This is a genomic window from Flavobacterium aquicola, assembly GCF_003385115.1.
Lineage (GTDB): Bacteria > Bacteroidota > Bacteroidia > Flavobacteriales > Flavobacteriaceae > Flavobacterium > Flavobacterium aquicola.
This window is the reverse complement of record NZ_QUNI01000004.1, coordinates 115344-173014: the sequence shown is the minus strand read 5'-3', so window position 1 is coordinate 173014 and position 57671 is coordinate 115344. Positions and strand designations below refer to the sequence as shown.

The 57671-nt window shown below is 34.0% G+C and carries 53 protein-coding genes and 1 pseudogene (2 of these 54 cut by a window edge); 13 read left to right on the top strand and 41 right to left on the bottom strand.

Annotated elements, in window-relative coordinates; genetic code table 11:
- The 8 genes and pseudogenes from C8P67_RS08325 to C8P67_RS08290 form a co-directional block, all read right to left on the bottom strand.
- A protein-coding gene (locus tag C8P67_RS08325) for a gluzincin family metallopeptidase (RefSeq protein ID WP_317125447.1) crosses the window boundary here: on the bottom strand, nt 1–808 show its 5' end (the start). It extends 2018 nt beyond the left edge of the window; only the first 808 of its 2826 coding nucleotides appear in the window; it begins with the start codon at nt 806–808; the stop codon falls past the left edge of the window.
- Between the two features lie 137 nt (nt 809–945).
- The gene (locus tag C8P67_RS08320) at nt 946–1674 is read right to left on the bottom strand and encodes an LOG family protein (RefSeq protein ID WP_115812290.1); all 729 of its coding nucleotides are present in this window, start codon (nt 1672–1674) and stop codon (nt 946–948) included.
- 132 nt (nt 1675–1806) lie between these two features.
- Entirely contained in the window at nt 1807–4638 is a 2832-nt protein-coding gene (gene uvrA, locus C8P67_RS08315) for an excinuclease ABC subunit UvrA (protein WP_115812288.1), read from the bottom strand.
- A 101-nt stretch (nt 4639–4739) separates the two neighbouring features.
- Nucleotides 4740–4901, bottom strand: a pseudogene (locus tag C8P67_RS22415) (Fic family protein); the annotation flags it as partial.
- An 11-nt stretch (nt 4902–4912) separates the two neighbouring features.
- Complete coding sequence (locus C8P67_RS08305) at nt 4913–6706, bottom strand: chloride channel protein (RefSeq protein WP_115812286.1); 1794 nt, start codon at nt 6704–6706, stop codon at nt 4913–4915.
- A 58-nt stretch (nt 6707–6764) separates the two neighbouring features.
- Nucleotides 6765–7922: a S1 family peptidase gene (locus C8P67_RS08300; protein ID WP_115812284.1), complete on the bottom strand. Its 1158-nt coding sequence runs from the start codon at nt 7920–7922 to the stop codon at nt 6765–6767.
- A 144-nt stretch (nt 7923–8066) separates the two neighbouring features.
- On the bottom strand, nt 8067–9752 hold the full coding sequence (ggt, locus tag C8P67_RS08295) for a gamma-glutamyltransferase (RefSeq protein ID WP_115812283.1): 1686 nt from the start codon (nt 9750–9752) through the stop codon (nt 8067–8069).
- Nucleotides 9749–10333 (bottom strand): acyl carrier protein phosphodiesterase, encoded by a 585-nt coding sequence (locus C8P67_RS08290; RefSeq protein ID WP_115812281.1) that lies wholly within the window; start codon nt 10331–10333, stop codon nt 9749–9751. Before C8P67_RS08290 ends, ggt begins: the two co-directional genes overlap by 4 nt.
- 152 nt (nt 10334–10485) lie before the next feature.
- Here C8P67_RS08290 and glmM point away from each other — a divergent pair, with 152 nt between their 5' ends.
- Both glmM and C8P67_RS08280 read left to right on the top strand, forming a co-directional pair.
- Nucleotides 10486–11874 carry a phosphoglucosamine mutase gene (glmM, locus tag C8P67_RS08285; protein WP_115812279.1) on the top strand — a complete coding sequence of 463 codons (1389 nt, stop codon included), beginning with the start codon at nt 10486–10488 and terminating at the stop codon, nt 11872–11874.
- Between the two features lie 251 nt (nt 11875–12125).
- Nucleotides 12126–13613: an aminotransferase class V-fold PLP-dependent enzyme gene (locus C8P67_RS08280; protein WP_115812277.1), complete on the top strand. Its 1488-nt coding sequence runs from the start codon at nt 12126–12128 to the stop codon at nt 13611–13613.
- 121 nt (nt 13614–13734) lie between these two features.
- On the opposite strand, the gene C8P67_RS08275 is transcribed toward C8P67_RS08280, so the two are convergent.
- The 3 genes from C8P67_RS08275 to C8P67_RS08265 all read right to left on the bottom strand — a co-directional run bounded on the left by C8P67_RS08275 (nt 13735) and on the right by C8P67_RS08265 (nt 16555).
- Nucleotides 13735–14616: a lysophospholipid acyltransferase family protein gene (locus C8P67_RS08275; RefSeq protein ID WP_115812275.1), complete on the bottom strand. Its 882-nt coding sequence runs from the start codon at nt 14614–14616 to the stop codon at nt 13735–13737.
- A 101-nt stretch (nt 14617–14717) separates the two neighbouring features.
- A complete protein-coding gene (locus C8P67_RS08270) occupies nt 14718–15587 on the bottom strand; it encodes a lysophospholipid acyltransferase family protein (protein ID WP_115812273.1) in 870 nt (289 codons plus the stop codon).
- 98 nt (nt 15588–15685) lie between these two features.
- Nucleotides 15686–16555 carry a lysophospholipid acyltransferase family protein gene (locus C8P67_RS08265; RefSeq protein WP_115812271.1) on the bottom strand — a complete coding sequence of 290 codons (870 nt, stop codon included), beginning with the start codon at nt 16553–16555 and terminating at the stop codon, nt 15686–15688.
- 206 nt (nt 16556–16761) lie between these two features.
- On the opposite strand from C8P67_RS08265, the gene C8P67_RS08260 reads away from it, so the two are divergent.
- The 4 genes from C8P67_RS08260 (at nt 16762) to C8P67_RS08245 (ending at nt 19995) form a co-directional block, all read left to right on the top strand.
- Nucleotides 16762–17400 (top strand): rhomboid family intramembrane serine protease, encoded by a 639-nt coding sequence (locus tag C8P67_RS08260; protein WP_115812269.1) that lies wholly within the window; start codon nt 16762–16764, stop codon nt 17398–17400.
- A 24-nt stretch (nt 17401–17424) separates the two neighbouring features.
- Nucleotides 17425–18117, top strand: coding sequence for an SIMPL domain-containing protein (locus C8P67_RS08255; RefSeq protein WP_115812267.1), 693 nt, complete (start codon nt 17425–17427; stop codon nt 18115–18117).
- Nucleotides 18118–18268: 151 nt separating this feature from the next.
- Nucleotides 18269–18724 (top strand): IS200/IS605 family transposase, encoded by a 456-nt coding sequence (tnpA, locus tag C8P67_RS08250; protein ID WP_115812265.1) that lies wholly within the window; start codon nt 18269–18271, stop codon nt 18722–18724.
- A gap of 164 nt (nt 18725–18888) precedes the next feature.
- Nucleotides 18889–19995 carry an NAD(P)-dependent alcohol dehydrogenase gene (locus tag C8P67_RS08245; RefSeq protein ID WP_115812263.1) on the top strand — a complete coding sequence of 369 codons (1107 nt, stop codon included), beginning with the start codon at nt 18889–18891 and terminating at the stop codon, nt 19993–19995.
- Nucleotides 19996–20162: 167 nt separating this feature from the next.
- Here the strand turns inward: C8P67_RS08245 and C8P67_RS08240 are convergent, their stop codons facing one another.
- The 12 genes from C8P67_RS08240 to C8P67_RS08185 all read right to left on the bottom strand — a co-directional run bounded on the left by C8P67_RS08240 (nt 20163) and on the right by C8P67_RS08185 (nt 29951).
- The gene (locus C8P67_RS08240; RefSeq protein WP_115812261.1) at nt 20163–20567 is read right to left on the bottom strand and encodes a hypothetical protein; all 405 of its coding nucleotides are present in this window, start codon (nt 20565–20567) and stop codon (nt 20163–20165) included.
- A gap of 107 nt (nt 20568–20674) precedes the next feature.
- The gene (locus C8P67_RS08235) at nt 20675–21421 is read right to left on the bottom strand and encodes a YqjF family protein (protein ID WP_115812259.1); all 747 of its coding nucleotides are present in this window, start codon (nt 21419–21421) and stop codon (nt 20675–20677) included.
- A gap of 297 nt (nt 21422–21718) precedes the next feature.
- Entirely contained in the window at nt 21719–22495 is a 777-nt protein-coding gene (ku, locus tag C8P67_RS08230) for a non-homologous end joining protein Ku (RefSeq protein ID WP_115812257.1), read from the bottom strand.
- Nucleotides 22496–22518: 23 nt separating this feature from the next.
- Nucleotides 22519–22905, bottom strand: coding sequence for a YidH family protein (locus tag C8P67_RS08225; RefSeq protein WP_115812255.1), 387 nt, complete (start codon nt 22903–22905; stop codon nt 22519–22521).
- 203 nt (nt 22906–23108) lie between these two features.
- Nucleotides 23109–23510: a hypothetical protein gene (locus C8P67_RS08220; RefSeq protein WP_115812253.1), complete on the bottom strand. Its 402-nt coding sequence runs from the start codon at nt 23508–23510 to the stop codon at nt 23109–23111.
- Nucleotides 23511–23604: 94 nt separating this feature from the next.
- Nucleotides 23605–24159 carry a YceI family protein gene (locus C8P67_RS08215; RefSeq protein WP_245980401.1) on the bottom strand — a complete coding sequence of 185 codons (555 nt, stop codon included), beginning with the start codon at nt 24157–24159 and terminating at the stop codon, nt 23605–23607.
- A 5-nt stretch (nt 24160–24164) separates the two neighbouring features.
- Nucleotides 24165–24545 (bottom strand): c-type cytochrome, encoded by a 381-nt coding sequence (locus C8P67_RS08210; protein ID WP_115812249.1) that lies wholly within the window; start codon nt 24543–24545, stop codon nt 24165–24167.
- Between the two features lie 21 nt (nt 24546–24566).
- The gene (locus C8P67_RS08205) at nt 24567–25409 is read right to left on the bottom strand and encodes a DUF5777 family beta-barrel protein (RefSeq protein WP_115812247.1); all 843 of its coding nucleotides are present in this window, start codon (nt 25407–25409) and stop codon (nt 24567–24569) included.
- Nucleotides 25410–25425: 16 nt separating this feature from the next.
- Entirely contained in the window at nt 25426–25821 is a 396-nt protein-coding gene (locus C8P67_RS08200; protein ID WP_115812245.1) for an OB-fold protein, read from the bottom strand.
- 129 nt (nt 25822–25950) lie between these two features.
- On the bottom strand, nt 25951–28458 hold the full coding sequence (locus C8P67_RS08195) for a TonB-dependent receptor (protein WP_245980400.1): 2508 nt from the start codon (nt 28456–28458) through the stop codon (nt 25951–25953).
- A 27-nt stretch (nt 28459–28485) separates the two neighbouring features.
- A complete protein-coding gene (locus C8P67_RS08190) occupies nt 28486–29385 on the bottom strand; it encodes a FecR family protein (RefSeq protein WP_115812241.1) in 900 nt (299 codons plus the stop codon).
- Between the two features lie 44 nt (nt 29386–29429).
- A complete protein-coding gene (locus C8P67_RS08185; protein WP_115812239.1) occupies nt 29430–29951 on the bottom strand; it encodes an RNA polymerase sigma factor in 522 nt (173 codons plus the stop codon).
- 199 nt (nt 29952–30150) lie between these two features.
- Here C8P67_RS08185 and C8P67_RS08180 point away from each other — a divergent pair, with 199 nt between their 5' ends.
- Nucleotides 30151–31173 (top strand): hypothetical protein, encoded by a 1023-nt coding sequence (locus tag C8P67_RS08180; RefSeq protein ID WP_115812765.1) that lies wholly within the window; start codon nt 30151–30153, stop codon nt 31171–31173.
- A 146-nt stretch (nt 31174–31319) separates the two neighbouring features.
- On the opposite strand, the gene C8P67_RS08175 is transcribed toward C8P67_RS08180, so the two are convergent.
- On the bottom strand, nt 31320–32627 hold the full coding sequence (locus C8P67_RS08175; RefSeq protein WP_115812237.1) for an O-acetylhomoserine aminocarboxypropyltransferase/cysteine synthase family protein: 1308 nt from the start codon (nt 32625–32627) through the stop codon (nt 31320–31322).
- Between the two features lie 419 nt (nt 32628–33046).
- Nucleotides 33047–33928 (bottom strand): helix-turn-helix domain-containing protein, encoded by an 882-nt coding sequence (locus tag C8P67_RS08170; protein WP_115812235.1) that lies wholly within the window; start codon nt 33926–33928, stop codon nt 33047–33049.
- Nucleotides 33929–34175: 247 nt separating this feature from the next.
- On the opposite strand from C8P67_RS08170, the gene C8P67_RS08165 reads away from it, so the two are divergent.
- Nucleotides 34176–35819 (top strand): alpha-L-fucosidase, encoded by a 1644-nt coding sequence (locus C8P67_RS08165; protein WP_115812233.1) that lies wholly within the window; start codon nt 34176–34178, stop codon nt 35817–35819.
- A gap of 620 nt (nt 35820–36439) precedes the next feature.
- Here C8P67_RS08165 and C8P67_RS08155 read toward each other — a convergent pair.
- The 6 genes from C8P67_RS08155 to C8P67_RS08130 all read right to left on the bottom strand — a co-directional run bounded on the left by C8P67_RS08155 (nt 36440) and on the right by C8P67_RS08130 (nt 44059).
- The gene (locus tag C8P67_RS08155) at nt 36440–37237 is read right to left on the bottom strand and encodes an SDR family NAD(P)-dependent oxidoreductase (protein ID WP_115812229.1); all 798 of its coding nucleotides are present in this window, start codon (nt 37235–37237) and stop codon (nt 36440–36442) included.
- 6 nt (nt 37238–37243) lie between these two features.
- Entirely contained in the window at nt 37244–40312 is a 3069-nt protein-coding gene (locus C8P67_RS08150) for an efflux RND transporter permease subunit (protein WP_115812227.1), read from the bottom strand.
- A gap of 8 nt (nt 40313–40320) precedes the next feature.
- A complete protein-coding gene (locus C8P67_RS08145) occupies nt 40321–41364 on the bottom strand; it encodes an efflux RND transporter periplasmic adaptor subunit (RefSeq protein WP_115812225.1) in 1044 nt (347 codons plus the stop codon).
- An 18-nt stretch (nt 41365–41382) separates the two neighbouring features.
- Nucleotides 41383–42747, bottom strand: coding sequence for a TolC family protein (locus C8P67_RS08140; protein ID WP_245980399.1), 1365 nt, complete (start codon nt 42745–42747; stop codon nt 41383–41385).
- A 19-nt stretch (nt 42748–42766) separates the two neighbouring features.
- On the bottom strand, nt 42767–43435 hold the full coding sequence (locus tag C8P67_RS08135) for a TetR/AcrR family transcriptional regulator (RefSeq protein ID WP_245980398.1): 669 nt from the start codon (nt 43433–43435) through the stop codon (nt 42767–42769).
- Between the two features lie 270 nt (nt 43436–43705).
- Entirely contained in the window at nt 43706–44059 is a 354-nt protein-coding gene (locus C8P67_RS08130) for a winged helix-turn-helix transcriptional regulator (protein WP_115812223.1), read from the bottom strand.
- A gap of 100 nt (nt 44060–44159) precedes the next feature.
- Here C8P67_RS08130 and C8P67_RS08125 point away from each other — a divergent pair, with 100 nt between their 5' ends.
- A complete protein-coding gene (locus tag C8P67_RS08125; RefSeq protein WP_170141431.1) occupies nt 44160–44828 on the top strand; it encodes an NAD(P)H-dependent oxidoreductase in 669 nt (222 codons plus the stop codon).
- Nucleotides 44829–45136: 308 nt separating this feature from the next.
- The gene (locus C8P67_RS08120) at nt 45137–45397 is read left to right on the top strand and encodes a hypothetical protein (RefSeq protein WP_115812219.1); all 261 of its coding nucleotides are present in this window, start codon (nt 45137–45139) and stop codon (nt 45395–45397) included.
- Nucleotides 45398–45463: 66 nt separating this feature from the next.
- On the opposite strand, the gene C8P67_RS08115 is transcribed toward C8P67_RS08120, so the two are convergent.
- From C8P67_RS08115 to C8P67_RS08095, 5 genes are all read right to left on the bottom strand, one after another.
- The gene (locus tag C8P67_RS08115; protein WP_115812217.1) at nt 45464–45820 is read right to left on the bottom strand and encodes an MmcQ/YjbR family DNA-binding protein; all 357 of its coding nucleotides are present in this window, start codon (nt 45818–45820) and stop codon (nt 45464–45466) included.
- A 141-nt stretch (nt 45821–45961) separates the two neighbouring features.
- Nucleotides 45962–46858, bottom strand: a complete 897-nt coding sequence (locus C8P67_RS08110; RefSeq protein WP_115812215.1) for a helix-turn-helix domain-containing protein — start codon at nt 46856–46858, stop codon at nt 45962–45964.
- A gap of 31 nt (nt 46859–46889) precedes the next feature.
- The gene (locus tag C8P67_RS08105; protein WP_115812213.1) at nt 46890–47747 is read right to left on the bottom strand and encodes an SDR family oxidoreductase; all 858 of its coding nucleotides are present in this window, start codon (nt 47745–47747) and stop codon (nt 46890–46892) included.
- A 40-nt stretch (nt 47748–47787) separates the two neighbouring features.
- On the bottom strand, nt 47788–48921 hold the full coding sequence (locus C8P67_RS08100) for an NADH-dependent flavin oxidoreductase (protein ID WP_115812211.1): 1134 nt from the start codon (nt 48919–48921) through the stop codon (nt 47788–47790).
- Nucleotides 48922–49186: 265 nt separating this feature from the next.
- Nucleotides 49187–49519 carry a winged helix-turn-helix transcriptional regulator gene (locus tag C8P67_RS08095; RefSeq protein WP_115812209.1) on the bottom strand — a complete coding sequence of 111 codons (333 nt, stop codon included), beginning with the start codon at nt 49517–49519 and terminating at the stop codon, nt 49187–49189.
- A 140-nt stretch (nt 49520–49659) separates the two neighbouring features.
- Between C8P67_RS08095 and C8P67_RS08090 the strand changes: the two genes are divergently transcribed.
- Entirely contained in the window at nt 49660–50553 is an 894-nt protein-coding gene (locus tag C8P67_RS08090; protein ID WP_115812207.1) for an SDR family oxidoreductase, read from the top strand.
- A 217-nt stretch (nt 50554–50770) separates the two neighbouring features.
- Here the strand turns inward: C8P67_RS08090 and C8P67_RS08085 are convergent, their stop codons facing one another.
- From C8P67_RS08085 to C8P67_RS08070, 4 genes are all read right to left on the bottom strand, one after another.
- The gene (locus tag C8P67_RS08085) at nt 50771–51601 is read right to left on the bottom strand and encodes a helix-turn-helix domain-containing protein (protein ID WP_115812205.1); all 831 of its coding nucleotides are present in this window, start codon (nt 51599–51601) and stop codon (nt 50771–50773) included.
- 57 nt (nt 51602–51658) lie between these two features.
- Nucleotides 51659–52696, bottom strand: coding sequence for an SDR family NAD(P)-dependent oxidoreductase (locus C8P67_RS08080; protein WP_115812203.1), 1038 nt, complete (start codon nt 52694–52696; stop codon nt 51659–51661).
- Nucleotides 52697–53274: 578 nt separating this feature from the next.
- The gene (locus C8P67_RS08075; RefSeq protein ID WP_115812201.1) at nt 53275–54513 is read right to left on the bottom strand and encodes a cystathionine gamma-synthase family protein; all 1239 of its coding nucleotides are present in this window, start codon (nt 54511–54513) and stop codon (nt 53275–53277) included.
- 345 nt (nt 54514–54858) lie between these two features.
- On the bottom strand, nt 54859–55680 hold the full coding sequence (locus C8P67_RS08070; protein ID WP_115812199.1) for a universal stress protein: 822 nt from the start codon (nt 55678–55680) through the stop codon (nt 54859–54861).
- A 224-nt stretch (nt 55681–55904) separates the two neighbouring features.
- On the opposite strand from C8P67_RS08070, the gene C8P67_RS08065 reads away from it, so the two are divergent.
- Complete coding sequence (locus C8P67_RS08065) at nt 55905–56447, top strand: TetR/AcrR family transcriptional regulator (RefSeq protein ID WP_115812197.1); 543 nt, start codon at nt 55905–55907, stop codon at nt 56445–56447.
- A 282-nt stretch (nt 56448–56729) separates the two neighbouring features.
- Here C8P67_RS08065 and C8P67_RS08060 read toward each other — a convergent pair whose 3' ends face one another.
- Complete coding sequence (locus tag C8P67_RS08060; protein WP_115812195.1) at nt 56730–57062, bottom strand: winged helix-turn-helix transcriptional regulator; 333 nt, start codon at nt 57060–57062, stop codon at nt 56730–56732.
- 145 nt (nt 57063–57207) lie between these two features.
- Between C8P67_RS08060 and C8P67_RS08055 the strand changes: the two genes are divergently transcribed.
- A protein-coding gene (locus C8P67_RS08055) for a Crp/Fnr family transcriptional regulator (protein ID WP_115812193.1) crosses the window boundary here: on the top strand, nt 57208–57671 show its 5' portion. The gene runs 142 nt beyond the window's last position; 464 of the gene's 606 nt are visible here — the first part of the coding sequence; its start codon is at nt 57208–57210; its stop codon lies beyond the right edge, outside the window.

Genomic DNA, 57671 nt, shown 5'->3' with positions numbered 1-57671 from the left:
GGGAATCATTAAACTTTCCAGATTTAATATTTGTAAAAACTTCCAAATTGTTAATTCTAAAACTAGAATAACTTGATTCTTTTTCTATAATAAGATCAAAATCACTTCTGTTTTTCCCCGTTAATTTGATATTTGTTTCTTTGGCAGTCTGATTGAGCTGTTCAATTGCTAAGTCGGTAGTAATTTTATTTTTGCTATTAATTTTTAATTCTATATCAAAATCAGAAACAGCATTGGCAATATCATCAAGATTTTCATTGCTGTATTTTATAAATTGCCTGTTCTCATAGCGTGCCGGTGTAAGAAACCAGTTTTTAAGATGCATTCCATACTTTTCAAAATAACCGTATTTAGTAAATTTGTCACTAGGGATTTTTTCAGTATAGGTAAGATGAAGTTTTATTTTTTCGTTGGGCAGTAAGTTTTTACCCAGCTGAATTGTGATGTAATCAGGATTTTTTTTTGTTCTTTCCCAAGTAAAAGATTTTTGATCATTGTCTTCAATTCTTAAACCAAATGTTCCTCCAAGTTCTTTTTCGGAGGCTAAATGAAATTTGTTGTAAAATTCATCAGAAAATCTTTTTCCCATTGGGCTTTCTCTTTCCGCAAAAGCATTGTTCCAATCATTCAGAACAATTGAAGTTAAAGTATCGGGAGACTGATTATAAAAAGTAATTTCCTGATCAATTTTTAAAATTTTAGAATCCATATCGGCGTCAACAGCCATCTTAGAATGATGCTGTGCATATTGTTTTTGATTTATAAAAAAAACAATAAGAAACAGAATAATTTTACCGAAAGTTTTCAATTTGGGACTGTATAAGTTTACTAAGGTATAAAACTAATACAATTTACAAAGAATTAAGAAAAGTTCAGTATTAAATGGGGCGAAATGCACCGAAATACGTTGAAATAAAAAAGCCGTTTCGAAAACGGCTTTTACTATTAAAAATTAGGACTTAAATCGTACTTTTTATAGAATTTATCAAGAACTTCAACCACTTCATCCTCAGAATCTACAATCTTAAATAAATTCAAATCATCTGGGCTTATAGTGTGTTCCTTTTCAAGAAGCACTGCTTTTACCCAATCAATCAAACCTGACCAAAATGTACTTCCAACTAATATAATTGGGAATTTTCCAATCTTCTTGGTTTGGATTAAGGTAATTGCTTCAAATAACTCATCCAAAGTTCCAAAACCTCCCGGCATTACCACAAATCCTTGTGAATATTTTACAAACATTACTTTTCGAACAAAGAAATAATCAAAATTCAAGTTCTTATCCCTGTCAATATATGGGTTAAAATGCTGTTCAAAAGGCAATTCTATGTTCAGTCCTACCGAAGTTCCTCCACCCAAATGTGCTCCTTTATTACCAGCTTCCATAATTCCAGGACCACCGCCCGTAATCACGCCGTAACCAGCTTTACTGATTTTATAAGCAATTTTTTCGGCCAATAAATAATAATGATCTTCAGGTTTTATTCTCGCCGATCCAAAAATAGTCACACAAGGACCAATGCGCCCCATAGTATCATAACCATTAACAAACTCGGACATAATTTTAAAAATTCCCCAACTGTCATTGGATCGTATCTCATTCCAAGTTTTTTGTTTAAAACTATCTTGAATTACTTTGTCTTCGTCGTTATCAAAATCTTCTAGTTTCATATATGTTTAGTATTAATTTTTAGGAGCTAGTTCCTGCTGTCCGCTGTATCTTTTGTGCCAAACCCCGGCACAAAAGGATGTCGCTTCCATCAGGGCTAGGGCATCAATTTTCAAAAGAAGTTGTTTTTTAAACTAAAGTAACTCTTTTTTCAGAAACTGAGCCGTATAGCTTTTCTTATTTTTGGCAACTTCTTCAGGAGTTCCTTTGGCAACAAGAGTTCCGCCTCCTTTTCCGCCTTCAGGACCAATATCTATGATGTAATCAGCAAGTTTGATTACATCCATATTATGTTCAATGATTAAGATAGTATTTCCTTTATCAACCAGTTTGTTAATCACATCCATCAAAACTCTAATGTCTTCAAAATGTAAACCTGTTGTAGGTTCGTCTAGTATGTAAAAAGTGTTTCCTGTATCTTTTTTGGATAATTCACCGGCCAGTTTGATACGCTGAGCTTCACCACCCGAAAGTGTCGTACTTTGTTGCCCAAGTGTAATATATCCCAAACCAACATCCTGAATTGTTTTTATTTTGCGGTATATTTTTGGAATATTTTCAAAGAAAGGAACCGCTTCGTCAACCGTCATATTCAAAACATCCGAAATGGATTTTCCTTTATAGCGAATTTCCAATGTTTCTCTGTTAAATCGTTTTCCCTGGCAGGTTTCACATTCAACGTAAACATCCGGCAAGAAGTTCATCTCTATAGTACGCACACCAGATCCCTCGCAGGTTTCGCAACGTCCGCCTTTAACATTAAAGCTAAAACGTCCCGCTTTATACCCGCGAATCATACTCTCGGAAGTCATTGTAAAAAGGTTTCGTATTTCCGAAAAAACTTCAGTATATGTTGCAGGATTGGAGCGAGGTGTACGTCCAATTGGACTTTGGTCAATATCAATCACTTTATCAATATGCTCCAAACCTTCAATTTTTTTATAAGGTTTTGGAATTTTAACACCATTAAAATAATAGGCGTTCAAAATAGGGTAGAGGGTTTCATTAATCAAAGTCGATTTTCCACTCCCCGAAACGCCTGTCACGCAAATCATTTTACCCAAAGGCAAATCGATAGTAACATTTTTTAGATTATTTCCAGTTGCGCCAGTTAGTTTTAGGAATTTTCCGTTTCCTTCTCGGCGTTTTTCCGGAATATTCAATTTCATTTTTCCATTTAAATACTGTGCAGTAATAGTATTCGATGCCAAAGTTTCTTTTGGAGTTCCAATGCTGATGATTTCACCGCCGTATTTCCCTGCTTTTGGACCAATATCAATCACGTAATCGGCTTGTTCAATCATATCTTTATCATGCTCAACCACTATAACCGAATTCCCAATATCTCGTAATTGTTCCAAAGAATTAATCAATTTCTCGTTGTCTCTTTGATGTAAACCTATACTTGGTTCATCCAAAATGTACAATACACCAACCAATTGCGAGCCAATTTGAGTCGCCAATCGAATACGCTGTGCTTCACCACCCGAAAGCGATTTTGAACTTCGGCTTAAGGCCAAATAATCCAAACCAACGTTCATCAGGAAAGCGAGTCTATCTTTGATTTCCTTAATGACTTCTGTTGCAATTTTTTTCTGTTTATCCGATAAATGATTATCCAAATCCAAAAACCAAGCCGTCAAATCCGAAATATCCATTGCACATAACTCGGATATGTTTTTTTCGAAAATTTTAAAATAATTGGCTTCTTTTTTCAAACGGGACCCTTCACAAACTGGACATTTTATTTCGTCCATAAACTCTTTAGCCCAACGTTTGATTGTTGTTGAACCACTTTCGTCGTGCTGGTTTTTTATAAAATGGGAGATACCTTCAAAATCTATTTTATAGTCACGGGCAACTCCTAAATTTTTGGAATTAATAGTGAATTTTTCCTTACCTCCATTCAAAATCATCTGCATAGCTTCCTCGGAAATATTTTCGATAGGATCAGTCAATTTAAAACCATATTTTTCACCGATAATTTCCAATTGTTTAAAAATCCATGATGATTTATATTCGCCCAAAGGAGCAAATCCGCCCGTTTTAATGGATAATTTAGGATTTGGAATAATTTTTCCAACATTAATTTCATTAACTGTTCCCAAACCATTACAATGGTCGCATGCACCTTTTGGTGAGTTAAAAGAAAATAAATTGGGTTCAGGATTTTGATATGATATGCCGGTGGAAGGACACATTAAATTTCGGCTGAAGTAACGTACTTCATTCGTATCCTGATCCAATACCATCAAAACATTTTCTCCGTGATGCATCGCTGTATTGATGCTTTCGGATAAACGTTTGTCATTGTCAGGATTGTCTTCTATGACCATTCTGTCTACGACAATTTCAATATCATGGGTTTTGTAACGATCCAATTTCATTCCCGAAACTAAGTCAAGGATATCGCCATTTACACGAACTTTCAAAAATCCCTGTTTAGTTATTTGTTGAAATAACTCTGCATAATGACCTTTTCTTGCGCGGATTACTGGTGCCAGAATATTAATTCTTTTTCCAGAAAAATCTTTTGTAATCAAATCTTTAATTTGCTCATCAGAATAGGAAACCATTTTTTCGCCTGTATTATAACTATAAGCATCGGCTCCACGAGCATAAAGCAAACGAAGGAAATCATAAATTTCGGTGATCGTTCCAACAGTAGAACGAGGACTTTTGCTGGTGGTTTTCTGCTCGATAGCGATTACAGGAGAAAGACCGTCAATTTTATCGACATCAGGACGTTCCAAACCGCCTAGAAATTGTCTTGCATAAGCCGAAAATGTTTCTACATAACGTCGTTGACCTTCGGCATAAATCGTGTCAAAAGCCAATGAAGATTTACCAGAACCCGAAAGCCCTGTAATTACCACCAATTTTTCACGGGGAATGGAAACATCAATGTTTTTTAGATTGTGTACGCGTGCGCCTTGAACTTCTATGATATTGTCTGTGTCTAGCATAATTTTTGCAAAAAAGCAAAGTTACCATTTTGATTGATTCTTTTACTCTAACACCATAGAAGTTTGTGTTAAAATATGCCATAAAAAAACGCTAATCGAAGTTAGCGTTTTCTTTTGCGGTTGGCAATATAATCTTCAATTGCTTCACGGGTTGTGAGCCAATTTCGGCCTTCTTTGTAGGCGTCAATTTTGCCTGTTCGTGCCAGTAGGCTAATGTATTCCTGACCGTAAGCCATATCGGGTTCTTGAACAATATTTGAAATCCGATATTAATTTATTCTATGGTCATTGATTTTAATTTTGTTCTATAGGCTTCAAGTGCTACGGATTTTGATATAAAACCATAATATTTATCATCTCTAATTACTGGAAGAAATGCTTTTTTCGTTGTTTCAAACTTATCCATTACAATTTCCATGCTATTGGTTGGGTGAACAACAGCAACGGGTTGAACCATAATCTCCTTGATTAAAGTATATTTTACTCGATATGGATTGAAAATAATTTCCCTGATATCATTAAAATGAACAATACCCAATAATTTTTTATCCAATGAAACCACAGCAAAAATAACCTGATTGGAATGAGAGATTAAATCCACTAATTTTTCAAGATTCTCATCTGGTGAAATGGTTAGATAATCGGTTTGAATGATTGAATTTGTATCCAAAGTCGAAAGCACGTTAGTGTCTTTATTACTGGTAAAGGCATGCCCTTTTTTGGCTAGATTCTTCACATCCAATGAATGTACTTCAAATCGTTTGGAAATTGCATAACTAATGGAAGCAACAATCATCAAAGGAATCATCAAGCCATAACCTCCCGTAATTTCTGCAATCAAAAATATTGCTGTCAAAGGTGCGTGAAATAAACCACTCAGAATTCCTGACATTCCCACAACTGTAAAATTACTGATAGGCAGATGAGTCAATCCAGTTAAATTTAATAATTTGGAAAAGAAAAAGCCAACATAAGAACCTAAAAATAGAGCAGGAGCAAAGTTCCCTCCGTTTCCGCCACTACCCAATGTTATCCCCGAAGCAAAAGCCTTTAACATAAACGAACACCCAACAAAAGCCAGTAAAGCCCAATTGTTATTTCTAAAACTTTTAAAAAGTGTATCATCTAATAATTGACCAGGATCACTTTCAGACAACGTTCTGATGGTTTCATATCCTTCACCAAAAAGCGTTGGGAAAATAAATATCATCAATGCTAAAATTGATGCTCCAAAAAATGCTTTTTTATAAGATGAAAGTCGCATATGCGCAAAATAGTGCTCGATTCTTTGAAAATTTCGTGCATAATAAACACCAATAAATCCAGTAAATACGCCTAAAAATATATAATAAAAGATATTATGATAATCGAATGTTTGCCTAGTTGGGAAATTTAATAAAATAGTTTCATCCAATGCAATGGCAGAAACCAATGCTCCGGTTGCAGCCGCAATCATTATTGGTGTAAATGCAGAAATACTGACATCTACCAATAAAACTTCGACAGCAAACAAAACTCCTGCAATAGGTGCATTAAAAGCGGCACCAATTCCGGCTGCGACTCCACAGCCTATAAGTAATGTCCTGTCTTTGTATGATAATTTATATTTTTGGGCATAATTGGAACCAAAAGCAGCTCCTGTAATGACAATTGGGCTTTCCAATCCGGCAGATCCTCCCAGACCAACTGTAAGCGAACTAGTAGCGATTTGCGCATACATTTGCTTTCTGGGAATAATACTTGCTTTTTTGGCTACAGCATATAAAATTTGAGAAGTGCCTTTTTCAATAGAACCTCCTAAAAATCGGTTGACAACAAATACGGTCAGCATAATCCCAATAACAGGAAGCATTATTTTGACAATTCCTACATTAAAGAAATTGGTGTGAATGGTAACATAAGTAGCAAACCTGAAAACCCAGTGCGCAAAGGTTTTTAAAACGATTACCGCCAGAGCTGATGAAATTCCAACTATAACACTGGACAAAAAAATAAATTGCTTTGGAGTAAGAGCCGACTGTGATAAAGCGAGTAAATATTCTATTTTTGAAAAAAACTTTTTAATCATAATAGATTTTGAATTGATTTATCACAAAAATAGGCTTTTTACTGTAAAAAATGATAAACTATTCCATCAAAGTCATAGCGTGTTTGGCAACAATTCCAAAATTATATCCCTGCGCCTGATCATATCCGGCATAATTTACTGCAATGAGCTGTCCGCATTCATTAAACACAGGCGAACCGCTGGCACCGTGTGTAGAAGTAACATTATACTGTACGCTTACACCGTCAGATTCCTTATTTATTTGGCCTTCATAAACTTGGACTTTTATGCCTTTGCGGGTATTTGCGAGCTGCATTCCCATCGGATATCCAATCAAAATCGCATTTGTACCAGGTTTTAAACTTGTGTCATCATTTACAGCATTGTCTAAATCTACAATGTCATTTACTGATGAAGGTAATTTTTCACTCGTAAGCTGTAAAACTGCTACATCTACTTCCTCATCATCGGCAGTCTTGAGAACTTTACATTGCAGCCAATCGTCTTTTGAGCCATGCAGTGCTATACTGATTTCTATTGTATTTGGTACAATTTCTATATCATCCGGATTCATATAAATAACTTGGCTGGTAACAGCAGTTTCTTCGGATTTATTATCAGCTATTAAATCATTCACTTCACTGCTTACGCTAGTTGAATCTACATTTGCAACTGGTGCAGTGTTTTCTGCAGCTGCTTCCTCTTCAGAATAATCACCTTCTTCATCACCGTAATAATCATCCCAATGAGATTCCAGATAGGTCTTATAATCTTTTTTATCAATCGAGTCTGGTAAAATAGCCGCAATATGACTTTTTAGTTCAGTAAAATCGTCAGTCTTTGGTTCAGAATATTTCCATGGTTCAGCTACGTGGTGATTGGTAACAATTTTTCCATCCTCAGAAACAAAAAAACCAGTTCCCGAAATTGTTTTTTCTTCAAATGAATTATCATCAACTTCTATCTGGAATGGCTCTGAGCCCTTAATAGAAATCTGCAATGCGTAAGTATGTTTTACCAGGACAACAGCATCTTTATATTTTTCGTAAATCTGGGTTTGATTATTAAGACATGTAGTTTCTTTCTTGTGAAATTTTGCCCAAACGCGAGGAATTATTATTACTCCTAAAACAATTAATATAGCAGCTCCTACTGCCATTTTTTTTTTTCTGGATTTGGTATTTGTTGTGATTAAATTTGAGTTGTTTTTTTCTTCTGAAGTATTGTTTTCCGACATTTTACTAATTTTTTGGAAGTAAATTTAGTAAAAGAAAACGTACTTAATTTTATGAAACTATAATTTTAATATAATTATTTTAAAGATTAAAATTAATTAATTGTATATCAGTTTTTTATGGCATGTTAAATTTAGATCGGCCACTTAAAAGCCTGAAGCTTTATCATCACCTCTAAAATCGGCACCGCCTTCCAGTTTTCCATTAGGAAGTATCAAAATGGCATCAACTTTTCCAATGACAGGAGTTGTTTTTTCATTGATAATGTATCCTTTATTTTTTAATTTTTCAAAAGTGTCTGTATCAAAAGTATTGGGTTCGAATGTAATAACATCAGGCAGCCATTGGTGATGAAATCTTGGTGCGTTTACTGCCTCCTGCATGCTAAGTTTGTATTCGTAAACATTAAGAATTGTCTGCAGCACCGAAGTGATAATTGTCGATCCGCCCGGCGAGCCAACAACCATAAAAAGTTTTCCTTTTTTCTCGATAATTGTTGGAGTCATGGAACTTAACATTCTTTTTTGCGGTGCAATGCTGTTGGCTTCATTACCAACAAGACCAAACATATTGGGTTCGCCTGGTTTGACACTAAAATCGTCCATTTCGTTATTGAGAAAAAAACCTAATTCATCACAATAATACTTTGAGCCATAAGCATCATTTATAGTGGTGGTAGCTGCTATTGCATTGCCGTATTGATCAACAATAGAGTAGTGGGTCGTTTCTGTGCTTTCGTTATATTTTATGTTACCTTCTTTAATGTCAGATGATAAAGTTGCTTTATTTTTATCAAAACTTGACATTCTTTGTTTTAAATAATCATCATCCATTAGTTGTTTCAGCGGAATTTTTACAAAGTCTGGGTCTCCTAGAAAATAACTTCTATCTGCATAAGCTCTTCGTTCTGTTTCTACAATGACTTGTATAGCATCTGCCGAATTGTGTCCCATCACTGATAAATCAAATGGAGCAGTCATTTTCATAATTTGAGCCAGACAGATACCGCCACTGCTTGGAGGAGACATCGAAATAACTTTTAAATCTTTATAGTTAAAGGACAGCGGCGTTCTCCATTTTGCTTCATATTTTGCTAAATCTTTCATGGTGATGACAGCACCTTTTGACTGAAGATATTTTACTAATGTTTTTGCAGTTTGTCCTTTGTAAAATTCATCTTTTCCGTTTTTGGCAATGCGCTTAAAAGTTGCTGCTAAAGCGGGGTATTTTACCGTATCATTTTCTTTAGAATTAGTATTGAATGTAGAATTTTCTGCATTTGCTTTAATGATAGCATCTCTATAATTAATTAGTGTACGCTCTTGTTTTTTGGTAACAATAACTCCTTTTTCAGCCAATGCAATTACAGGTTTTAAAATTTCGGACATTGGCATAGAACCGTATTTTTTATTAACTGCAAACATGCCAGCGATGGTGCCTGGTATTCCAATTGCAAGAGCTGTTTCAGTACTTTTTCCTTTAATAACTTTTCCGTCTTTGTCTAAAAACATAGTCTTGGTTGATGCCAAAGGTGCCATTTCTCTATAATCGAGACATCCTGCCTGTCCATTCGCTTTGCGAAATACCATAAAACCGCCTCCGCCAATGTTTCCTGCGTAAGGATAAGCAACAGCCAAAGCTAATTCGGTAGCAACCATAGCATCAAAAGCATTTCCTCCTTTGCGCATAATTTCGATCCCGATTTTTGAAGCTTCTTCGCGCGCGGAAACAACCATCGCTTTATCTGCGATAAGACCTGTGACATGTTTAGCTTCATTTTGAGCCAGGCAATTTGTTACTATAGCAATGAATAAGAGTGTTATTTTTTTCATAAGGAAAGTAATTTTTGATGAGATTCAGTTCTAATATCTTCAAAGAAAGCAGTGAATTCGTTTTCAAACTCTGTATAGTGTTCTTTTAGTTCGTTAGATGCAAATCGCATTTTTGATTCGTTTTTTGTCCGGCTGTCCATCTGAGTCAGAATCTGATGAATTCCCTCTACTGTTTTATAGCTTACTAGCCAGTTGCGTTCAATCATATACGGCATCATTCCTTTGGCTCTGTCCGAAAGCAGACCGTAATTGTCTTTTAAGGATTGATAAAAACGTTCAACGTAAAGTTCCAGTTTTTCGTCAGAATACTGATTCCAATTTTTGGCTAAAAAATGATCATAAAAAACATCGACAACAACTCCGGCATAATGATGATACTGCTGATGCAGACGCTTGGTGCTATTTCTAAAAATGGGATGAGCATCAGTATAAGTATCAATAAACCGATGCAGAACAATACCTTTTTGTATTTCTGAATGGTAACTATGAAACTGTTTCCCACGAATTCCATCGGCCATAAAATTTCCAATTTTTATTAACTCATGGTCTTCAGATAAATAAATATGGGCTAGAAAGTTCATCGTTTTGAAAGAGTGAATTAATAAAAATGAAAGCTTCTGAGGCTTTGTGTTTAGTAAAAATAGGAATCTTTTTTCAAAAACTTAGTTATCGGGACACTTAGTTACTGTACAACTTTTTATATTTGTAACAAATAACCATTTAATAATATAAAATGACTTTAATAAAATCAATATCCGGAATTCGAGGGACGATAGGAGGGAAAGTAGGAGATAATTTAACTCCTGTAGATGCAGTGAAATTTGCTTCGGCTTATGGAACCTGGCTGAAAAACTATTCAAAAAAAGCTAAACTCACAGTTGTAGTTGGTCGTGATGCCCGTATTTCGGGGCCTATGATTCACAATCTAGTTATTAATACACTTATCGGTTTGGGAATTGACGTGATTGATTTAGGATTGTCTACAACACCAACGGTTGAAGTAGCTGTTCCTTTGGAAAAAGCAGATGGTGGAATCATTTTAACAGCTTCTCACAATCCAAAACAATGGAACGCTTTGAAATTATTAAACGAAAAAGGCGAATTCCTAAATGGAGCTGAAGGTGAAAAAATCCTTCAGATTGCCGAAGATGAAGCTTTTGACTTTTCCGATGTAGATAATTTGGGTACTATTACTCAAAACGATGCTTATATGGATATTCATATCGACGAAGTATTGAACTTACCTTTAGTGGATGTTGAAGCTGTAAAAGCGGCAAAATTTAAAGTTGTGGTTGATGGTGTAAATTCATCAGGAGGAATTATTGTTCCTAGATTACTTGAATTGATGGGTGTTGAAGTAGTGAAACTATATTGTGAGCCTAATGGTCATTTCCCTCACAATCCAGAGCCTTTAAAAGAGCATTTAACCGATATTTCGGAGTTGGTAGTTTCTGAAAAAGCCCATTTGGGAATTGTTGTGGATCCCGATGTTGATCGTTTAGCTTTCATCAGCGAAGACGGAGAAATGTTTGGCGAAGAGTATACTTTGGTAGCATGTGCAGACTATGTATTGAGCAAAACTCCCGGAAATACAGTATCTAATATGTCATCTTCCCGTGCTTTGCGCGATGTAACAAATAATCATAACGGAAGCTACGAAGCAAGTGCTGTGGGCGAAGTGAATGTTGTGGAATTGATGAAAAAGAACAACGCAGTTATTGGCGGTGAAGGAAATGGCGGAATCATTTATCCAGAATCACATTATGGCCGCGATAGTATGGTGGGAATTGCTTTGTTTTTGACGCATTTGGCAAACAAAAGAATATCAGTTTCGGCTTTGCGCGCTTCATATCCTGAATATTATATGAGTAAAAACAAAATAGAATTGACTCCGCAGATTGATGTTGATGCAATTCTTGTTGCAATGACTGAGAAATATAAAAACGAAAACATTACCACAATTGACGGAGTGAAAATTGATTTCGCTGAAAATTGGGTTCATTTAAGAAAATCAAATACAGAACCTATTATTCGTATTTATACCGAAGCCGCTTCTCAAAAACTAGCTGATGATTTAGCTTTACGAATTATCGATGAAATAAAAGCTGTAGCTGAAATATAATTGAAGCCCGACGAAAGTCGGGTTTTTTTATGCTATCTCACTATGACTATTTATTATAATCTATAGATTAAATAGGTTAAATAGGAAATTAATAAAATCAGGTTTTTATTGAATATTTGTTGGAAATTACAATCTTGTAAAGATAAATTTGAGAATAATTATTGTTTTTGGTGGTTAGATTTGCAAAAATGTAAAGATTGAAATTTAAATTCACTCAAAAAATAATATATTTGAAGTCAAATTTAAATGTAATGACCACAGCAAAAGTTCCTTCAGAATTAGAACAGTATTTTGATAAATTTCGAAATAATATTATAGGAATCGATCAAGAGTTTGAATCGTCTTACGGAACTCAAAAAATTATTTATACAGATTGGACAGCAAGCGGCCGTTTGTATCGCCCGATTGAAGAAAAACTGATGAATGAGTTCGGTCCTTTTGTTGCCAATACCCATACCGAAACTACTGTTTCGGGGACGGCTATGACCAAATCCTATCATCAGGCCCGCCATATTATTAAGAATCATGTCAACGCTAATTCTGATGATGTTTTAATCACAGATGGAACTGGAATGACAGGAGTTGTAAATAAATTTCAGCGAATTTTAGGTTTAAAAGTTCCTGAAAACCTGAATAAATATTTCAATATTCCAGCCGAAAAAAAGCCAATAGTTTTTATTTCGCACATGGAACATCATTCTAATCAGACTTCATGGCTGGAAACCATTGCCGACGTAGAAGTGATTCCTTCCTGCAGTGAAGGTCTTTTCAGTCTTGAGAATCTTGCTGCATTATTAGAGAAACACAAAAATAGAGCCTATAAAATTGCTTCAATAACTTCGTGTTCGAATGTAACAGGAATTACAACTCCTTATCATGAAGCTGCAAAGCTTATACATCAGCACAATGGTGTCTGCTTTGTCGATTTTGCCTGTTCTGGACCGTATGTGAAAATTGATATGCATCCTGAAGATCCTGAATGTTATTTGGACGCTATATTCTTTTCACCGCATAAATTTTTAGGTGGCCCAGGTACTTCTGGAGTTTTAATTTTTAATAAAAAATTATATCATAACATGGTTCCCGATTGTCCCGGAGGCGGAACTGTTTCTTGGACGAACCCGTGGGGAGAGCATAAATATCTGGACAATATTGAGGACAGGGAAGATGGTGGGACTCCAGGCTTTTTGCAAGTTATAAAAACCGCTCTGGCCATTCAATTAAAAGAACAAATGGGAATTAGTAACATTCTTAAGCGTGAGCATGAAATTGTAGAGTATGTTTTTGAAACATTGAATCCTGTTTCAAACATAAAAATTCTTGCCTCGCAGCATCAAAATCGTTTGGGTGTAATTTCCTTTTTTATTGAAGATTTGCATTTCAATCTTGGCGTAAAATTATTGAACGATAAATTTGGAATTCAAACCCGCGGCGGATGCAGCTGTGCAGGAACTTATGGGCATTTTTTACTGCATGTAGACCAGGAAGCTTCGAATAAATTAATTGATGAAATTAGTTTAGGTGATTTAATAAGAAAGCCAGGCTGGATCAGGATGTCTATCCATCCAACAACTACAACTGATGAAATTGAATATGTATGTAGCAGCATAAAATCATTAGCTGAAAGTCATAAAAGCTGGTCACTGGATTATGATTACAATAAAGAAACCAATGAGTTTGTTCATAAAAAAGCACAAGCATTTGAAGATAAATTAGTGCAAAATTGGTTTTCTTTTTAAGTTGTTAAGATTTCTAAGCGACTGAGAAAATAAAAAATCACCTAATCAAAACAAGTTGTTTTATTTAGGTGATTTTTTATTGATATAAATTTCTAAATCCTGCGATCTGAATTCTAAAATCTTAAATACTTTCTTCTCTTCTGTATTTCCATCTTTTATGTGTCCACAGATAAAACTCAGGTGCTTCATAGATCTGTTTTTCCAAAAGGTGTAAATATTGGTTTGTCAGTTCAAAGTCCGGAACATCTTTTGCATTATCTGAAAGAAGTTCCAGAGTAGCTTCGTAATGACCGCGTTTTACTTTTTTTGTATTAAGATAAAGCAGATTCATATTGTATCTTTTCGAAAGCATTTCGGCACCGACATAGACTGGAACTTCAATTCCCATAAATGTAGACCAATGAAGTGCGCCTTTTGCTTTTGGAGATTGATCGCTGGCAAAACCATACAATGCCAAAATATTATTTTTATTGTTGTTGATTATTGTTGGTACAGTTTGTCGTGTAGTAATTAATTTGGCATTAAATCTTGAACGTATTTTATGGACTAATTTATCAAAATAAGGATTTTTTAGCTGTTTGTAAATTCCGTATGCAACAAAATCTGAATAATAATTCATTGATATAATCCATTCGTAACTTGCATAATGGGAACATATGATAGCGACGCTTTTTCCTTGTTTTTCGATTTCTTTGTACATCTCTATGTTTTTAAAAACAAATCTTTTACAGATTTCTTCTTTCGAAATATTCATCGTTTTAACCATTTCAAGAAACATATCACACATATGGTGATAGAATTTTATCTCTATATTAAGTCTTTCTTTATCTGATAAATTAGGAAGAGCTAACGCTAAATTTTTACGGACAGTCTTTTTGCGATAACCTATTATTCTGTAAGTAACAAAGTAAACCAAATCTGAAGTTAGATACAATAATCGAAAAGGAAGCATCGATATTCCCCAAATTAAGGGATAAGCAAGTAAATATATGATGTATTGCATTAAGTCTAAATTTATGCAAATATAAGAAAAATAATTATTTTCTTAAAATTTGAAAATTCAGAATAAGCGTCTCTTCTGCGTTTAAAGGTGATTCAGCAGTTTTATCGTTTGTGTTTCCATCTTTTATGCGTCCATAAATAATATTCTGGAGCTTCGTGAATTTGCTGTTCTACAAGTTTTAGAAATTGATCTGTAATTTCATAATTTGGAACTTCTTTAGCATTTTCAGAAAGGATTTCCATAGTTGCTTCATAATAGCCGCGTTTTATCTTTTTTGTTTTAAGAAAAACGACATTCAAATCGTATTTTTTCGATAACATTTCAGCTCCGGTATGTACAGGCACTTCATGTCCCATAAAATTGGCCCAGTGGTAAGCGCAATTTTCTTTTGGAGACTGGTCACTCGCAAATCCATAAACAGAAAGGTTTTGGTTTTTGCAGTTCATTTCTATTGTTGGAATTGTTTCTTTGGTTGTAATCAAGCGTGCATTAAATTTTGACCGAATTGAATGTATTAATTTATCAAAGTAAGGATTTTTAATTTGTTTGTAAATTCCAAAACCTTGAAACTTTATATAGTAATTCATCGAAATAACCCACTCATAACTTGCATAATGAGCGCACATTAAAATAATGCTTTTGTCTTGTTTTTCTAATTCGGTAAAGATTTCAAAATTTTTAAAAACGTATCTTCTGCAGATTTCTTCTTTTGATATGTTCATTGTTTTTATCATTTCAAGAAACATATCGCATATATGATGGTAGAACTTTTTCTCGATAATCAGCCGTTCTTTATCTGAAAGTTTTGGAAGTGCCAAAGCTAAATTTTCACGGACTGTTTTTTTTCGGTATCCAATTATTCTGTAAGCAGCAAAATAAATTAGATCAGAAAAAATATATAATAACCGAAAAGGCAGCATCGATATTCCCCAGACAAGAGGATAAACAATTAAATATATAAGGTATTGCATGCGGTCAAAATTTAATTAAATCTTAAGCAGATAATATTTTTTATTTCTCAAAATTTAGAATTATCATTAAGGTAAGATTTAATAATCGTTTTTTACTATTATTTTTTATGTTTCCATCTTTTATGAGTCCACAGGTAATATTCTGGTGCTTCGTAAATTTGCTGCTCTACAAGTCTTAAGAATTGATCTGTAATTTCATAGTTCGGAACTTCTTTAGCATTTTCAGAAAGGATTTCCATAGTTGCTTCATAATAACCGCGTTTTACCTTTTTTGTTTTCAGGAAAATTACGTTCATGTTGTACTTTTTTGATAACATTTCGGCTCCGGTATAAACAGGCACTTCAATCCCCATGAATTTTGAAAAGTGATTAGTAACATTTTCTTTTGGAGACTGGTCGCTCGCAAATCCATACGTGGACAAAATTTTGTTTCTGTAGTTATTTGCAATAGTCGGAATAGCTTCCTTGGTTGTAATCAAAGCCGCATTATATTTGGAACGAATGGAGTGCACCAATTTATCAAAATAGGGATTTTTAATTTTTTTATAAATTCCGTATCCTTTAAAATTTGTATAATAGTTCATAGAAACGACCCATTCGTAACTTGCATAATGCGCGCACATTATAGCAATGCTTTTATCCTGTTTTTCTAATTCTTGATATAAATCAAAATTTTTAAATACATATCTTTTACATATTTCTTCTTTTGAAATAGACATTGTTTTTATCATTTCCAGAAACATATCACATAAGTGACTATAAAATTTCTTTTCAATAATTAAACGTTCCTTTTTAGATAAATGAGGTAGAGCTAAGCGTAGATTTTCCCGAACGGTCTTTTTTCTATATCCGATTGTTCTGTATAAAATTAAATATACAAAATCTGAAAAAAGATATAATATCGGAAAAGGAAGTATAGAAATACACCATAAAAAAGGATAAATTAGTAGATAAATTACATATTTCATTTTTTTTAATTTGGCCAAATATAGTTTTTTAAACGATGTTTTAATATACTTTGTCGATTTTTAATCAATTTTCATGCCTAAATTTAAAATTGTGTCCAAATAGCTCTTTAAATGCAATGAACTTGCATTAATTCATTGAATAAACATTTCAGTTTGTCAATCAAAATATAGTAGCTTTACGCTAAAATTTAAAAAAAAATCAATTTATGAATATCATTCTGATTGCAGTTATTGTGGCCAATGTATTAATTAGTTATAAGGGGTTTAATGATCTTTATTTTTTTAGAAAATATGAATTTCATGTTGGAAGCATACGTGCAGGAGAACAGATTCGTATGCTTTCGTCTGGATTTCTGCATGCAGATATGGGACATTTGTTTTTCAATATGCTGACGCTTTATTTTTTTGCACCAGTGGTTTTTAGTTTCTTGGGAAGTTTTTCATTCGTTCTTGTTTACCTTGGAAGTTTAATCTTTGGTAGTTTATTGACTATGGTATTTCATAAGGATGATTACGGATATAGAGCGGTTGGTGCTTCGGGTGCTGTAACCGGAGTTTTATATTCGGCTATTTTACTGCAGCCCGATATGATGCTGGGACTATATTTTATAATTCCTGTTCCTGCGTATTTATTTGGAATCCTGTATTTATTGTACTCAATTTATGGAATGCGGGCCAAAAATGATAACATAGGACATACAGCTCATTTTGGCGGAGCAATTGGAGGATATATAATTACGCTGGTAAGAAATCCTGAATTAATACAAGAACATACGTTAATGACCGTTCTATTAGCAATACCAATCGTTATTCTATTTGGAATGGCAAAAACGGGTAAACTGTAATAATAATTTAATTTTAAAAAAAGTATGAAAAAATCAATTGTATTCTTAGTCTGTTTATTTACAATGATAGGGTATAGCCAAGAAGTAAAGTTAATACCTCAAATAAATGTTTCTGGCGAAGGAAAGATTAAAATTGCACCAGATCAGGTGACTATAGTAGCAGCTGTAGAGACAAAAGGAACTAATGCCAAAGATGTCAAAAAGCAAAATGATCAGCAGATGGAAGCTGTTATAAAATTAATTAAAAGCATGAATTTACCTGCTGCTGATTATAAAACAAAAAGAGTGTCTCTGAATCCGCAATATGATTATGAGAAAAAAAAGCATACATACAATGCCTCACAGACAATTGAAATTCTTCTGAAGGATTTGTCAAAGTATGACGAATTGATGGAAGGTTTGGTTAATCAGGGAATTAACAGAATTGACAATGTAACGTTTCAATCTTCAAAATTGGCACAATACCAATCAGATGCTAGAAAATTGGCTATGAAAGATGCAAAAATGAAGGCAGAAGACTATGTGTCTGTTTTAGGACAAAAAGTAGGTTTAGCCACTGTTATTACTGATAACTCGCAAAGTTACTATCCGCAGCCAGTTTATGGCGCCATGAGAAATATGGAAATGAAAGCCGACAGCAGTGCACCAAGAGAGACAATGGCTGTTGGTGAAATTGAAATTACAGCTAATGTAAGCGTGAGTTTTAAATTGGAATAAATTTCATTGATTTTAGAAATTTAAAATCCCGTCTTATTGTAAAAAATAAGATGGGATTTTTTTTATTGGTATGAACAGTAACACTTTTAATCAAAAGAATTCCTCGAGGCTCTGCCTCGGGGTGATGCTCAAAGATTAGTATATTTGTTTGATGAGTGAACACATTTTCAAACGACATAATAAAAGCTTGTTGCTTTACCATTTGGTTTGCCCGATAAAATATCGAAGAAATGTTTTATCAGATGATGTTGAAATGAGTTTAGTTGAAGTTTGCAGAAATATTTCAGAACGGTATGAAATTCATTTTGTTGAAATAGGAGCAGATGAAAATCACGTACATTTTTTGATACAAAGTGTGCCCAAGATTTCTGTTGAAATTATTGTCAGGACTGTAAAAAGTATTACAGCCAAAGAGCTTTTTCGATTGCATCCAGAAGTTAAAAGTAAGTTATGGGGTGGTAATTTTTGGACGAGTGGATATTATGTAAATACGGTTGGTCAATATGGTAATGAGGATGTGATTCAGAAATACATTCAAAATCAAGGAGAAGAAAAGACTGTCTACAAAACATTTAACAAAAATCAGCTACGCTTGTCTTTTGAGTAACGCGATACCTCGAGGCTCTGCCTCGGGGTAATTCATTAGCGAAGTATTATTGAAGTTTTGTAATAACAAATACAAATCCTGTAAAATACTCTGTAGCATTATGTGTTAATTTTAAAAAGCTAAAAATACTTATAAATTGCATTGTTCACTGATAAACATTCGCTATGAAAAATCCAATTATATATGATGAAACTAAAAAGTTTGTCGCCAAAGGGTATGGAGCTTCAGGTAATCTTATTGGAGGAAAAACACTTCATCCGGTCGAAGTTGAAAGATTCCAACCAAAAGCAGACGAAGTACTTATAGAGATAATGTACTGCGGTGTGTGTCATTCCGATCTGCATCAGGTAAATAATGATTGGAAAAATACTATTTATTCCTGTGTTCCAGGACATGAAATCATTGGGAAAGTAATCGAAATAGGCATGGAAGTTTCAGCATTTTATTTGGATGACATTGTGGGGGTGGGCTGTATGGTAGATTCTTGCCAGAACTGCAGATCGTGTATGAATGGTGAAGAGCAGTATTGTCTTGGACCGGTTGCTCAAACAATGACTTACAATGGTTATTTCAAGCCGGACGGTTCCAATTACAACACTTTTGGAGGATTTTCTACGCATATTGTTGTCAAAGATTCATTTGTATTACGAATTCCAAAAACATTAAAATACTCTAATGCAGCACCTATTTTATGTGCTGGAGTAACCACTTATTCTCCGTTAAAACATTGGGGAATCAAAGAAGGGGATTCTGTTGGAATAATAGGTATTGGAGGTCTGGGACATATGAGCGTTATGATTGCAAAAGCGATGGGGGCAAAGGTAACTGCTATTACAACCAAAGAAGAAAAACGCCAGGCAGCGCATGAACTTGGTGCCGATTTTATATTGATTTCTGAAGATGAAGAAGCTATGAAAGCATCGGAAACCACTTTTGATTTTTTGCTTTGTACCATTCCGTACAGTTTTGATATAGCTCCTTATGTAGATCTTCTGGCACCCAGAGGAAGAACTATTGTTACAGTTGGGTTGCTGGGACCTTATAAATCTGCAACAAACAATATGGAAGTTGCAAAATACGGACGCTCCATAGCCGGTTCCATAATTGGCGGCATAGCCGAAACTCAGGAAGTACTTGATTTTTGTGCAGAACATAATATATTACCTCATGTCGAAATAATAGATATTAAGGATATCAATAGAGCTTTTGAAAAGTTAAAAGATGAAGAAGTTCGGTTTCGATATGTAGTTGATATGAATTCGCTGAAATGACTTTTTCTACATTTAAAAAAAATAATGAACGTGTGACTTTTCGAGTATAAACTCAAAACAGGATTATCTATTCATGCCGGCAGGGAAGATGAAATTATAATCGTAAAGAAGAATTAATTTAAAAACCCGCTTAGGATTATCTTCCAAAACGGGTTTTTTATAAATGATTATAATTTTTTTAAATTTATAAGCGGATCATTTTCATCTATTTCATCGGGATTATTTATGTCGTCTTCAGCAGGATTATCGTCTGTGTAATCTTCTTCGTCCTGCAGTGCATTTTCATCATATTCATTATTATCTACAGCATTTAAAATATCACGATTTAAATTTTCTTCATCATTAGTTATAATATCTTCCTCTTCATCATTTGTAATAATTTCTTCCTCATTTATTTCGGGTTTGCCATTAGGATCGTCTATTTTTTGTATAGCACTATAGCCATATTTAAGAACATCGTCCCAATCTTTATATTCGTTTGTGTAAGGGCAATTATCTTCTATCAGGTTGCTGTTTGATAGTTTATTGAAATTAAAATGGCGCTTAATGTTGTTGTGATTTAAAGTTTCCATACTATTTAGTTTTAATTTTGATAGATTAAAATTTTGACAAGACTTTTACAAAAGGCAGGGCATTTTATAATTCACAATACCGATTTTGTTACTGAACCGTTTCAAATTTAGTCCATGATTTTTCTGCTCCATAACAGTACTTCGGTTTTTTTTGCAAAATGAATTTTATCTGGATTTATATTTAGAGATAAATTTTTAAAATCATAATCCAAATCCCAGATTGAAATATCTATTTCTTCAAAATCCCATTCTTTATGATGAATATCGTGCCTGTAAAGCGTATTATTCTGATAGGTAAATAAACAGTGTCTTTCAGTAAGCCAGCAGTCGAGCTCTGATTTTTTTTTCATTGATAAACCGTTTGGCTGAAATGACATGTCGAGGAAATATTCATTATCATCATTAATTGATAAAAAATTGGTGTCCTTTTTTGGCACATCCGATTTGGTGTAAGTTTTTATATCCGACTTAATATAGGGCAGACCAATAAAGGCTTTGGTTAGAAATACTTCTATCAATTTATCAGTTTCTATCGAAAGCAAATATGTGCCTCTGATGCCTTTATGGGTTACATATGTCCGGACATTTATTTCTTTATAATCAGAGATATAAGGGAATGTAGGAAGATAATGAACGCGCATTTTTTGCACCTCAAAAGCAACCAGCGAAACCCACGCTCTGCCCTCAAATTTATCAAGCTTGAGTTCCGGAGGCAGAAGTTCTTCAATTTTTTCTGCTGGAATACTCCAATGTAAAAATATCGAATCATGCCATTGCTGATAGTAATTCCAAGTTCTGTTTGGCAGCGGATAGGTTCTCCTTGCAGTATCGTTTATAATGTGTGCTGTATTCATAGTTATAATTTTCAGAATGGATTAGTTAGTTAATGAAACAGATCTTTCTATCACGAAAAAAATGATATGTTTTGCATTTCATATAATTGTTTCATAATCACAAAGCTAGACGCAAAGCGTATTTTGCTTTTATAATATTTTGGTATAATATTACATAATTTCAAGTATGTCATAATTTTATATGGTAAATAGCGGTATATTATAAAATAACCGCAAATTCACAGATTTACTTTTTAGTAAAATTTGCTAATCTGCGGTACAAATTATTATGTGTTTATGCGTAGACCTTTGAAACCGCTAAGAAGATTTTTTCTTTTTGGTTTCAAGGCTGGCTTTTAGCATACTCATAAGATCATCACTTTGTTTGTGTACGATTTTGAGTTTTGGAGGGGCTTGTTTTTTGCCTTTAGCCTTATCTTTAATGATCTGTAGAAGTTTATCAGTGTATTGATCTTTATAACTTGAAATATCAAATTTTTCAGTAAGCTGTTCAACCAGTTTATGCGCCATATCCATTTCTTTGACTTTTGTTTTGGATACAGTAGGCAGTTTCAATTCCGATGTGTCCCTAATTTCCTGCTGGAATCGGATTCGGTTTAAAACAATAACGTCTTTGTAAGGTTTTAGGATGGCCAATCCTTCTTTATTGCGTAAAACAAAACTAGTAACACCAACTTTTCCCGAAGCCTGTAAAGCATCCCTTAGCAGCGCATAGGCTTTCATAGCTCCTTTATCTGGTTCCAAATAATATGGCTGTTCATAGTAAAGACTGTCGATTTCTTTTTCAAGTGTAAAATTAAGGATGTCGATAGTCTTAGTTTTTTTGGCGTCAGCTGCTTCAAAATCTTTGTCATCCAGAATCACATATTTATCATCTATTTTGTATCCTTTTACGATATTGGCAAATGTCACTTCCTTGCCGGTCGTTTCATTTACTCTTTTAAACTTTATGTTCGAATGATCGCTTTTATCAAGCATATCCATATCCAGAGTACTTTCCTGTACTGCAGAGAATAGTTTCACGGGAATGTTTATTAACCCAAAACTAATAGAACCTGTCCATATTGATCTCATAATAATAATTTTTAGAGTATTAATTATTCATACGATGCCACAATCAAATAAGCTATTAGTGCAATACTCATAAAAAATAAAGTCATTGCAATAAATGTAAGCAGGCGGGTCGAATATTGAAATTTGCCCTGCTGCAGCAGTTTTACTGTCTGCATATACCGGAAGTAAGATAGGAGAATAGTCAATGCTCCCGCAATAAGAAGTCCAATACCGATGTAAATACTAAAATTACTGCCTGGTACTGTGGAGTCCGGCAGATATTTTGCGGGTAATTGTTTTATAAATAATGAGAATTTAACAGCTACGAAACCAAAAACCATTATTCCCATTCCAGTACGGATCCATGCTAATAATGTTCTTTCATTAGATTGGTATTCATTGATAAGATCCTGATCATTCTTGAGTTTCATTTCCTAAAATTTTACACTTTCAAAACTAAAGTGAATACTTTTTTTTCTATTATATAATTGAATTTTTCTATTATATAATTTTAAGCCATGATAGGAGAAATGACGTTTGGGCGTATGAAATTGCTAAACTGGAATCAAGTTTTGATTGTTTTAAGCTGGGCAAAAATTGCGAATAGGGATTTTTCTAATTGCCGATTTTTAATTTATGCTCTTATGTTTAAGTTGAAATGATTCTGAATTTTAACTGGTGTGGTTATTACTTCTTTTTTAAAGTTATCATACCATTGCAATTCTTTAGTTACTTCTGCACAGTGTTCGTTTTTAGAGTTGAAAAAAGAGCTTTTAACACTGATTTTGTCGTCTATTTTACAATATTTCATCTCGATGAAAAAAGATTCGGTAAACATTAGATTTTTATAACAGACAAATTCTTCCTGTCCTTCCTGTAAACCTAAATTTAAAGAATTTAGTTTCTCTCTCGTAAAGCCGTTATCAAATAAAAAACTATATAATAGTCTTATAGTGTACGAATTATAAGCGCTGCTTTCCATTATCATGACATCATTTACATCTTCCCCTGAAACAGTATAATTTTTAGAGATCATTTTAATTTAGTTAAAGGTTTATAAAAAAAGAAGCCGGCAAAAATAAACCGGCTTCATAATAAATTTCTAATCAATTCTTTAAATCGAGACGGGTTTATTTGGACAATGTAAAATTGTAAGCAATCTTTATTTTGTCTGCTATTTTTTTACTCACCACACTGGGAATTTCAATGTCAAAATCTTCGGGTTTTACTTCAAATGAGCCCACAGCATTGACACCGCTAGCGGTTTTAGAAACTTTTACAATTACGGATACTGCTTTTGTTTTTCCGTGAACGGTAAGGTCTCCTTTTAAAGTAAAATTTTTAGCAGTATTTGTAATTTCAGAAACATTAAAATCTTCTATTTTACCTTTGAATGTTGCTTTCGAAAACTTTTCGGATTCCATGTAATTTTCGTTGAAATGCTCTTCCATTAAAGCCACTTTAAACCTAAAACCTTTTATGAGAACCAAGGCGGCAAAATCGCCGGTCGACTGTTCCAAAACGGCAGAAACACTTTTATTTTCGGCAGCAACTTCTTCATACGAGGGCATAGATGCCTGAAATTTTATACTGCCTGTTTTAGTTATCAGCTTTTGTCCAAAACAATCTGTATGTACTGCAGTAATCAGCAGTAATACAAAGAAATTGATAAATGTTTTTTTCATTCTGATTATTTTTCTTTTAGTCCGTCTGTATTCCATTTTACAATTAAATCAATATTTGTCTGAGACATTCTTCCTCCTTGAGGCATAAGTCCCTGCTGTCCGTTCTGCAGCTGAATACGGTTTAATAAGCCTGCGGTTTCAATAGCCGCTTTAACCTCAGCATAGGTTGTTAAAGGTCTAAAAGAGGCGGCTCTTCCATTTGAGTGGCAGGGAACACAATTGGCATCAATAATTGATTTTATATTTTTGGTATAATTAACTGTAGTTACTGGAGGTGTTCCAGTTCCTGGATCAGTTGGCGGTTTTTCGATCTCTTGATAAGTATCAGAATCGCTGCAGCTGGCAAGTGCAGCCAGTAAAATAGTAAGTGCAATTGTTTTTTTCATAAAATTTGTTATTTATAGTTATTAGAATACTCTGTATAAGTTAAATCCAAAAAAGAAATCTCCTTTATTCCATTCACCTGATGCATTTGTGAGGTATCCGCTCTCGCTCATAGATTGTGAATTAGTAAATATCAGCTGAAAAACATGCCCGCCGGTTTCTACATCCAGACCTACCGATAAAGGGTTTTCATAAAATCCAGGGTTGTCAAAGTTGTGCATGTACTCTAAATTCACTGATAATCTTTTGGTAATTTTATAACGCCCGCCTCCTCCGAAAGAAAACTGGTTATCATTTTCTAATTCGGGATTGTAAAGGTTTTTATGTATAAATGACGGTACTAGTTCCAATGACAGTTTTTGACTAATTTTTCGGGATATCAAAAGCTGCTGTACATAGGTCATGCGGTGCTTAGATTCTAAACCGGGATATTGATCTTCTTCCAAAAAAGTATTAATATCCGCAACGCTGTAACCAACAATGTCTACAGGAAAATGAGCGTCTTGTCTCGCCATTCGATATTTTGCTCCGGTTTCATACATTTTGTTTAATGTGTGTCTCGAAAGGCTGACAGATAACCAATCTGTAACTCCGTAAATACCTCCAAGTTTAGTAGTAGCGTTGTCCAGACCAAAAAAACTGTCCAGACCATCTTTAACAGTACCAAAGCGATGTGAAACAACAAAATAGAATTCTTTTTTTGCCGGCATTTTTGTTGTTTGCAGGGTTACAAGCTGTAAGGCTTTGAAAGTTGCTGTAGAGTAGCTTTCTTCTACCTGAGAAGAATCAATACTTTTTAGTAAATCATCTTGCGAATGTGCTGCTACAGCAAAAAAAAGACAGAGCGGGATTAGGAATTTTTTCATAAATTGATTAATTGTTTTATTTAATAATGGTGCATTGGTCTAGTTTGATTTCCTGAAATAATTCGTCATACCCGATGCATTTGCCTTTCAGAACTGCATTTTTATTTAAAAGCTGTTTTTTTATTTTTTTGGTAAAAAGACAAAAAACAGATTTATCAAGTGTAATAACCGAATCAGCTTCCTTGGTTACCTGTCCTCTTAATTCAATTGTTTTATTGAGATACAATGAATTCGCTTTTTCTGGATCGGAGTTATAAACTTCAATTAATTGTGCTGCGGTTAAGCTTACATCCGGGGTTTCAGTCTCTATGTTCCGGGCTTCTTTAAAAAGAAAGCCGTAATAAAAATAAATGCCTCCGGAAACAGCTATAAGCAGCACTGCAATTGCGATTGCTGTTTTTTTTTGTTTCATTTTATTCTTTGATTTGATTCAATTGTAAAACAGCTTTGATGCAGATTACCCTACCAAAGAATTGTTGTTTTTTGAAAAAAAATAAAATAAGAAGAGCAGGACTTTGTTATCTATCTTGCATTGAAAGAGTTATAGCGAGATTCTAAAACTCATGTTTGGAGTTCTCTGCAGTGCAAAAGTTTCAACTTCTTCGATAGAATTTGTTAACGAACTGATTCGGTAGTATTCGCTAATTTCATTTTTTCGGTTTAAGATGTTCAAAATAGACAGCCCAACTTTGTACTGAATCCCATTTGCGGTTTCCCATTTGTAGGTCGAGGAAAGATTAACCTGCGAAAAAATATGCAGATTAGTATTGTTAGGCCTGTTGTAGACTATTACAGGATCCGAAAGATCAATTTTTGAAATGTCTGGAGAAGTTTTTGGCCTGCCTGAAGACCATTTTGTCCCCAAGGCAATTTTGAAATTATTTTTTTCATACGTTACCGCCCATGAAAGAGTGTGAGTTAACTCAAAATTATTAGGGAAACTGCTGAATTCGTAATTCACAAAATGATAATTATTGTTGTTAAAGGTATAACTCAGCCAAGTAAGAAAATGATTCAGCTTTTTTTGAATTAATATTTCAGTTCCTAAAATTTCATAATCACCAGTAGTCCGGATAAATTCTAACTGGTTCTGAAAGCCCTGGCTGGCAGTGGTTATTCCGTTAACTTTTTTATAAAAATTTTCTATGTCTAGAAGCCAGTCATTTTTTTTATAAAATAGGCTAAAAGATATCTGCTTGCTTTTCTGGATAGGGATTGTTGTGTTATTGGAAACAATCCAGCGTCTTTTTTCAATTCCGAAATAATCTTTCTGCAGATCAATAATCTGCTGAGAGTTTTGGCTTTTCAGCTCTCCCAGTATTTCTAAATTTAGATTTTTATTGATACCGTAACTAAATTGTATTCGGGGTTCAACAATGTATTTTTTAAATTTTTCGATGTAATTAATTCTTGTCCCAGCCTTAAAATATATTCTGGCAATTGTATCTCTGTATTTTCCTTCTGCAATCAGGGCGTGGGTTCGCAGAACGTCTTTCACTTTGCGATAGAAATCCGGATTAGTTACCTGCTCTAAATTTGTAATACCCATTTCATTAAATTGGTATCCATCACTTAAACTGAATTTCGAGCTGATAATATGCTGATTTTCTAAATTAACTCCATTATTGTTAACTGTGTTTTCCTGAATAACGATTTGATTTCCGACGCTGTTGTTTTGATTACCCAAAAGTGCGTAGGCGGAATTATAAATATTAATTTTTGTGGTGTTAAAACTGTTCCAGTTTCTTTTCCACGACAGATTACCGCCATAATTTTGCTGACGCAGTGTATTGTTTTCAGATTTATATATATTATTTGCCGTTGCACTCTGAAAAACTTTCAGCTTGTCTTGAATCGTTATTAAATCGAGTATAATTTGGTCTTTATTGCCTATTTTTTGAGCATATTTGAAAGTAGCATCATAGAAGCCGAATTTTTTATCGCTCTGATAATCTACATTTTGATTCTTCGCAAAATCAGTGATTGTTGTATTTTGAAAGACTTTATCGAAATATTCTTTATATGTTAATGTTTCTGCGAAATCAGTAATGGATTTACGTGCCGAAATTTCGATAAAACTCTTTTTGGAAAGGTTATACTTCCCATAAACATCAGCATTAATCATATTTATTCCAGCACTGAAACTATTTTTTTCCAGCGTTTCGGGTGTTGAAGAAATAGCTACGACACTCGACACGCTTTCTCCAAAAAATGCTGAACTTCCGTTTTTATAAATAGAAATAGTATGTGCCAGATTAGGATTAAAAACAGATATTAATCCGAAAAAATGCCCCGTTTGATACATTCGGATTCCATTCCACAAAAATAGATTCTGATCATGTGTACCGCCGCGCACGTTGATGCTTGAAACACTTTCATCGATACTGTTCACGCCGGGAATCTGCTGCATGGCCTGCAAAGCATCGGGTTCTATAAGTCCAGGTAAAATACCAAACTTTTTAGGCTTAATTTCAAACGCGCCGTCAGTGTTTTTTGAAATACCCGAGGCAAGAATTGAATTAGCTTTTATTTCTTTTAATTCTGTGATTTCGGGTTCTAATACAATTTGAAGACAGCTTTTCGAATCTTGGTTGTCAGCCGAAATTTTTTTGGCTGTAAATCCGATATGGCTGATTAAAAGTGTGTTTGTGTTCTCTTTTTTGAATTCAAAATATCCTTTAGAATCCGTTGTTATCTGGATTTTGCTGTTTAAAATTATATTGGCATCTTCAATAGGTTTTCGATCTGCAGCAGAATATATGTAACCGCATAATATTTGGGCCTCAGTTTTATTTTTATAAATATTAATAAATTTGTTTCCAATATTTTCAAAAGACAAATTTGTTTTTTTTGCCAGATAATGCAGTTTTTGATCTAAAGAAAGTGTTTTTTTTGGAGGAGTTAATTGAAGCCCTGCAATATCACCCTCCAGATAATTAAAACTCACCTGATGCAGCTTTTCAATATCATTTATAACTTTATTAATAGGCACAGTTTTTTCTTCGTCCTGAGCATAAAGACCAAGGACAAAGAAAAATAGGATAAACAAAAAATGAAATTGTTTGGGCAGCAACATTTATTGTTCGTCAATAATTATTTTGTTTTTTGAGACTTTTTGAACCTTCAAATGATAGGTTACAGCAATAATATGCAAAGCTGTATCCAAATTTTTAGCGGGCAGTTTTCCTGTAAATAATGAAGTGGTATCCTTTGTGTTTAATTGAATGTCTATATTGTATTGTCTTTCCACTTCTTCTAAAAGAGTTGTAATGTTGTCCTTGTAAAAACAAATTTGATTGTCAATCCATTCCGGTTTCAATGAGGATATTTTCAGGTTAAGCTGTTTTCCGTTTTCAAAACTAACGCCTTGTCCATGTGTTAAAAGGATTTCAGTATTTGCATAATTTACTTTGACACGTCCTTCATAACAAACTACATCAAACCTGTTTTTTCTGGTTTTAACGTTAAATTGAGTTCCTAAAACTGATACTTTCCCTAATCTGGTCTGTACTTCAAAACGTCTTCCTTTTGATACTCTAAAATATGCTTCTCCTTTGAGTTCAAGATGACGGTGATTATCCCAGTTCCATTTTTTATACTGTATTTCTGAACCAGAATTTAGCACCACTTCAGAATTATCAGGTAATGAGAAAGTTGTTTTTTTTCCAAAATCAGCAGTTTCTGTCTGTTGCCCCAGAGTTTTAAATGCAAATGTAATTCCAAGTGCAAGTACAAAAACAGCGGCAGCTCTAAAAACCCATTTTTTATACAAAGGAATTACCTTTGGAACCTCTTTTTTCTGTTTAAGAATATTGGAGAGCATACTGTTTTCATCCAGATCATCAACAATCAGATGATTAGTATAGTTTTTTATTTTTTGATATTTTTCGAAATCAGGACTCGCTTCAAATGCTGCTAATTCATCTTTAGATAAATCATCGTTAAGCCATTTAGCCAATAAGTGATTTTTTTCCATTGTGCTGGTATTATGTAATTAAAACAGTTAGAACTAAATTTACCCTACTTTAATAGATCAATTTCTTTGCGTAAGCTTACTAAAGCCAAGTGAATACGTTTTTCAACAGCTTTTACGCTTATATTTAAATCTGTGGCAATTTCGCTGTATTTCTTTCCGTCAATCCGATTCATTAAGAAGGCCGTTCGCTGCTTTTCGTTTAAGTTTCCAATGGCTTTCAGAAGTTTGTCCTGAAATTGTTTTTCTTCCAATAAATATTCAGGATTCTGGTTTGTTCTATCCAAACCGCTGAAATCTTTTTCATATTTCAAAACTACTTTCTGATGTGCAATTTCATTGAGACTGCTGTTATTTGCAATCGTATAAACATATGATTTTGCTTTTTCCAGTGGTACAGCAGAACAGTTTTGCCAAAGTTTTACAAAAGCTTCCTGCGCCACATCTTCTGCTTTCTCTAAATTACCAAATTTGTAAAAAAGAAAATTGCGAAGTGCTTTTATATGACTTTTGAAAAAAGACGAAAAAATGATTTCGTCACAAGTATTTGATTCGGGGTTATTTGGCATTTAGTTTTAACAGTTTGTAAAATACAAAAGTATTTGTTTTTATTTAAGTAGGGTAAAAGCAAAGCCGATTGTTTTATAAAAGAATAAAATGTTATTGGCTTTTGATAATTTAGTATTGAAAGGTAGAAAGAAATTCCTGCTGCTGAATTTATTGAAAACCAGTTTCTTTAAAATTTACTACCTTTGTAAAAATATAAATATGCTGTCTTTGAAAAAATATTTTTCTATACTTATCTTTCTGTTTTTATTCTCTTGTCAAAATGAAATCGATGAGCAGACTACTAATACACAGGACACAGTAACGAACGTTTCTCCATTAACAACGTATCTGCAGAGAGTTGCTATGGTTCCTACTGTGCAGGACAATGTAATTGATGATTCTAGTTACTGCACGATTAAGTTTCCATATACGGTTACTGTCAATAATGAACAGATTGCACTTAATTCTTCAGCCGATTATCAAAAAGTATTGGATAATATAAATGCCAGTGGCGCAGATGATGATATTGTAAAAATAGATTTTCCGGTAACAATGGTGTATTATAATTACATCGAAAAATTTATTCCCAATCAAGCTGATTTTAATGACTTGATTGATTATTGGAATCTTTATCCTGATCTTTTGGCAAAAATCAACGGACTAAATATTAAATATCCTATAACTATAAATATTTATAACAGTTCCAATCAGATAGGAAGTTCTGTTTCAATAGTAAGTGATCAGTCATTTTTTAGTTTTATAAAAAACATGAATGACAACCAATATATTTCCCTGCAGTATCCAATTTCGATAAAAGATTATAATAATCAGACAAAATCAATTACAAGTAATCTTGATTTCGAAAATGCTATTAAATATGCAATAGCTAACTGTCCGGAAAATAATATTGCTTCATATAATTTTGCGCAGACACTCTCAATGGGTTCTTGGATAATACCGTATTTCTTTGCAGATTCCGATAAAACTTCATCTTACAGCGGTTATTCATTTGTATTTAAAAGTGATAAATCAGTTGTTGCTTCAAAAGAAAGTGTTTCGGAAACAGGTCAATGGGAAATTACTTCTGTGTATGGAGTACAGCAGTTAGAAATAAATTTCAGTTCAGGATCACTTGGAGAACTGAATGCTGTTAACTGGGAATTATTAGAGTTTAATAATTCAAAAATACGCTTGAGAAAGACGGGGAGTGGTGGTACAAGCTACCTTTATCTAGAAAAATAATAATGTCATTTTTATAAAAAATAGTACAGAATCAGCTTTTAAATACAGCTTAAATTTTTAGTTCCTGCATATGATATTTATATAGAAAGCCTGCAGTTATATTCTGCAGGCTTTTTTTTGTTACTGATATTTCGTTAAAATTCAGATTATTTTATTTTATCAAAAGCCTGCTGTAAATCTGCTTTGATATCATCAACATGCTCAATTCCGACAGATAAACGCAAAAGCCCTACGAATACACCAGCTGCTATTTGTTCTTCTGCACTTAACTGCTGATGTGTTGTTGCTGCCGGGTGGATGATCAGCGATTTTGTATCACCCACATTTGCAAGATGGCTGATTAATTCTAAGCTGTCAATAAAGGCATCTGCTTTTGTTACATCGCCCTTTATTTGAAAGGAAAGAACTGCACCATAGCCTTTTTTAAAATATTTTTGTGCATTCGAATAACTTGGCGAACTTTCGAGACCAGGATAATTTACTTTCTCAACCTGAGGATGCCCTTCCAGCCATTTGGCAATTTCTAATGCATTGTCAACATGGCGCTGAACACGAAGAGATAATGTTTCTAAACCCTGAATAAGCTGGAATGAGTTAAATGGCGAGATAGCTGGACCAAAATCACGTAGACCTTCAACGCGGGCGCGGATCGCAAATTGTATATTGCCAAACGGGCTGTCTACACCAAATGCATCAGCGAAAACGAGTCCATGATAGCCTTCAGAAGGTTCAGAAAATTGTTTGAATTTGCCATTGCCCCAATTATAAGTCCCTCCGTCAACGATTACACCGCCTATACTTGTTCCGTGACCGCCTATCCATTTTGTTGCAGATTCTACAACTATTGCGGCACCGTGTTCCAAGGGTCTAAATAAATAACCGCCCGCTCCAAATGTATTGTCGACAATCAGAGGCAGATCATGTTTTTTTGCAACAGCCGCAATTTTATCAAAGTCTGGAATATCATAACTTGGATTCCCGATTGTTTCTAAGTATAATGCTTTGGTATTTTCATTGATAAGTGATTCAAAAGCTTCGGCTGTTGTTTCTTTTGTGAATTGAACTGTAACACCAATTCTTTTGAAAGCTACTTTAAATTGATTGTAAGTACCGCCGTATATATTGCTGCTGGATACGAAGTTATCTCCAGCTTCTAAAATATTATTTAACGCAATAAACTGTGCTGCCTGACCAGAAGCAGTTGCCAGTGCTGCAATACCTCCCTCTAACGCAGCCACACGTTTTTCAAAAACATCTGTAGTTGGATTTTGAAGACGGGTGTAGATATTTCCAAATTGTTTCAGGGCGAATAAATTAGCTCCATGCTGTGCATTTTCGAACACATAAGAGCTTGTTTGATAAATAGGAACTGCACGGGAGCCTGTAGTTGGATCTGCGATTTGCCCTGCATGTACCTGCAGTGTTTCGAATTTTAAGTTTTTTGTTGTTGACATTGTTTATAATTAAATTGTTAAAAAATTTACAATAGAATAAGAAATGACGATTATACAAGCAGTATTACTTGTGATTTAAATTTCATCGGACAGGAATTTGTATCTTTTCGAACACATTTCTGCTGTTAATATGTTCGCTCTCTAGTCAGTTCTTACATTTAATCAAAAACTAATTGAAAGTTTCTGACTACATAGTTCGATTGTAACTGCTATGTAAATATATGCCATGAAATTTATAAAGCAAAATGTTTTTGGATTGTTTGTTTGGCCTAGGAGTAAAAAAATGCTATATCTTTCTCTTTTGCGATGATTGATCAGAGCTTTTGGACTGGAAAATTTAGTTTAGTTTTTAAATGAATCATTTTTTTTGATTATTAGACTGCTCGCGGTGATCGTAGATAACCCTTTTTTTGATGAAATTACATAGACATAGTATTGTTCTTATGCCGGTACTCACCAGGAGTAAGGTTCACTATTTTTTTAAAGATTTTCGAAAAATGAGGTAAGTTTGAAAAGCCCGTGTCTAAAGCTATTTCCAGAAACGTTTTGTCAGTGGCAGCAATAAGGTATTGTGCTCTTTCGATTTTTTTTTCGTGTATATAGGTTAAAGGTCTTTGACCTGTATGAGCCAGAAATTGTTTAGAAAAATAATCATGATTCTGATTGGCTCTCTGGGCTAATTGTGATACTGTAATATTTTTGTTCAAGTGAATCTGTATATAACTCATTGCATCCAATATCTTTGAAGATGTAATTTGCGGTTTGTCTGAACTAAAATCCTTAGCATTTAGAAATCTGGAAATTAACTGTAAAAGAATCCCTTGATTTTCAAATTTTAGATGAGCTTTTATTCCATTATTTAACGAGCGGTATTCTTTATAAAAAGCTTCTTTTTCGTATACTTTAGGATCGTTTGATCTGTTAATGCCTCGTCCCGGATTGTTTTGCAGCATTCTTTTGATAAGCAGTACATCAAGGTCTGTTGCTGTTAATCGAATTATTTTTCTATTATTATTGAATAGAGAAATTCCGTCTGGAAATTCTTCAAAAAACTGAATGAAATATTGGCTTAAATACAATTCACAGCTTAGATTGCACATCGTGAAGCTGGGAACTATATAGATATTGCCTGGTTCTAAAGCCCATCGAGCCGAATTGTCTGAAATAAAACCATTTCCTTCATCTATATAATAAATTCGATAGTAAGGGCTAATTACATTACTATAATTCCACTTATGATTGAGTTTTACATGATCGATATGTAATAATGAAAAAGAATATTTAAAAGTAGTGCTGGGCATAATGAGATTGTTGTGAAATACCGCTTTTGAATAATAAAAACTCGTTTTTGAATAAAAAAAAAGATATAAGCTAAGTTATATTTGTTGCTGATTGTTCTGAAATTAATAACAAAAAAAAACTAATGATCAATTTATATATTAAAAGATGAAATAATAGTAAAACAGTAAGCTTATCTTTTAAAATAAACAAATTAAAGAATATCGATAATAATCGGAAATATATAAATTATTTACATAATCACAAATTATGAACAGACGAAATGCTTTAAAATTAGGCACAGCCGCCTTGGCAGGACTTTACCTATCGCCTTTATTAGGACAAATCAAGGTTCTTAATGCTCCTGCCTTCAAAGGACCTTTCGAACCAACTTGGGATTCGCTTGAAAAGTATCAGGTTCCTGATTGGTTTCGTGATGCTAAATTTGGAATGTGGGCGCATTGGGGGCCTCAGTGCGAACCCGAAGCAGGTGACTGGTACGCGAGAGGAATGTATCAGGAGGGTTCCTGGCAATATAAATATCATATTGAAAAATATGGCCATCCTTCAAAATTTGGTTTTAAAGATGTTATCAATACATGGAAAGCAGACAGTTGGAATCCAGAAGACTTAGTTAATTTATATAAAGATTCGGGAGCAAGATATTTTATGGCAATGGCCAATCACCATGATAATCTGGATCTTTATGACAGCAAATATCAGCCGAATTGGAATTCGACCAAAATGGGGCCGAAAAAAGATATTATAGCAGGATGGGAGAGAGCTGCCCGCAAAGCAGGTCTTCCTTTTGCGGTTAGTGTTCACGCGGCACATGCCTGGAGCTGGTTTGAAACTTCACAGCGTTCAGATAAAAAAGGAGCGCTTGCCGGAGTTCCCTATGATGGAAAACTAACGAAAGCGGATGGAAAAGGAACGTGGTGGGAAGGATTAGATCCTGAGGAGTTATATGCACAAAATCATCCATTAAGTAAAAATAGTTTGGATGATGGCACGATACACAGCCAGTGGAACTGGGGAAATGGAGTTGCAAAGCCATCAGAAGCTTATGTGGAAAATTTTCACGACCGAACCATTGATCTGATTGATAAATACAATCCGGATATGATTTATTTTGACGATACTGCATTACCGTTATGGCCTGTTAGTGATGCGGGTTTGCGTATAGCAGCACATATGTACAATAAAAGCTTTCAGAAAAATAAAACTGTTCAGACAGTAATTACGGGTAAAATACTGGACGAACAGCAAAAGAAAGCTATTGTTTGGGATATCGAAAAGGGGCAGGGAAATGATATTGAACCATTGCCTTGGCAGACAGATACCTGTTTAGGAAACTGGCATTATGACCGTGGAGTTTACGAAAGAAAAGAGTATAAGTCGGCTAAAACAGTGATTCATACCCTGATAGATGCAGTAAGTAAAAATGGTAATTTAATGCTTAATATTCCAGTGAGAGGGGATGGAAGCATAGACGAATTAGAACGTCAGGTTGTGAAAGAAATAGGTGTCTGGATGAAACTTAACAGCATAAGTATTTACGGTACGCGTCCTTGGAAAATATTTGGAGAAGGTCCTCAGCTGGGAAGTGCAGGAGCTTTAAAAGCTCAGGGTTTTAACGAAGGAAAAGGAAAACCTTTTACATCCAAGGACATTCGTTTTGTGCAAAAAGATAAAATACTGTATGCTTTTGTAATGGGCTGGCCCGAAAAAGGGACTGCAGTTATTAAAAACTTAGGAGAATCTAATTCGTATCATAGAGAGAAAATAACAGAGATCAAATTAGTCAGCACAGGCCAGAAATTGAAATTCAAGCAGAATTCAGATGTGCTTGAAGTGTACTTCCCTAGTCAAAAACCAGAAGCTTCTTATGCTAATGCTTTGGAGATAATTTAATATGAAATAGCCTTTTGTAAAGGAATCTCATGCGCTATAGGACAAATTGTAAAGATTAAAATCCATGCTGTTTTTTTCTAAGAAGCCTACTGACTTATTATTTAAAGCAATCCGTCCCATGACGCCATGGGTTTAATGGGACGGACTTTTAAAAGTGGATTTACAACAAAGAACTGAAGTAATTAATTAAGCAATCCAAAAAGATTTGATTTCTGACTTGATTATTTAATTTAAACTTTCTTCTCTAAATATTTTGGGCGTAATTCCAACTTCTTTTTTAAATAAACGGGAAAATAAGTTGGGTTTTCGAATCCCAGCGAAACAGAAATTTCAGTAATATTCATTTTTTCCTCTTTCAATAAATTTTTTGCTTATGAAATCAAATAGAGATGAATAAGTTCCAATACAGTTTTTTCGGTTTCCTGCTTAAGCAAATAGGTTAGATAGTGTTGGTAAACATTCAGATTTTTAGTCATGTAACTGACTTTTTTTTATACTATTTTTTTTAAATATTGATATAAATCTCACTTTATTCTTGTTCTTTATTATGATACAAAAGTGGGTAATAATGAAACGTTTTTTACTGAACTTAAAATAAATCCTTTGAGATTTATTGCTTACTAGTGCTTCTCAACTCCTTTTAAAACAACACTTTCAAAAGCATTGTATAAAAACTGCTGAAGAGCGAGAATCATTGATGTGCCTTTTCCAATGGGATAATTGAATTTTGGATTTCTTGAATTAATAACTTTAATGATGGTATCAGCCACCGCAGTCGGCAGTGGTGCTTTTTGAAGTTCATTGTTATAGAAGGATTGAAGCTTTTGTCTAAAAATATCATACTCTTTAATATTTCCATGAGTGGCAACAGCATTATTAATAAAATTTGTTTTGTGAAACATAGGTTCAATTACACTGATTTTGATGTTAAACTGATGGGTTTCAAAACGCAGTGATTTAAAATAGCCTTCTAATGCATGTTTTGAAGCCGAATAATAACTTAAATTTGGATGACCAATCAATCCTAAAAAAGAACCAACAGTGATAATTTTGCCTTCTTTTTGGTTTCTCATTTTTGGAAGCAGTGCATTGGTAAGTTTAACAGTCCCCCAGAAATTAGTTTCAAACTGCTGTAATCCTATTTTAATTGGGGTTTCCTCAGCAATTCCCATAACAAAAAAGCCTGCATTATTAACCAGAACATCCAGTTTATCGATATGGGTGTAAAGCTCTTTTGTAAAGGAAGATATAGAATTGTCATCTGAAATATCAAGACTAAGCAGTTTAAAAGGAATTTTGTTTTTGTATTTTTCCGGCTCACGGCTGGTTCCAATAACATTAAAACCCTTTTCATGAAGCTTTGTGGCCAAAAGGAGCCCAAAACCAGTTGAAGCTCCTGTAATTACTATATTTTTCATTTGAATTTAATTAAGCGGTTCTTTATTTTCAATTTCGATTGATGGCGGAATCAGTTTATACATTACCGGAGTTACAATTCTTGCAAGAATGGTTGAACTTATAAGCCCTCCAATTAATACAATAGCCAGCGGAGATATTTGTGGATTCGGATTTACTGCCAGCGGAATCAGTCCACAGATTGCAGTTACAGATGTTAAAACTACGGGCAGGAAACGAGTTTCACCAGCAATAGCAATTGCTTCATCAATGGATTTTCCTTCTTGTCGTAATTGGTTTGTAAAATCAACCAGAAGAAGAGAGTTTTTCACTTGAATCCCAGACAATCCGATGAAACCGATAATAGAAACCAGTGACATTGGGTTTCCTGTAGCTATTAAAAATAATACACCTCCTAAAATTCCTAAAGGGATGATGGACATAACAATGATGATTCCTTTAAACGTTTTAAATTGAAGCAATAAAACCGCAATAAACAAAAAGGCACTCAATATAATTACGGACAGGAAATTGCCTCCCAATGCATCACCTTCTGACTCTTTTTCTCCAGACAGTTTGTAATAATATCCTTTTGGCATTTTGAGTTTATTCAATTTTGGAATAATATCTACCAGCAGGTCATTTGCTAAATAACCTTTTTTTGACATGGCACTGACTTTTGAAAAACGTGATTTGTTGAAATGATTTATGGCTGTAGGCGCCGTTTCAAAAGACACGGTTGCAATTTGATTTAATGCAATTGGTGTTCCCTGAACATTATTTACATATAAATTTTTCAGCGCATCAAGATTAGAGAATTTATTTCTTGGTAAAGTGATGGTTACATTTCTTGCATCGCCACGGTCATCTATATAATCCCCAACTGTTAAACCTGCAACAGCAAGACGGATAACTTTATCGACCTCACTTGTCAGTACGCCCAATGTTCTCGCTTTCTCTTTATTAATTTTTACTTTGACATCGGTTTTGTATGTATTTAATTCGTTGTTGATGTAAACCGTTCCTTCTTGATTTCGTAAAATAGTTTCTACCTGAGAAGATAATTTGCGTAAAACTTCTTGGTCTTCGCCAAATAAACGCACAACGATATTGGCTTCCAATGGTGTTCCTTGTTCAAAATCTTTTACCTCCACTTTAGCATAAGGCATTGTTTTAAAGATATCACGCAATTTTTCAATCAAAGCCGTTTTTTCAGTAGGTGTAGCTTCATCTTCCAATTGCACGAAAATCTGAGCAAAATCAGATTTTCTATCTTGTGGATGCACGTTGTAGTAAATCTGCGGGTTTCCGTGTCCCACATTTGAAGTGAAATACACAATTTCTTTGTGGTTTTTTAACTCAGATTCCACAAGTTTTGTTACCCTGTCACTTTCCGAAATATTGGCTTGAAGGGGCATTTTTATGTTGATTAAAAACATTGGTTTTTCCGAAGTTGGGAATAACTTAAATCCGGCTACCGAAAACAATCCAAAGGCAATAACACTTAAAAATATTGAAATGGCAATCGTAGTTTTTGGAAATTTTAATGCTTTGGGCATAATATCCCTGTAGGCTCTCGTAAGGAATTTTTGCAAATACTGAAGAAAAATGTTTCCTTCACCGTGTTCGTGTGTTTTCAAGAAGCGACTTCCCAAAAACGGCACCAATGTCAAAGCAACAATCATAGAAGCCAATACACTTGTGATTACCGCCATTGGCAAACTTCGGATAAATTCACCTGCCATATCTGGAAGAAAAGCTAATGGGATAAAGGCTATAACCAAAGTGGCTGTAGTGCCGACAACAGCAATACCTATTTGCTTTGTTCCCATTAAAACGGCATCCATTTTGGTATGACCTTCTCGAAGCCATCGCTCGATATTTTCGACCACCACAATACTGTCGTCAACCAACAGTCCTAAAGCAACGACCAACCCTACAATACTCAATTGGTTTAAAGAATAGCCTAAAGCATTCATTGCAATTAATCCCAAAGCCAAGGATAAAGGAATGGAAATCATAACAATAGCAGATGCTCTTCCACCTAATGGCACTAATGTGATGACAACCAAAAGAATGGCCAATCCAAAATCAAAACCTAAATGTCCCAAACGTTTTGATACCATATCGGCTTGGTCAAAGTTTTTTACCAGTTTAATGTTAGCAGGCAAGTCTTTAGAGAATGCCTCTACTATAGGTAAATATTCTTTCTGAACATCACTAATATTTACATTGTCCTTCATTCCGGCAGTAACCAAAACGCAACGGTATCCATTGATTCTTGTAATATGATATGCTACTTCAGATTTGTAGCTTACTTCGGATACATCTTTCATATAGATGATTTTTCCATTGGCATTGTAAACAACCGTATTGGCAACATCATCTGCATTTTTGAATTTACCGCTGGTTTTTACATTAAATACTTTGGTATCCAAATCAATACTTCCACCGGGAATATCGGCAGCTTCACTTTGCAAACTTCCCATTACTACATTCAATGGGATTTTTAATTGTGCCAATTTTTCTAAATTCAAATCCACTCGGATTTCCTGTTCCGGAATTCCGGAGTATTTTACATCTTTAAGATTGGTTATCTTTTCAATTCTGGTTTTTAGTTTATCCGCTTCATCCTGCATTTTTTTGTCAGATGCATTTTCGGAAACCAATGCGATCTGAAGAATTTTTACATCCGAAGACGAAATTTTCTCTGTTTTTATCTGATAAATATCTTTTGGAAGTTCACTGTTTTTCAGTGCATTCATTTCGGTAGAGATTTCCTGATATTTATTATCAACATCAACTCCGTATTTGAATTTTACCTGAAAAGCGGCTACACCATCTTCTACAGTCGTGAGTATTTTTTCGATATTTTCTAAGCCATAAATTTTATTTTCAATAGGTTTTACGACTTGTTCTTCCATATCTTTTGGACTGGTTCCAGGATAAATAACCGTAATCAGATATTGTGGAGGATGTGTTGCAGGATCTTCTGCTCTTGGCATCGTGAATAAGGTAAGGACTCCTACCACAGCAACCAAAAGAGCGAGAATCAGTGTAAACTGATAATTCTTAACTGAAAAGTTCGTGATTTTCATACTATTAATTATTTAATGATCTTAATCGTTGATTCTTCGTTTAGATAAGCGCTGTTGGATATGACGATCTGATCTGTTTTTTGAAGACCGTCTTTTATGAATACCTTGTTGTTTTCAAATTTAGTTATCGTAACAGGCTGACGTTTTACTTTGTTATTGACTACGATAAATACAAAAGCTTTATTTCCGTCGGCTTCTAAAAGTGAGTTATAAGGAATGATGATAAAATCTTCGGCTTTATTCGCTTGTATGTCTGCTTTTCCAAACATACCCACAGCCGGTTTACTGTTTTTCATATCCAGTTTTAATTCTACCTGAAAAGAACCCAGTGCAGCATCTGCTGCCTGTGATTTTCTAAAAATGGAAGCTTCAAAAAGGGTATCAGGAAATCCGTCAAGGGTAACTGTTGCTTTCTGACCGATTTTAACCGATGCCCATTCTGTATCTGTCAGACCTATTTTTAATAAATAATTGTTGTTTTTACTTGTTTCGTTTATGGCCAAAATAGGGGATCCAGGTCCGACAACTTCTCCTTCATTAGCTATTTTACTGGAAACAAACCCATCGGCAGCAGCATATATTTTGGCATAACGGGCATTAAAAGCAACGGCATCTTTCTGTTTTTTGGCAATGTCCAGACCAGTTTTTGTGTTTTGAAGCTGTTCCAAAGTATATACGCTGTCTTTGTAGAGATTATTGGCACGGTTGTAATCGCGCTCGTATTTTTTTACGTTCAGATCGGTTTGGTTTAAACCGGCATTAATTTCAGTTTCATCCAAAGTTGCCAACAGCTGGCCTTTTTTAAAAAACTGACCTTCTTCTACATAAATTCGGCTAACGACACCGCCAATTTTAAAACCATAATGCGCTTGGTTTTCTGTTGTTACTAAACCCGATGCACTTATATTTCCTGCCATTGCCAAAGATTGAACAGTAGCCGTTTTTATTGGAATAATATCAGCTGTTTCGAATGGGTTCTCTTTTTTTTCTTCCTTGCACGCATAAAAAAGTGGAATGGCAAGAAGGCATATCAGTATTTTTGTTGTTTTCATAATAGTTTCTTTTTAAAGTTATTTTAAAGTAAAAGTGGCATTGGCTCTTTCTAATTCGGCATAAGCTATCCAAGAAATATAGAGCGATATATTAGTGTTAAGCTGGGCATTTACCCATTGGTTTTGTGCATCCAGAAGTTCAATGTAGATGGCCTGACCTTCTTTATACAATTTGGTTATATCGTCATTGTATTTTTTGGCAGATTCCTTTTGATTTTTATTGGCATTGTATTGTTCTAAAGCAGCTTTCAAATTATTTTGTGCAACCTGAAACTGAAGCAATAATTGTTGTCTCACATTGTCTGTCTGTGAACTTATTTTTTTACTGTCTTCTTCGACCTGTTTCAGTTTGTATTTGTTTTTATTTCCCGAAAAAATATTCATTTCTAAACTTACTCCTGCGAAATAATAGCGTGAGTCTTTATTTACGTTAAAATCAAAATCCTGAAATCCAACATCGGCAAAACCGCCAAGTTTCGGAAACCAATAGGATTGCGTGAGTTTGCCGACAGTTTCATTTATTTCTTTTACCTGAGTCAGTTTTTGTAATTCTTCCCTGTTTTGGGTATTCTCTGATAATGCCTCAGTTGGCAGCGATTTACTTTCATCCACTTCAATTGGAGTATCTAATTTTTGATTCAGCAAAAAATTAAAATACGATTGAGCGTTTTTACTGACTTGTTTTGCCGTTTCTAAATTTGCCTCAATGCGTATTACCTCATTATCGCTTCGCAGAACAGCGGTACGGTTTATCTTGTCATTTTTATACAATGATTGATTTACTCTTTTGTTTTCCTTAACCAATACTAATGCTTCCTGATAAATTTTAATTCCTTCAACCGATTGAAGGTATTTGTAGTAGGCAATTTTTATATCCTTGACTAATTCCCTTTGGTATATTTCCAGTTCAATTTTTTGCAATGAAGTCTGCTGGTTTTTAATTCTCTTGTTGTAGATAATTTCAAAATTCAGCAAAGGCATTGTAGTATGAATTTTTGCATCATAGAAATTATCGGGATTAATCAAAACAGACTGATTTTGCAAAGAAGGGAAAGCATTCGAATTGGTTATCTGGTTCAGTGTGCTGTACACAGGATTCAGCATATCGCCTACAGGAATGTCAATTGTTCTTCCTCCGTCTGCTTTTGTATAATTTCCATTTAAAGAAACAGTAGGGTAGAAGAGGGATCGAGCTTCTTTTAAAGCATACATACTTTTGTTAATATCAAAATTATGTTGCTTTATTACTTCGTTATTTTTTAATCCGGTTTCAATATAACCGTCAAGCTTAGTCTGTGAATATCCCAGATATCCTGATAAGATTAGTGTCAGAAATAGTGTTTTTTTTATCATTACATTGTTATTAAATTGAACATTGTTCATTTTTTTAGTCAAAAAAATATTATAGTTTTTCTATTATTTTTAAATACTCATTATAGCCGTCAAAAAGAATGGTTTCTGGATTTGTAAACTTAACGCCTGTGATTCTCTGACGAATTTGGAGACAGCACATACCGTGAACTAAACTCCAAACCATGAATGACAGCGGTTCTACATTATGTCCGACGAAATGCCCTTTATCAATACATTCCTGAATTGTTTTTTTAACGAGACCAAATGTTTTTACACCTTCATCCCAATCTTCATTATTAGAGTTTTCCAGAAATTCCATTGGTGCTTTGAGGTTAAACATCAAATCATACATTTCAGAATTTTCTAAAGCGAATTTTATATACATGAATCCCATTTTTCGGATGCGTTCCATTGGATCTTCAATAGTAAACAATTCCTGAAAATAACCACCCAATTCCTGAAAACCTATGGAATGTAAATCGTGCAAAATCGCGTTTTTATCTTTGAAATAGACATATACTGTCCCAACACTATAATCAATTTCATCGGCAATATTTCTAATGGTGGTCTGCTCAATGCCTTTTTCTATAAAAAGCTTTTTTGCTCCTTTTAGGATAAGAGTTTTTAATGCTTCTTTTTCTCTGGCTTTTCTATCTGCTACACTCATAACTATAATTTCTTTTGCAAATGTATGTATTTTTTTTTGAACAACGTTCATTTTTTTTGTAAAAAATAAACGCAGTAATCCAAAAGCCTTTGTTTTACTGCGTTTTTATGGTTTGTATTTTTTAATTATTCTTTGGGTTTTGAGGAAATAATTAGCGATTTAACGACTGAGTTTCTATTCAGTGTCATCAATTTTAATACATAAAAAGTAATTTATTTCATTTTGATAACCACTTTCTCTTTTGATCGACCTGATTCTAAGTATACAAGTGCATCCTTTGTTTGTTCGAATGGAACCATTATAAACTATAATAAAAACAAATTAAATAGAAACCTTTTTAACTTTATTTTCTGCTTCGCCTACAGCCGTACCCCAATCATAAATGGCGTTAAGTACAGGTATCAAGGTTCTCCCGAATTCTGTTAATTCGTATTCCACTTTCAACGGAGGTTTTTTTGAATAGACTTTTCTTTTAACAAGGCCATCACGTTCCATTTCCTTCAGGTGCAGACTTAAAGTTCGCTCAGAAATACTCTTCATTCCCTGATGAAGTTCACTATAACGTCTCTTTTTTGAAATTAAATACATTAAAATCACCGCTTTCCATTTACCTCCTATAGAGCTCATTGTTAAGCTTGTAGCGCAAGGAAATGTTTTGTCATTATGTTCAAACATGATACTAACCATTTGTATAGTTATTGCAAATGTATACAACTTCACTTAATTTTGCAACTAACAAAAGTAAAGTTTAAATTTTAATTAAAAATAGATGATTATGAACATATTAGTAATTTATGCCCATCCATACGATGGCAGTTTTTGTAAAGGCATATTAGATACTGTCGTACCAGCGATGGAAGCCAGAGGAGCAAACGTGAAAGTAAAGGATCTCGTTAAAATGAATTTCGATGCAACAATGAGACCGGAAGATCTAAAGGCCACTGTAACAAAAACCTATACTGCTGAAGTACAACAAGAACAGAAGGATGTTCTTTGGGCAGATGCGATTGTTACCATTTGTCCTATTTGGTTTGGATCAGTACCTGGATTTCTGAAAGCCTATTTCGATAAGGTTTTTATTACCGGTTTTGGTTATGACTATACCGGTGGTTTATTACAGAACAAGAGAGTTTTTTCGCTTTTTACCTTTGGTTCTAAAGATCCTTATCTAACCCTTGCAAATCAATATAAAGGCATTGAATACCTATGGGACAATATTTTTTCAATGGTAGGTTTCAAAGATATTGCAGTAAAATATTTCCAAGGCGTTCCAAGAGCTACCGATCAGGAAAGAGCTCAATATTTGGTAGAAGCAATAGAATTCGTAGATCAGATCTACGATAAAAAATTAGGTGAAATAGGCCAGATTGGAGCAGGTGAACTTTTGGTAAAACTTGTAATAGAAGGCAAATTGGTAATGCCAACAGTACAAATAGAAGAATAAAAAGTTAATTAATTAAATTTCAAAAATATGAAAATGCTTGAAAGTAAAGTAGCAATTATGACTGGAGTTGGTCAAGGTATTGGAAAAAAGGCGTGGCAATAGCGTTGGCTAAATCTGATGCAAGCATAGGAGCGGTTGATATTAACCTTGAGGCTGCGCAGGAAGCTGTAAAAGAAACTGAAGATTTTGGAGGAAAAGTGGTTGCTGTGTAACGTGATATCAGTAACCGCAATGATCTTTGATGCGGTAAAGAAAACTTAGAATGAGCTTGGAGACGTTTTCATCTTAGTTAATAATGCCATAGCTGTATGACATACTTTTTGGAAGATATAACAGAAGCTGATCTTGACCTTGTATTAAAAACGGGACCTTATGCAAGTTTAGCATTATTGGTGCTTTTATTGCGTTCCTTTCTGCTTATGAAATCACGTTCGCAAAAGATGATATTAGGAGCCCAGAATGCTGTTTATGAATCCTCAAGTGGCGCTTGGCGGTCTGAAGATGACAATGCTGTCCGTTATATTGACGGAGATGCAATCGTTGAATCCGCAAAATTAGCTGAAAAGTAAAAATTCCATTTCATTTTCATTGCCGATCGTACCATAAATTCCAGATAACCGACATAGCTGTTTTTTTTATTTTGTTTTGGGTTTCTTTTGTAAACCAGCAACAACCAATTTATATGATTTCTCAACCAAATCTTTTAACACTTCCTCGGAAACTTTGCCCTGCAATTCAACATTTATCCAGTATTTCCGACTCAAATTAAAAGGCCTTTCAAAACCTTCTTGATCACTGAGTTCCTCAATCTTTTCAGGATCACACTTTAAGGTGCAATAATCAAATCGATCAATATCAAAAAAGCAAAACATTTTTTTGCCTACATAAAATACCAAGATAGCTCTCGAATTTTTGAAAAATCCTGCAAATGGCATCCCTTCGTGTGTATCAGGAAATGATAAACAAAATGTCCTTAACGCTTCTATATCCATAACTTTTTTTAAGGGAGTGTTTTTATTCTCCTCATCAAGATATTTTTACTAATTCTATTTTGGTACGATACAGTCGTGCCCTATTGTTTATCATTTTAATCAGTTAAACAACTGTCTAAACTCCAATGCTACACATTTTTTTTAATTCAAAAACTGCTCCCTATATTCCGTAGGTGTAATTCCAACTTCTTTTTTAAAAAGTCTTGAAAAATAAGGTGGATTTTCAAAACCCAATTGGTAGGCTGTTTCTGCAACCGTTTTATCTGTACTCATCAAAATATTTTTGGCTTCCAAAACTAGGGCTATGTGAATATGCTCTAAAGTAGTTTTGCCTGTTTCTTGTTTCAATAAATCACTTAAATAACTTGCCGACAAGGCTAATTGGGTTGCCATATATTTTACTGTTGGCAAGCCTTTTATTTGGAGTTGTCCTTCTTCAAAATATAAATTTAATATCTCGGTAAACTTTGAAGTGATTGAACCCGATAAAACAGCTCTATTTAAAAATTGCCTTTTGTAAAACCGTTGCGAATATTTCAAAATAGAATCAATATGGGTGAGCATAATATCTCGACTAAACTCATCTTGATTGTTGTAATATTCACCTTTAATTTTATTGAATAGCTCCCAAAGTATAGTTTCTTCTTTGGGAGATAAATGCAACGCTTCGTTTACCTCATAATCAAAAAAACCATATTTTTTTATTTCTTTATATAGGTTATGGCTTACCAAAAAATCTTCGTGAAGGTATAGTAAAAAACCTTTTTCACTGTTTTCTATGCCATTCAATGTGATTTTTTGATGCGGTTTTAAAAATGCCATTGAGCCATTGTCGTGGTCGTACTTTGTTTTGCCGTACTGAAAAGAGCCCGATTTTAATTTTGTAAAAGCAATGGTATAAAAATCCGTCGTAAATTCTTTTTCTAAAAATGTGCATTTTTCATCTTCTTCAAAAGTCAATATACCCAATAACGGATTCTCAGGTGGTGGAAATCCGTTGGCTTTAAGTAATTCGCTTATTGTTTTGTAATGTGTCATCTTGCATTTATTTTAAATTAGGTTTACTTATTTACATTTTTGCATATTGGCTTAATGTAATAGTTGGCTTGCCTAATTCGTCCCAAGTTTTTTGAGCTTCAAATGTTTCTTTATTCTTGTTCATTACATCAATCAAAGGCACTGCAAATTTCAAAGGCTTTATAAACAAAGATAAAAACTTCGCCATTCCCATTGGTAATTTTGCAATTTTTAATTTGTCTTTTGTATGGTTTTCAATATAAATTTTTGATGCTTCTTCAGTTGTCAAAGACTCTAATCCTTGAACGGCATATTCTCTATTTAAAGCTTTCTCAGTTTCAAAAGATTTAGCTGCTTGTTTGCCAAAATCAGACGCAGCTATCCATCGAGATTTTTCATTTGAAGTACCAATAATGTTTATTTTATTGCCATCTCTCATACCGCCATTAAAATTTTCCATAAAATTTGATGGATAAAAGATTGTATAAGGAATACCACTGTTTTTTATTTTATTTATAGCTTGTTTCTTGGCATTCATAACCCACCAATTACCGGTATAATTTCGGGCTAAAAACGAAGAAAGATAACCTACTTGCTTTACAGAAGAACCTTGTAATGCCGATACAATATTTTCTATACCTTCTTTTTCAGGATTAAATTCGCCTTCCTTATTGCTTGGTGAAGCTGAAATACTGATGTAAACGGCATCTGCATCTTTGATCGCTTCGGAAATATTAGATTTACTTTTTAGGTCGCCTTCAAAAAAAGTAACCCCTGATGGGAAGATATGCTTTTCTTTATCAATACTTCTTACAAAAGCAGTTACTTCAAAACCTGCTTTAATTAATTCTTTGGTTACAGGTTTTCCTATCATACCTGTTGCTCCAATTACTGTTATTTTTTTACTCATTTTTATTTTATTTTTGATTAATTTGTAAGAAATAGGAAGGTTAATCCGTTACCTGAAAAAAGCCTGTTGCTATCTTGATAAATCCTTGAAGCTTTTTAGGAATTACAAGTTCATCAGCCTTAGACATACTCAAAACTTCATTCGCTTTTTCCCCATTTATTGCAAGTTCCACCCAATTCGGGTTGATGATAAGACCGTGACCTACTGCCACCAATGATAGGCCTGTTTTTAATGCTTCTGTTGCATCATCCGCTTGTTTGATACCTCCAGCAGCAATCACAGGTACTCTTTGTTGCACGTGATTTAGTATCAAATTTAAAATAGTAACCTCCCCATTTTCATCATCCATTGGTTTTTGTGCAAGCACATTGCCAAGTGATAGGTGTAGGTAATCCATACCGCTTTCTATCAACTTATCTATCAGAGGAAAGGTATCTTTAGTTCTGTAACTTTCAGGTTCTTCTGGCGAAATTCGGAAACCTACAAGAAATGGTCTGTCTGCATATTTTTTGATTACATCTTGAATTTCTTTGATTACTTCTAGGGCAAAATTCATTCGTTTTTCGGCAGTTCCACCCCAATAATCGGTTCGTTGGTTGTAATAAGGTGAAAAGAAATTTTGCAGTAAAAAACCGTGAGCTCCGTGCAACTCTATTCCATCAAAACCAGCTTTTATTGCTCTATGCGTAGTTTCTCCAAAAGCCTTAATCATTTCCGAAATTTCTTCGTGAGATAGTTCACGAGATGCGATCCCACCTGCATAAAATGCTGAAGGTACTAATGCGACAGGACTTGCACTCACGGCAATACCATCTGGAATAAGGTCTAAAACGGCTTTGTTTCCCGCATGATAAATTTGAAGTATGGCAGGTGCACCTCCTTTTTTTGCGGCTGTGGCCAGCTTTTTAAGTCCCGGTAAAAACGAATCGTCATAAGAAGCGTATTCATTGTTAAAGCCAATGCCGTTTGCCATTACTCTGGTGCAGCCAGTTATTACCAAGCCAACGTTTCCGCTTCGAGCTTCGTAGTGTTTTATTTCATCATCAGATATGGTATAATCATCATTGCTTGCCCAAGTTGTCATGGGTGCCATCGCAATGCTGTTTTTGGTTTCTATTCCGTTTTTAAAGGTAAACGTTTCGGATATTTTTTTTGTATCTGTTCTCTTGCTCATTATTTAAAATTTTTGTTGTTAAATGATGATGCAAAGTTGGGGAGTTAAACACTCTTGTTAGATATACAAAAGGCGAAAGATGTGATACAAATTGCGGAATGGGAATTTTTTTGGTGAGCTGCTGAATTTTGAAAATGGAGTTCGCAGTATTACCGATATCATTTTTTAAATAATTTGAAAAACAGGGTGAAATTTAAAAACCCAATGCGTAACCAATTTCTGGAACGGATAGATTTTTAACTTCTGACAGAAGATTAAATCCTCTTTAAATTAAATTTTCTGAACCAAATTCTGCCAATTTATCTGCAATCGGCAAAGTTTTCAGCCCTAATTCAGTCAAAGTATATTCAACTTTGGGTGGAATTTCTGGATAGGCTTTTTTATTGACTAATTTATTTTCAACAAGCATATTTAATTCTTGTATCAACATTTTTTCGCTAATTCCAGGTATAGCCCTTTTTAATTCACCATACCGCATTACTTTTTTGTTGATTTGAAACAATATCAACAAAGTCCACTTGCCACTTAGAAGCGTTAAAGATGCTCTCACTGGACATTTTTCATCACAAGGCAAAATTATTTTAGATTTTTTTTCCATTGATATTCAATTATTATAACCATTTAGTAGGTACTTTACTTATGAGTAAGTACTTGTGCAAAAGTAAGTAGTAATATATTTTTGTGCAAGAAATAATTAAATATTCTAAAAAAGCAAATAATAATTAAAACAGAATAAAAATGAAAATTTTAGTATTTGGAGCTTCAGGCTCACAACAATTCAATGTAATATCAGAGGGAATAAAAAAAGGAGCAGAAGTAGTTGCTGCAACAAGTTCAGCAACAAGTTTTGAAAAATTAAGTCAGGCAGGAGCAAAACCTATTTTGGCAAATATGAGTGATGCAAAAAAAATGTTGGAAATTACCGTTGGCATAGATGCGATAGCTTTTATGGTTCCTGTTTCTTTGCCTAGCCCACTTGAAGGCTTGGAATATGCTAAAAATGTAATTGATGCCGCCAAAGCAAATGGGGTCAAAAAAATTGTATGGAATACCAGTGCCTGGTTATTACCTCAAAAAATTGGAATTTCTGGTGAAGATGTAAAATTGGACATTAAAGATTATCTGAAAAATAGCGGATTGGACTATGTAATACTTGAACCCACAATTTATATGGAAAATATGATGGGGCCATTTTGTGCACCTTTTGTAAAAAAGGAAAAAAAACTTGCTTATCCTACTCCAGAAGGTATGTCTATTGGGTGGATTGCCTCCAGAGATGTGAGTGCTTTTGTTGTGGAAGCAATTTACAATAACAGCCTAAAAGCAGATTCCTTTCAAATTAGTGGTTTAGAAAACTTAAAAGGAAATGATTTGGCTGAACAATTTTCTAAAGGTTTGGGTGAAAGCGTAGTTTATTATATGCAGCCATCCCAGGAATTTGGTGAAATATTAAAGCCATTAGTAGGTGAAGTAGCTGCGGCCGGAGTGACTTCTTACTATGAAAGTCTTCAAAACACTACAGAGTTCCCTGCAAAATTTAATCCTAATATGCATGATATATTAGAAAAACTACCAGTGCAAATGACCTCTCTGGAACAATGGGCGAAAGAGAACAAAACGTATTTTTCCTAAAAAAAAAGTAGTACACTTTCTTCTAAAATTACTACTGTTAATGTAAATTAAACTTGAAAGCAAAGGCAATTTTGATTTTTCAATTCTTATAGGATTGCTATTTGAAGATTGCCTTTTTGATTGTTTATGTGAAAGAATAGATAACTCTATTTTGCAGACTTATTTAGAAATTAATGTCCTATTTTCCATCATCGCGGCAATAATATTTTGTCTAAACTTAGTTGGCTGTATTACTGGTTTTATTTAAAAATTCTGTAGGGTTCTTACCAAATTGTTTTTTAAACGCATATGAGAAATGTGATAAATTTTCAAAACCCACTTCGTAATACACATCAATAGGTTTTCTGTTCTTTTTAGTTATTTGATAACGAGCTAATTCAAGTCTTTTTTGGGTAATCCATTTTTGCGGAGTAGTATTATATACCTTTTTGAAATCCCTTTTAAATGTGGTTAAACTTCTGCCTGTCAAGTAACCAAATTTTTCTATTGGCATATTAAACATATAATTTCGTTCCATAAATTCAACCAAATTGATTTTATGTGGTTCCGAAAAGTCAGATAAAACAGTGTCAATATCTTTGGTTAGGGAGCGTAAAACAGTAATTGCTTCCTGAATTTTCAATTGAGAAAGTTCCTGGGGCAATTTGTAGTTAAGGTCGAAATAAGGCAGCATTGAAGCAAAAAAACTATCAAGCAAAGGATTTTGAGGCAATGGAATAATAGAATCGGTTTTTGAAACCAATGTGGTTTGTAATTTTTTTTGTTCGTAAAATGCCCTTAAAACATCTTGTGTGAGTTTTACAATAATGGCTCTGTAGGGCAAGCCGTCTTTTTCAGATTTTATTAATGTTGATAGTTGATTTCTTGGAAAAAGAAGCGTATCACCCAAGCCAAAAACATAGGTTTTGTTTGACTGAATAACTTTTAATTCTCCTGATAACACACGAACAACGCAATGTTCTTCAGCAATCATTTCTGTATTGTGATGAGTTGATCCACTACATGTGAAAACAATTTCTGCGTAATTATTAATTTGTCTTACTGCCATAATGTAAAGGTAAAAAGAAATAAGATTCATATCGTTGAATCTTATTTCTTTCAATTATTATATGTCAAATTTTATTTGAGCTAATTCTTCGCTCAGCGTCCAAAGTTTTTTAGCCGTCTCTTCTTTCAAAGCAAATGGCGCAACACCTCCAAATCCACCTGGGTTTTTATAGGCGGCAGCGATATTTTCATAATTAGCCTCATCATATTGAGCTATTTCCACATCTTCCAAATACACACCGCCTGTGTTTTGTAATTGTTGGCTTGTAGCTGCCCAGACTGTTGTAGCTGCAACTTGTGGAATTGTTTTTTGTATTTCTTTCATAGCTGCATCTGCTGCTTCGTTCAGAGTTCCATCAGCATTATACAAACCTAAGGTAACCATATCCTCAAATCCTAAATGTCTGCTTAGTTTAGTATCTAAGCTTAAACCTGGGTGCAAAGCATATGCCCTAACGCCAAATTCCTGGGCTCTTTTATCCAATTCTACAGTAAAAAGAATTGTTGCTGTTTTTGATTGTCCATATGCTTCAAACTTATTGTATTCCCTTTTGTTGTAATTTACATCATCAAACAATACTGGTGAAAAATGGTGAGAAGAGGAGGAAACATTGATAACTCTAGCATCCTCAGTTCTTTTCAAAGCTTCCCAAAGTTTAGCTGTAAGTTGAAAATGCCCCAAGTGATTAATTGAAAATTGAGATTCATAGCCTCTTTCGTCACGACTCAATGGTGTCCACATTACACCCGCATTGTTGATTAGAAAGTTTAGAGATCTATTTGAAGCCAAAAATCTTTCAGCAAACGTGTTAATAGAATCTGGATTTGTTAATTCTAAATTTTCGAATTCTACATTCGATACACCTTCCAAATTTTTTTTGGCATTTTCTGTATTCCTTGTGGCAACGATTACCGTTGCACCCGCAGCTGTCAGCGTTTTTGTAACTTCTAATCCAATTCCGCTGTCGCCTCCTGTAACGATTGCAATTTTACCAGTTAAATCAATTCCTTTAATAACATCTGCAGTGGTAGATGCTGCGTTGAAGCCAGAACCTATCGGTTTTTGTAATGCTCCGTTGTAATTACTTTGTTTCATTTTCTAATAATTTTTTATTTATTTTTATTGATACAAAGGTAATTGGCATCTCGCGGGATGACTTTGTTATAAAGTCCGAATTGCTTTGTTTAAAGGGTCGGTCTTTTTTGATAATGTTTATACTACTATACGTGCTGTTAATTCAAAATTTGTCCAGTTTAAAGGTTATTATGAGGTCATTGATCTATATGCACAATATGTCGAGATAAAAGGTGAATTGCCTGTTGAATTGACCAAAGATGGCTCCATTTAAATGAAAAGGATACAAGAAATCGATAAACTTTGAGAAACCTATAACTAAAAGACTGCAAAGGAGTCATAATAATATGATGATGAATAAAGGCAAGCCTAAAACATACGTAATGTGTTCTTTCAATTATTTTTGTTATTGGTAAATTTCAAATAGGCAGTTTTTTCCTTTATTTAATAGAGTTTCCACAGTTTTATTTATATATGTGAAAGCCAAGGATGCCGTCCTGCTTTTTGCTTGGCTTTATTTTAGCGGTATGATTATTAAACTTACAAATCACGCATGTTGGATAAACATGTAATCAGTTTTGCTTGAAACGATAAATGGTTTAATATAATGCCTGAGTAAAATCTTCCAGAAGGTCATCGATATCTTCAATTCCTATTGACAAACGGATTAAAGAATCATCAATACCCATTTCTTTCCTGCGTTCAGCTCCCAGTTCGTGAAATATGGTTTTTGCTACGGGAATTGCAAGAGTTCGCGTATCGCCTAGGTTACTGGATTTAACAACAACCTTAAGACGGTTTAGAAATGTTAAGCAGTCAATTTCATCACTTAATTCAAAACTCATTAGACCTCCAAAAGCCTTAAATAATTCTGAAGCCGTTTGATGCTGAGGATGGCTTTCTAACCCAGGATAATTAACTTTTTTTACCAACTTATGATTGCTGAGAAAATTAGCAAGCAGCAACGCATTATTTGAAGTTCTCTCTAATCTTAAAGCCAAAGTTTCTGATCCAACCGAAATAACATGTGCTGCTTCTGGAGATAAAGTACCGCCGCCATCACGCAATCCTCTTTTTCTGATTTGAGTTATTCCATGCATCGCAGGTGCAGTGCTTTCCCGTATAAGTGGTGCAATATTTGCAAATGTATTCCAGTCATAAAGTCCCGTGTCAGTGAGACTGCCGCCAAGAGCATCTCCATGACCGCCTATATATTTTGTAAGCGAGTTAATGACAAGACTTGCTTTTACGTTAACAGGTTTAAATAAATAAGGCGATGTCATCGTATTGTCCACAATGTAGATTAGTTTATGCTGCTGACAGAAATCACCAATTTGATCGAGCTGCGCTACCTGAGTACCTGGATTGGCAATAGTCTCGACAAATACCATTCGGGTAGCAGGCTTGTAAGCCTGTTCTATATCCTTAACATTGGTTGCATCTACAAATGATATTTCTATACCAATTTCTGTCAAGGTCTGCATGATACTCCTTGAATTGCCAAACAGAAATGAACTTGCAATCACATGATCATCTTTTTTTAAAAGAGAAAGAAATGCTGCCGTTATTGCAGCCATTCCAGTGGAAAAGGCAACAGTTGAAAGACCATTTTCCATCTGCGTTATTTTGTTTTCCAAGGCATTTACGGTTGGATTCCCCTGTCTTGAATAAGCATAGCCTTTCTTTTTATTTTGAAAAACATCAACAAGACCGTTAACATCTTCAAATCCCCACGTAACGGAAGTATGAACTGGCTGATGCAATGCCCCAAATTCCGGTTGTAAAAGCCGGTCTGAATGTAATAGTGTAGTGGTAAATCCTTTTTTTATACTGCTCATTTATTTTGCTGATGCCTCAAATGGCTTCTTGTTTATTAGTATCAAATTTCTTTTTGTGCAGTTTTATTTTGATTTCAATAAATCCAAATCGCTTTAATTTAACTCATGCACTTTTGCAAATATATTGTTTTCTTATCAATGGTTAATTATATTTACTAGAGGACGAAGATCTTTGAAACTGAATATAGGAAAAGATTACACTCGCGCTGCGTAAAGAATACATTTTTGTAATCAGTGTTCTTGTAGATTCCGGATAATTTATTAGAACGAGACATAAAAAAACACACAAACAGCTGTTTGTGTGTTTTTGTCTTGTAATTTGAATTAATTGCAGTGCTGATACTTTTAAAGAGGAAGTGATAAAAGAGGAATTTCACTTCTGGAAGCCATCATTCTTGTTTTACTGATATGGATTAATGAATCCCAAAAACCATATTTATGAGGAATCATAATCAATAGATCGGCATTTATTTGGTTTATTTCGTCGTGAATGGCTTTAATTATTGCGGTAGATGAAACAGTTTTATAATTATAACTTGTCCCGTTTAATCCATCTGCAAAATGTTCAGTCACTTTCGATTCTTTTTGCTCGTTATCCAGCTCATCAGGCTTGTTGCTTACATGAAACATTTCTACAGCCGCGCCTAATTGTACAGCAATATTTTTTACTTTCTCCAATATAGTTTTATGTATATCACGGGTAATATCACATGCAAAAAGTATTGTTTTCAGCCCTTTATATTTGGCATTAAGAGGAATTGCCAGCACAGGAAATTTAAGTTTTTGCAAAGCTGCTGTAGTTGTATTACCCAGCAGATCCTGTTCTATTGAGTCTTTTAGCATTCCCATAACAACGATATCAGCTTGAGTGGAATCAATTGTCTTTTGAAGCTGATTCTCAAAATCTCCCATTTTCAAAATCGGTGTCACTTCAATTTTATAATCGGCAGAAAGTTTCTTGGCTAAATCAGAGAGTTTCTTTACGCTGTCAGCCTTTAATTCATCTATTGTAGAAGATTGTACGCGGGCATTTAGTGCATGTATAGAAACATGATAGAGATGGAATAAAATGATTTTCGCTCCTGTAGCAGCAGCAAAATGAGAAGCATAGGCAGTTGCATTACTGGCCTCTGGTGAAAAATCTGTAGCAACAAGTATTGTTTTCATAAATCTATTTTGTTTTATATAATTGATAAAATGATTTGAAAGTGAAAGTTTTTTTTCTAAAAAGAAACTTTAGTTTTACAAAGATACCAAACGTTTGGTATCTTTACTATTTTAAACTTTAAAATATTTTATGATAGAAGATGAAAAGAACCTAATTTTATAATGTAAATAGAATTTTACGATTAAAATACAAAAGCAGTCTGCGCTGCATAATATAAAATGTTATGAATAATTATAAGAAGAAAAAAGATCCTATTGAAAGCAGAAAACTAATTTTAGAAACTGCAATTGAATTGGCAAATACGTACGAACTTAGCCAGATATCATTTGATGCTCTTGCAAAAAAATGCGGTCTCAGTAAAGGTGGCATTATCCATCATTTCCCAACGAAAGAAGCTATTTTTGATACCCTTTTCAAAGAAAATTTCGAAGAATACAAAATCTGGGTTCAAGAAGAATTAAATTCAGAAGATTTACCAAATCCGGCTATTGCACTTCTAAGAATTACCCTAAAAAAATGCAATGATGAAAGCTACCGCAGACTGATGAAGGTAATCTATAAATGTTTAGTGAACAACGAACAATATTGCCAGCTGTGGAATGAATGGTTTTCAGAACACATAATTAAAAATTTGGACGAAGACAGCGAAATTAAAACATTATTAGGTTCTCTTGTTGCTATTGGAATATGGAATATGAATACATTGGGGTTATACAAAATAGAAACGCAAAAAATGAATAAAATACTCGATGTACTGCCAAAATAATTCTTTGTTTGAATTGCCAAAGTACTGCGGAGTATCACAGCTCTTTAATGAACGCTGAACAGCTAATGCAATTCTCTGATGCACTATATTTGGGGTTTATTTAATAACCTGTATAGTTATTTCAAGCATAGATAAAGCATAGATAAAGCATAGATAAAGCATAGATAGTGTATGGAGAATGTATGAAAAAGAGTTATGTTTAATACAGTTTCGAATCAGAACTTATCATATATGAATTGTAAGCTTTTTGTTTATCAAAAAACGATGTGCATTTATTTTGCTTTAAAATAGATTTTCCCTGCCAAATAATGCTAACTGCGCTACAATTGGAAGTGTGTTAAGCCCTTTTTGAGTTAAGCTATATTCTACTCTTGGAGGAATTTCCGGATAGGCTCTCTTACTCACCAGATCATGATTGACTAATGCTTTTAATTCCTGAATCAGCATTTTTTCTGAAATGCCGGGTATTGATCTTTTAAGTTCCCCATATCTGATGATCTGATTGTTTATCTGATACAAAATGATCAGTGGCCATTTGCCCCCAAGTAAAGCTAAAGATGCTTTTACTGGACATTTCTCGTCTGATGGATGAAAATTTATTTTTTCTTTTTTCATTGATATTCAGTAATTTTTACTTTTTAGTAAGTACCTTACTGAATGGTAGGTACTTGTGCAAAGTTAGGTATGTTTTTATATTTGTTTAAATACAGTTTGTATTTTAATTTTTTTTATATCTAAAAAATACTATTTTATTAATTATATGAAAAATTCCGCAGCAGAATGGTATCTGCCTTTAAAGAATAAATATCCTAATGTTTCAGATGAAGAATGGCTTTTGCTGGATAAGTACGGAAAGTTTAAAACAGTGAAAAAAGGCCATAGTTTTCTGTCTTCAGGAAAAGTTGCCCGATATGCTGCGTTTGTGATATCGGGTCAGTTTGCCTACACCATTATCGACGATGAAGGAAATGAGAAAATTATTAAATTTGGCTTGGCAAACGATTTTCTTGCAAATTGTGAAAGTTTTTATCAAAAAAAACCTTCTGCTATCAATATTACTGCCTTAGAAGATTCTCTAATCTGCAGTATGAATATTAAGCAGTTACAGCCTTTATATACTATTCATATGTGTATTGCTGACGTAAATCTCGCTATTTATCAAGAGGCTGCCCAGCAGACATTTGAGCATCAATACATGCTTTCGTTCAAGAGCCCTTTAAAGCG

Coding starts and splice junctions, on each gene's coding strand:
- C8P67_RS08225 (WP_115812255.1), bottom strand. CDS start 22,905: ATGAAACTCAAGAATGATCAGGATCTTATCAATGAATACCAATCTAAT.
- C8P67_RS08290 (WP_115812281.1), bottom strand. CDS start 10,333: ATGAACTTTCTAGCCCATATTTATTTATCTGAAGACCATGAGTTAATA.
- C8P67_RS08110 (WP_115812215.1), bottom strand. CDS start 46,858: ATGACACATTACAAAACAATAAGCGAATTACTTAAAGCCAACGGATTT.
- C8P67_RS08165 (WP_115812233.1), top strand. CDS start 34,176: ATGAACAGACGAAATGCTTTAAAATTAGGCACAGCCGCCTTGGCAGGA.
- C8P67_RS08180 (WP_115812765.1), top strand. CDS start 30,151: ATGCTGTCTTTGAAAAAATATTTTTCTATACTTATCTTTCTGTTTTTA.
- C8P67_RS08185 (WP_115812239.1), bottom strand. CDS start 29,951: ATGCCAAATAACCCCGAATCAAATACTTGTGACGAAATCATTTTTTCG.
- C8P67_RS08200 (WP_115812245.1), bottom strand. CDS start 25,821: ATGAAACAAAAAAAAACAGCAATCGCAATTGCAGTGCTGCTTATAGCT.
- tnpA (WP_115812265.1), top strand. CDS start 18,269: ATGAGTGAACACATTTTCAAACGACATAATAAAAGCTTGTTGCTTTAC.
- C8P67_RS08235 (WP_115812259.1), bottom strand. CDS start 21,421: ATGAATACAGCACACATTATAAACGATACTGCAAGGAGAACCTATCCG.
- C8P67_RS08150 (WP_115812227.1), bottom strand. CDS start 40,312: ATGAAAATCACGAACTTTTCAGTTAAGAATTATCAGTTTACACTGATT.
- C8P67_RS08125 (WP_170141431.1), top strand. CDS start 44,160: ATGAACATATTAGTAATTTATGCCCATCCATACGATGGCAGTTTTTGT.
- C8P67_RS08170 (WP_115812235.1), bottom strand. CDS start 33,928: ATGCCCAGCACTACTTTTAAATATTCTTTTTCATTATTACATATCGAT.
- C8P67_RS08210 (WP_115812249.1), bottom strand. CDS start 24,545: ATGAAAAAAACAATTGCACTTACTATTTTACTGGCTGCACTTGCCAGC.
- C8P67_RS08175 (WP_115812237.1), bottom strand. CDS start 32,627: ATGTCAACAACAAAAAACTTAAAATTCGAAACACTGCAGGTACATGCA.
- uvrA (WP_115812288.1), bottom strand. CDS start 4,638: ATGCTAGACACAGACAATATCATAGAAGTTCAAGGCGCACGCGTACAC.
- ggt (WP_115812283.1), bottom strand. CDS start 9,752: ATGAAAAAAATAACACTCTTATTCATTGCTATAGTAACAAATTGCCTG.
- C8P67_RS08135 (WP_245980398.1), bottom strand. CDS start 43,435: ATGAACGTTGTTCAAAAAAAAATACATACATTTGCAAAAGAAATTATA.
- C8P67_RS08260 (WP_115812269.1), top strand. CDS start 16,762: ATGAATATCATTCTGATTGCAGTTATTGTGGCCAATGTATTAATTAGT.
- C8P67_RS08300 (WP_115812284.1), bottom strand. CDS start 7,922: ATGTCGGAAAACAATACTTCAGAAGAAAAAAACAACTCAAATTTAATC.
- C8P67_RS08215 (WP_245980401.1), bottom strand. CDS start 24,159: ATGAAAAAAACATTTATCAATTTCTTTGTATTACTGCTGATTACTGCA.
- C8P67_RS08205 (WP_115812247.1), bottom strand. CDS start 25,409: ATGAAAAAATTCCTAATCCCGCTCTGTCTTTTTTTTGCTGTAGCAGCA.
- C8P67_RS08130 (WP_115812223.1), bottom strand. CDS start 44,059: ATGTTTGAACATAATGACAAAACATTTCCTTGCGCTACAAGCTTAACA.
- C8P67_RS08140 (WP_245980399.1), bottom strand. CDS start 42,747: ATGAACAATGTTCAATTTAATAACAATGTAATGATAAAAAAAACACTA.
- ku (WP_115812257.1), bottom strand. CDS start 22,495: ATGAGATCAATATGGACAGGTTCTATTAGTTTTGGGTTAATAAACATT.
- C8P67_RS08280 (WP_115812277.1), top strand. CDS start 12,126: ATGACCACAGCAAAAGTTCCTTCAGAATTAGAACAGTATTTTGATAAA.
- C8P67_RS08080 (WP_115812203.1), bottom strand. CDS start 52,696: ATGAAACAAAGTAATTACAACGGAGCATTACAAAAACCGATAGGTTCT.
- C8P67_RS08240 (WP_115812261.1), bottom strand. CDS start 20,567: ATGGAAACTTTAAATCACAACAACATTAAGCGCCATTTTAATTTCAAT.
- C8P67_RS08275 (WP_115812275.1), bottom strand. CDS start 14,616: ATGCAATACATCATATATTTACTTGCTTATCCCTTAATTTGGGGAATA.
- C8P67_RS08220 (WP_115812253.1), bottom strand. CDS start 23,510: ATGATCTCTAAAAATTATACTGTTTCAGGGGAAGATGTAAATGATGTC.
- C8P67_RS08070 (WP_115812199.1), bottom strand. CDS start 55,680: ATGAAAACAATACTTGTTGCTACAGATTTTTCACCAGAGGCCAGTAAT.
- C8P67_RS08305 (WP_115812286.1), bottom strand. CDS start 6,706: ATGATTAAAAAGTTTTTTTCAAAAATAGAATATTTACTCGCTTTATCA.
- C8P67_RS08085 (WP_115812205.1), bottom strand. CDS start 51,601: ATGGCAGTAAGACAAATTAATAATTACGCAGAAATTGTTTTCACATGT.
- C8P67_RS08095 (WP_115812209.1), bottom strand. CDS start 49,519: ATGGAAAAAAAATCTAAAATAATTTTGCCTTGTGATGAAAAATGTCCA.
- C8P67_RS08245 (WP_115812263.1), top strand. CDS start 18,889: ATGAAAAATCCAATTATATATGATGAAACTAAAAAGTTTGTCGCCAAA.
- C8P67_RS08320 (WP_115812290.1), bottom strand. CDS start 1,674: ATGAAACTAGAAGATTTTGATAACGACGAAGACAAAGTAATTCAAGAT.
- C8P67_RS08105 (WP_115812213.1), bottom strand. CDS start 47,747: ATGAGTAAAAAAATAACAGTAATTGGAGCAACAGGTATGATAGGAAAA.
- C8P67_RS08155 (WP_115812229.1), bottom strand. CDS start 37,237: ATGAAAAATATAGTAATTACAGGAGCTTCAACTGGTTTTGGGCTCCTT.
- C8P67_RS08120 (WP_115812219.1), top strand. CDS start 45,137: ATGACATACTTTTTGGAAGATATAACAGAAGCTGATCTTGACCTTGTA.
- C8P67_RS08090 (WP_115812207.1), top strand. CDS start 49,660: ATGAAAATTTTAGTATTTGGAGCTTCAGGCTCACAACAATTCAATGTA.
- C8P67_RS08145 (WP_115812225.1), bottom strand. CDS start 41,364: ATGAAAACAACAAAAATACTGATATGCCTTCTTGCCATTCCACTTTTT.
- C8P67_RS08100 (WP_115812211.1), bottom strand. CDS start 48,921: ATGAGCAAGAGAACAGATACAAAAAAAATATCCGAAACGTTTACCTTT.
- C8P67_RS08265 (WP_115812271.1), bottom strand. CDS start 16,555: ATGAAATATGTAATTTATCTACTAATTTATCCTTTTTTATGGTGTATT.
- C8P67_RS08190 (WP_115812241.1), bottom strand. CDS start 29,385: ATGGAAAAAAATCACTTATTGGCTAAATGGCTTAACGATGATTTATCT.
- C8P67_RS08060 (WP_115812195.1), bottom strand. CDS start 57,062: ATGAAAAAAGAAAAAATAAATTTTCATCCATCAGACGAGAAATGTCCA.
- glmM (WP_115812279.1), top strand. CDS start 10,486: ATGACTTTAATAAAATCAATATCCGGAATTCGAGGGACGATAGGAGGG.
- C8P67_RS08255 (WP_115812267.1), top strand. CDS start 17,425: ATGAAAAAATCAATTGTATTCTTAGTCTGTTTATTTACAATGATAGGG.
- C8P67_RS08065 (WP_115812197.1), top strand. CDS start 55,905: ATGAATAATTATAAGAAGAAAAAAGATCCTATTGAAAGCAGAAAACTA.
- C8P67_RS08115 (WP_115812217.1), bottom strand. CDS start 45,820: ATGGATATAGAAGCGTTAAGGACATTTTGTTTATCATTTCCTGATACA.
- C8P67_RS08075 (WP_115812201.1), bottom strand. CDS start 54,513: ATGAGCAGTATAAAAAAAGGATTTACCACTACACTATTACATTCAGAC.
- C8P67_RS08270 (WP_115812273.1), bottom strand. CDS start 15,587: ATGCAATACCTTATATATTTAATTGTTTATCCTCTTGTCTGGGGAATA.